The sequence below is a fragment of the Mesorhizobium sp. M0830 genome, from assembly GCF_040319965.1.
Taxonomy (GTDB): domain Bacteria; phylum Pseudomonadota; class Alphaproteobacteria; order Rhizobiales; family Rhizobiaceae; genus Mesorhizobium.
Genome location: NZ_JAMYOR010000044.1, coordinates 1 through 54,620, shown reverse-complemented (window position 1 = coordinate 54,620; position 54,620 = coordinate 1). Strand labels below are relative to the sequence as shown.

Annotated in this window: 52 protein-coding genes, 2 tRNA genes and 2 pseudogenes; 33 read left to right on the top strand and 23 right to left on the bottom strand. The window is 62.5% G+C overall.

The window, feature by feature from the left end; translation table 11 throughout:
• Nucleotides 1-424, bottom strand: a 424-nt coding sequence (locus NKI20_RS23290; RefSeq protein ID WP_352834739.1) for an aldehyde dehydrogenase family protein, incomplete at its 3' end; no start/stop codon positions are given.
• 225 nt (nucleotides 425-649) lie between these two features.
• Nucleotides 650-1,597, bottom strand: a complete 948-nt coding sequence (locus tag NKI20_RS23285) for an AEC family transporter (RefSeq protein WP_352834736.1) — start codon at nucleotides 1,595-1,597, stop codon at nucleotides 650-652.
• 98 nt (nucleotides 1,598-1,695) lie between these two features.
• Here NKI20_RS23285 and NKI20_RS23280 point away from each other — a divergent pair, with 98 nt between their 5' ends.
• From NKI20_RS23280 to NKI20_RS23230, 11 genes are all read left to right on the top strand, one after another.
• Entirely contained in the window at nucleotides 1,696-2,595 is a 900-nt protein-coding gene (locus NKI20_RS23280) for a caspase family protein (protein ID WP_352834733.1), read from the top strand.
• A gap of 26 nt (nucleotides 2,596-2,621) precedes the next feature.
• The gene (locus NKI20_RS23275) at nucleotides 2,622-4,721 is read left to right on the top strand and encodes a tetratricopeptide repeat protein (RefSeq protein ID WP_352834730.1); all 2,100 of its coding nucleotides are present in this window, start codon (nucleotides 2,622-2,624) and stop codon (nucleotides 4,719-4,721) included.
• 96 nt (nucleotides 4,722-4,817) lie between these two features.
• Entirely contained in the window at nucleotides 4,818-5,366 is a 549-nt protein-coding gene (locus NKI20_RS23270; RefSeq protein WP_352834727.1) for a histidine phosphatase family protein, read from the top strand.
• 226 nt (nucleotides 5,367-5,592) lie between these two features.
• Nucleotides 5,593-5,666: transfer RNA gene (locus NKI20_RS23265), tRNA-Lys, on the top strand.
• A gap of 2 nt (nucleotides 5,667-5,668) precedes the next feature.
• Nucleotides 5,669-5,736: transfer RNA gene (locus NKI20_RS23260), tRNA-Asn, on the top strand.
• A 365-nt stretch (nucleotides 5,737-6,101) separates the two neighbouring features.
• Entirely contained in the window at nucleotides 6,102-7,244 is a 1,143-nt protein-coding gene (locus NKI20_RS23255; protein ID WP_352834724.1) for a slipin family protein, read from the top strand.
• A 230-nt stretch (nucleotides 7,245-7,474) separates the two neighbouring features.
• Complete coding sequence (locus NKI20_RS23250; RefSeq protein ID WP_023757698.1) at nucleotides 7,475-7,756, top strand: acyl carrier protein; 282 nt, start codon at nucleotides 7,475-7,477, stop codon at nucleotides 7,754-7,756.
• A 55-nt stretch (nucleotides 7,757-7,811) separates the two neighbouring features.
• The gene (locus NKI20_RS23245; RefSeq protein WP_352604936.1) at nucleotides 7,812-9,002 is read left to right on the top strand and encodes a beta-ketoacyl-ACP synthase; all 1,191 of its coding nucleotides are present in this window, start codon (nucleotides 7,812-7,814) and stop codon (nucleotides 9,000-9,002) included.
• A gap of 51 nt (nucleotides 9,003-9,053) precedes the next feature.
• Nucleotides 9,054-10,331 (top strand): beta-ketoacyl-ACP synthase, encoded by a 1,278-nt coding sequence (locus tag NKI20_RS23240; RefSeq protein WP_352834719.1) that lies wholly within the window; start codon nucleotides 9,054-9,056, stop codon nucleotides 10,329-10,331.
• 36 nt (nucleotides 10,332-10,367) lie between these two features.
• Entirely contained in the window at nucleotides 10,368-11,396 is a 1,029-nt protein-coding gene (locus tag NKI20_RS23235; protein ID WP_352834716.1) for a zinc-binding dehydrogenase, read from the top strand.
• Nucleotides 11,397-11,409: 13 nt separating this feature from the next.
• Nucleotides 11,410-12,393, top strand: coding sequence for a lipid A biosynthesis lauroyl acyltransferase (locus NKI20_RS23230; RefSeq protein ID WP_023757702.1), 984 nt, complete (start codon nucleotides 11,410-11,412; stop codon nucleotides 12,391-12,393).
• Between the two features lie 70 nt (nucleotides 12,394-12,463).
• Here the strand turns inward: NKI20_RS23230 and NKI20_RS23225 are convergent, their stop codons facing one another.
• Entirely contained in the window at nucleotides 12,464-12,892 is a 429-nt protein-coding gene (locus NKI20_RS23225) for a L,D-transpeptidase (RefSeq protein WP_023757703.1), read from the bottom strand.
• Between the two features lie 221 nt (nucleotides 12,893-13,113).
• On the opposite strand from NKI20_RS23225, the gene NKI20_RS23220 reads away from it, so the two are divergent.
• From NKI20_RS23220 to NKI20_RS23200, 5 genes are all read left to right on the top strand, one after another.
• Nucleotides 13,114-14,394, top strand: a complete 1,281-nt coding sequence (locus NKI20_RS23220) for an acetylornithine deacetylase/succinyl-diaminopimelate desuccinylase family protein (RefSeq protein WP_352834713.1) — start codon at nucleotides 13,114-13,116, stop codon at nucleotides 14,392-14,394.
• Between the two features lie 162 nt (nucleotides 14,395-14,556).
• Nucleotides 14,557-16,035: an ABC transporter substrate-binding protein gene (locus tag NKI20_RS23215; protein ID WP_352834710.1), complete on the top strand. Its 1,479-nt coding sequence runs from the start codon at nucleotides 14,557-14,559 to the stop codon at nucleotides 16,033-16,035.
• A 256-nt stretch (nucleotides 16,036-16,291) separates the two neighbouring features.
• Nucleotides 16,292-17,239: an ABC transporter permease gene (locus NKI20_RS23210; protein WP_352834707.1), complete on the top strand. Its 948-nt coding sequence runs from the start codon at nucleotides 16,292-16,294 to the stop codon at nucleotides 17,237-17,239.
• Nucleotides 17,236-18,105: an ABC transporter permease gene (locus NKI20_RS23205; protein ID WP_352604950.1), complete on the top strand. Its 870-nt coding sequence runs from the start codon at nucleotides 17,236-17,238 to the stop codon at nucleotides 18,103-18,105. Before NKI20_RS23210 ends, NKI20_RS23205 begins: the two co-directional genes overlap by 4 nt.
• A complete protein-coding gene (locus NKI20_RS23200) occupies nucleotides 18,102-19,724 on the top strand; it encodes an ABC transporter ATP-binding protein (protein ID WP_352834703.1) in 1,623 nt (540 codons plus the stop codon). Before NKI20_RS23205 ends, NKI20_RS23200 begins: the two co-directional genes overlap by 4 nt.
• Before the next feature lie 59 nt (nucleotides 19,725-19,783).
• Here the strand turns inward: NKI20_RS23200 and NKI20_RS23195 are convergent, their stop codons facing one another.
• Both NKI20_RS23195 and NKI20_RS23190 read right to left on the bottom strand, forming a co-directional pair.
• On the bottom strand, nucleotides 19,784-20,269 hold the full coding sequence (locus tag NKI20_RS23195) for an NUDIX domain-containing protein (protein WP_352834700.1): 486 nt from the start codon (nucleotides 20,267-20,269) through the stop codon (nucleotides 19,784-19,786).
• Nucleotides 20,270-20,314: 45 nt separating this feature from the next.
• Nucleotides 20,315-20,746, bottom strand: a complete 432-nt coding sequence (locus tag NKI20_RS23190; protein WP_352604990.1) for a TerB family tellurite resistance protein — start codon at nucleotides 20,744-20,746, stop codon at nucleotides 20,315-20,317.
• 115 nt (nucleotides 20,747-20,861) lie between these two features.
• On the opposite strand from NKI20_RS23190, the gene NKI20_RS23185 reads away from it, so the two are divergent.
• Both NKI20_RS23185 and NKI20_RS23180 read left to right on the top strand, forming a co-directional pair.
• On the top strand, nucleotides 20,862-21,647 hold the full coding sequence (locus NKI20_RS23185) for a TSUP family transporter (protein ID WP_352834697.1): 786 nt from the start codon (nucleotides 20,862-20,864) through the stop codon (nucleotides 21,645-21,647).
• 53 nt (nucleotides 21,648-21,700) lie between these two features.
• Nucleotides 21,701-21,871, top strand: coding sequence for a hypothetical protein (locus NKI20_RS23180; RefSeq protein ID WP_352834695.1), 171 nt, complete (start codon nucleotides 21,701-21,703; stop codon nucleotides 21,869-21,871).
• Between the two features lie 285 nt (nucleotides 21,872-22,156).
• Here NKI20_RS23180 and NKI20_RS23175 read toward each other — a convergent pair whose 3' ends face one another.
• Together NKI20_RS23175 and NKI20_RS23170 are read right to left on the bottom strand one after the other, a co-directional pair.
• A complete protein-coding gene (locus NKI20_RS23175; protein ID WP_352834692.1) occupies nucleotides 22,157-23,632 on the bottom strand; it encodes a cobyric acid synthase in 1,476 nt (491 codons plus the stop codon).
• Nucleotides 23,632-24,246 carry a dimethylsulfonioproprionate lyase family protein gene (locus tag NKI20_RS23170; RefSeq protein ID WP_352834689.1) on the bottom strand — a complete coding sequence of 205 codons (615 nt, stop codon included), beginning with the start codon at nucleotides 24,244-24,246 and terminating at the stop codon, nucleotides 23,632-23,634. Before NKI20_RS23170 ends, NKI20_RS23175 begins: the two co-directional genes overlap by 1 nt.
• Before the next feature lie 151 nt (nucleotides 24,247-24,397).
• Between NKI20_RS23170 and NKI20_RS23165 the strand changes: the two genes are divergently transcribed.
• The 3 genes from NKI20_RS23165 (at nucleotide 24,398) to mmsB (ending at nucleotide 26,930) form a co-directional block, all read left to right on the top strand.
• On the top strand, nucleotides 24,398-25,567 hold the full coding sequence (locus NKI20_RS23165) for an isobutyryl-CoA dehydrogenase (protein WP_352834686.1): 1,170 nt from the start codon (nucleotides 24,398-24,400) through the stop codon (nucleotides 25,565-25,567).
• Between the two features lie 36 nt (nucleotides 25,568-25,603).
• A complete protein-coding gene (locus NKI20_RS23160) occupies nucleotides 25,604-25,972 on the top strand; it encodes a four helix bundle protein (RefSeq protein ID WP_352834683.1) in 369 nt (122 codons plus the stop codon).
• A gap of 73 nt (nucleotides 25,973-26,045) precedes the next feature.
• A complete protein-coding gene (gene mmsB / locus NKI20_RS23155) occupies nucleotides 26,046-26,930 on the top strand; it encodes a 3-hydroxyisobutyrate dehydrogenase (RefSeq protein ID WP_352834680.1) in 885 nt (294 codons plus the stop codon).
• 303 nt (nucleotides 26,931-27,233) lie between these two features.
• Here the strand turns inward: mmsB and NKI20_RS23150 are convergent, their stop codons facing one another.
• The 7 genes from NKI20_RS23150 to NKI20_RS33785 all read right to left on the bottom strand — a co-directional run bounded on the left by NKI20_RS23150 (nucleotide 27,234) and on the right by NKI20_RS33785 (nucleotide 33,836).
• Nucleotides 27,234-27,881, bottom strand: a complete 648-nt coding sequence (locus NKI20_RS23150) for a cytochrome c oxidase assembly factor Coa1 family protein (protein WP_352728539.1) — start codon at nucleotides 27,879-27,881, stop codon at nucleotides 27,234-27,236.
• Between the two features lie 81 nt (nucleotides 27,882-27,962).
• Nucleotides 27,963-28,328, bottom strand: a complete 366-nt coding sequence (locus NKI20_RS23145; protein WP_352834675.1) for a hypothetical protein — start codon at nucleotides 28,326-28,328, stop codon at nucleotides 27,963-27,965.
• 141 nt (nucleotides 28,329-28,469) lie between these two features.
• A complete protein-coding gene (locus NKI20_RS23140) occupies nucleotides 28,470-29,849 on the bottom strand; it encodes an aspartate aminotransferase family protein (protein ID WP_352834671.1) in 1,380 nt (459 codons plus the stop codon).
• A 51-nt stretch (nucleotides 29,850-29,900) separates the two neighbouring features.
• A complete protein-coding gene (locus NKI20_RS23135; RefSeq protein ID WP_084025154.1) occupies nucleotides 29,901-30,041 on the bottom strand; it encodes a capsid protein in 141 nt (46 codons plus the stop codon).
• A 99-nt stretch (nucleotides 30,042-30,140) separates the two neighbouring features.
• Entirely contained in the window at nucleotides 30,141-32,210 is a 2,070-nt protein-coding gene (locus tag NKI20_RS23130) for a prolyl oligopeptidase family serine peptidase (RefSeq protein ID WP_352834666.1), read from the bottom strand.
• 61 nt (nucleotides 32,211-32,271) lie between these two features.
• A complete protein-coding gene (locus NKI20_RS23125) occupies nucleotides 32,272-33,450 on the bottom strand; it encodes an MFS transporter (RefSeq protein WP_352834663.1) in 1,179 nt (392 codons plus the stop codon).
• 11 nt (nucleotides 33,451-33,461) lie between these two features.
• Nucleotides 33,462-33,836: a hypothetical protein gene (locus tag NKI20_RS33785; protein WP_502898151.1), complete on the bottom strand. Its 375-nt coding sequence runs from the start codon at nucleotides 33,834-33,836 to the stop codon at nucleotides 33,462-33,464.
• Between the two features lie 224 nt (nucleotides 33,837-34,060).
• Between NKI20_RS33785 and NKI20_RS23115 the strand changes: the two genes are divergently transcribed.
• From NKI20_RS23115 to NKI20_RS23105, 3 genes are all read left to right on the top strand, one after another.
• Entirely contained in the window at nucleotides 34,061-35,638 is a 1,578-nt protein-coding gene (locus NKI20_RS23115) for a trimethylamine methyltransferase family protein (protein ID WP_352834660.1), read from the top strand.
• Nucleotides 35,639-35,775: 137 nt separating this feature from the next.
• Nucleotides 35,776-38,346: a GcvT family protein gene (locus tag NKI20_RS23110; protein WP_352834656.1), complete on the top strand. Its 2,571-nt coding sequence runs from the start codon at nucleotides 35,776-35,778 to the stop codon at nucleotides 38,344-38,346.
• Between the two features lie 9 nt (nucleotides 38,347-38,355).
• Nucleotides 38,356-39,711: a M24 family metallopeptidase gene (locus tag NKI20_RS23105; RefSeq protein WP_352834652.1), complete on the top strand. Its 1,356-nt coding sequence runs from the start codon at nucleotides 38,356-38,358 to the stop codon at nucleotides 39,709-39,711.
• On the opposite strand, the gene NKI20_RS23100 is transcribed toward NKI20_RS23105, so the two are convergent.
• On the bottom strand, nucleotides 39,676-40,503 hold the full coding sequence (locus tag NKI20_RS23100) for a phosphate/phosphite/phosphonate ABC transporter substrate-binding protein (protein WP_352834648.1): 828 nt from the start codon (nucleotides 40,501-40,503) through the stop codon (nucleotides 39,676-39,678). The genes NKI20_RS23105 and NKI20_RS23100 overlap by 36 nt on opposite strands.
• Before the next feature lie 81 nt (nucleotides 40,504-40,584).
• A complete protein-coding gene (locus NKI20_RS23095) occupies nucleotides 40,585-41,595 on the bottom strand; it encodes a fatty acid desaturase (RefSeq protein WP_352834645.1) in 1,011 nt (336 codons plus the stop codon).
• Between the two features lie 229 nt (nucleotides 41,596-41,824).
• On the opposite strand from NKI20_RS23095, the gene NKI20_RS23090 reads away from it, so the two are divergent.
• Together NKI20_RS23090 and bmt are read left to right on the top strand one after the other, a co-directional pair.
• The gene (locus NKI20_RS23090; RefSeq protein ID WP_023757729.1) at nucleotides 41,825-42,682 is read left to right on the top strand and encodes a helix-turn-helix domain-containing protein; all 858 of its coding nucleotides are present in this window, start codon (nucleotides 41,825-41,827) and stop codon (nucleotides 42,680-42,682) included.
• A 117-nt stretch (nucleotides 42,683-42,799) separates the two neighbouring features.
• Nucleotides 42,800-43,822, top strand: coding sequence for a betaine--homocysteine S-methyltransferase (gene bmt / locus NKI20_RS23085; RefSeq protein ID WP_352834641.1), 1,023 nt, complete (start codon nucleotides 42,800-42,802; stop codon nucleotides 43,820-43,822).
• 13 nt (nucleotides 43,823-43,835) lie between these two features.
• On the opposite strand, the gene NKI20_RS23080 is transcribed toward bmt, so the two are convergent.
• From NKI20_RS23080 to NKI20_RS23070, 3 genes are all read right to left on the bottom strand, one after another.
• On the bottom strand, nucleotides 43,836-44,105 hold the full coding sequence (locus NKI20_RS23080; RefSeq protein WP_352602792.1) for a hypothetical protein: 270 nt from the start codon (nucleotides 44,103-44,105) through the stop codon (nucleotides 43,836-43,838).
• 213 nt (nucleotides 44,106-44,318) lie between these two features.
• On the bottom strand, nucleotides 44,319-46,505 hold the full coding sequence (locus NKI20_RS23075) for a vWA domain-containing protein (RefSeq protein ID WP_352602794.1): 2,187 nt from the start codon (nucleotides 46,503-46,505) through the stop codon (nucleotides 44,319-44,321).
• A 2-nt stretch (nucleotides 46,506-46,507) separates the two neighbouring features.
• On the bottom strand, nucleotides 46,508-47,068 hold the full coding sequence (locus tag NKI20_RS23070) for an RNA polymerase sigma factor (protein ID WP_352602796.1): 561 nt from the start codon (nucleotides 47,066-47,068) through the stop codon (nucleotides 46,508-46,510).
• A 152-nt stretch (nucleotides 47,069-47,220) separates the two neighbouring features.
• Here NKI20_RS23070 and NKI20_RS23065 point away from each other — a divergent pair, with 152 nt between their 5' ends.
• From NKI20_RS23065 to NKI20_RS23040, 6 genes are read left to right on the top strand one after another with little or no spacing between them, the layout of a single operon-like run.
• Entirely contained in the window at nucleotides 47,221-47,544 is a 324-nt protein-coding gene (locus NKI20_RS23065) for an ArsR/SmtB family transcription factor (RefSeq protein WP_023757734.1), read from the top strand.
• Nucleotides 47,541-47,951 (top strand): SRPBCC family protein, encoded by a 411-nt coding sequence (locus NKI20_RS23060; protein WP_352834636.1) that lies wholly within the window; start codon nucleotides 47,541-47,543, stop codon nucleotides 47,949-47,951. Before NKI20_RS23065 ends, NKI20_RS23060 begins: the two co-directional genes overlap by 4 nt.
• 54 nt (nucleotides 47,952-48,005) lie before the next feature.
• Entirely contained in the window at nucleotides 48,006-48,221 is a 216-nt protein-coding gene (locus NKI20_RS23055) for a hypothetical protein (RefSeq protein ID WP_023757736.1), read from the top strand.
• Between the two features lie 10 nt (nucleotides 48,222-48,231).
• A complete protein-coding gene (locus tag NKI20_RS23050; protein ID WP_352602800.1) occupies nucleotides 48,232-48,705 on the top strand; it encodes a DUF1801 domain-containing protein in 474 nt (157 codons plus the stop codon).
• Nucleotides 48,702-49,094, top strand: a complete 393-nt coding sequence (locus tag NKI20_RS23045) for a VOC family protein (protein ID WP_023757738.1) — start codon at nucleotides 48,702-48,704, stop codon at nucleotides 49,092-49,094. The genes NKI20_RS23050 and NKI20_RS23045 overlap by 4 nt, the downstream gene beginning before the upstream one ends.
• Nucleotides 49,095-49,135: 41 nt before the next feature.
• Nucleotides 49,136-49,543, top strand: a complete 408-nt coding sequence (locus tag NKI20_RS23040) for a DUF1801 domain-containing protein (protein ID WP_352834631.1) — start codon at nucleotides 49,136-49,138, stop codon at nucleotides 49,541-49,543.
• Between the two features lie 36 nt (nucleotides 49,544-49,579).
• Here NKI20_RS23040 and NKI20_RS23035 read toward each other — a convergent pair whose 3' ends face one another.
• From NKI20_RS23035 to NKI20_RS23020, 4 genes and pseudogenes are all read right to left on the bottom strand, one after another.
• Nucleotides 49,580-50,758 (bottom strand): BaiN/RdsA family NAD(P)/FAD-dependent oxidoreductase, encoded by a 1,179-nt coding sequence (locus NKI20_RS23035; protein WP_352602804.1) that lies wholly within the window; start codon nucleotides 50,756-50,758, stop codon nucleotides 49,580-49,582.
• A 306-nt stretch (nucleotides 50,759-51,064) separates the two neighbouring features.
• Nucleotides 51,065-51,801, bottom strand: a pseudogene (locus tag NKI20_RS23030) (dienelactone hydrolase family protein).
• Between the two features lie 107 nt (nucleotides 51,802-51,908).
• Entirely contained in the window at nucleotides 51,909-52,598 is a 690-nt protein-coding gene (locus NKI20_RS23025; RefSeq protein ID WP_352834626.1) for a hypothetical protein, read from the bottom strand.
• Nucleotides 52,599-52,687: 89 nt separating this feature from the next.
• Nucleotides 52,688-54,262, bottom strand: a complete 1,575-nt coding sequence (locus tag NKI20_RS23020) for a trimethylamine methyltransferase family protein (RefSeq protein ID WP_352602810.1) — start codon at nucleotides 54,260-54,262, stop codon at nucleotides 52,688-52,690.
• Nucleotides 54,263-54,537: 275 nt separating this feature from the next.
• Between NKI20_RS23020 and NKI20_RS23015 the strand changes: the two are divergent.
• Nucleotides 54,538-54,620 (top strand): annotated as a pseudogene (locus tag NKI20_RS23015) (cobalamin-binding protein); the annotation flags it as partial.

Sequence of the window (54,620 nt, the reverse complement as noted above, 5' to 3'; positions counted from 1 at the left end):
CCAGGATGCGGCGGTCCGCCCACGGCGATGGTACCACGTCGCCATAGGTGCGGCGACCTTCCTCGGCGAACCACAGGACATAGGACGCGGCCGAGCCAATCTCGCCCTTCGATTCGAACAGCGACTTTCCCTGCTCGATGGTCAGCAACTCGGCCAGCACGTCCTGGTTGTCCATCATCGCGTCGTGCAACTTGCGCAGCAGTTTCGAGCGCTCGAGCGCAGTCGTCTTGCGCCAGCTCTTGAAAGCTTCTGCGGCGGCTTCGATGGCGCGGCGGGTCTCGGCCTTGCCCGACTTCGGTACAGTGCCGATCTTGAGGCCGGTGGCCGGATTGTTGACGTCGACCGTCTGGCCGCTGTCGGCCTGCACCCATTCGCCGTTGATGAGATTGGCCTGCCGCATGAAATGGCTGGTTTTCTGAAGCATGGTCTATCCTCCGTTCGGCACTGACGGCCGGTCTGTGAAGTCTTCGGTGAGCGCGCGCCATGGACTGAAGCCCGAACGCCGGAGCCATTGCTCTTTACCTAGGGCAAGGCCCGCAAGCAATCGCTACATGGCATATAGGGGTTGGGCCAGTCGGAGGCGAGAGCAGGCTCGCTTATGAGATGCCGATCGCAGGCGGGCATCGCCCGAAAATCGGCACACATCGTATCAGAAAACGTGGAGCACCACCGTCAGCCAGAAAGCGGTGGTGATGGCGGCGCAGGCGGTCGCGATGGTCATCTGGTTCGACGCCAACGCCTGGCCCGTGTTGAACTGCACCGCGATCAGATAGGAATTGACGCCGGATGGCATCGCGGCAACCATCACCGCCACCTTGGCCGTCAAGGGCGGCAGGCCGAGCAGCCAGACGAAGGCGAGGACCAACGCCGGCATCAGGAACAGCTTCAACGCCGAAAGCACCAGCGCCGGCCTGATATTGCCCGAAATGCCGAAGCGGCGCAGGCTGAGCCCCATGGCGAACAACGCCACCGGCCCCGCCGTACCGGCCAATGCATCGACCAGGCGCATGGCGACATCAGGCAGCGGCGCACCTGTGATGCGCCATGCAAGTCCTGCCAGAATGCCGATGATCAACGGATTCATGAAAAGCCGCTTGAGGAAGCTATGGATAATGCGCAACGGATGCACCGGCTCGCCGCTGGCGCGGCCGAAGGCTTCGAACAACACGATCGAGGCCATCAGCATGATCGGCAGATGCACTGACACCAGCAACGACAGTACCTCGAAACCATCCGCTCCGAATATGCCGAGGATAAAGGGGGCGCCGAGCAGCACGATATTGGAAAAGGCCGACGAAACTCCGCCGACGACGCCGGCGCGTGCATCTCGCCCGAATATCCGCGTGGTGACGAGATGCCCGGCGGCCCAGGTGATTGCCACGGCCGCGAAATAGGCTCCCCACAGCGACCAAGGTGCCACTCCGTGGAAATCCGCGTTCACCATGGTCTGGAACAACAGCAGCGGCATCGCTACGCTCACCGCAAAATCGGCTATGCCCTCGCCGCTCGCCGGCTTCAGATAGCCGGTAAACCCGGCGAGATAGCCGAGCGCGACAAGACTGAAGACAAAAAGGACGGTTTCGGTGAGCGGAGACATTTTTCCCGTGATAGGCGAGCCATGGTCGCGGCGCAATCGCGCCCGAATTTGATCATCGTCGGCTGGCAGGCTTATAGAGGGTTTGAAGCATCGGGCGGATGAAACGACAAATGGCCTTTGTCGGCACTTGGAACGGCAATCTTGTCCGACGGTTGGCAGCTCTCGTCGCCGCGCTGCTTTGCCTCGGGATTGGTATGGCTCAGGCCGCGGAAACCAAGAACCTCAAGGGCGTGGCGCTGATCATCGGCCAGTCGAAATACGAGCACATCGCCCCCCTCCCCAACCCGGCCAATGACGCCCGCGACATGGCCAAGATGCTGACTGATCTCGGCTTCGACGCCCGCAGCGTCACCGATCGCGACGCCGCCAAGCTGAAGCGCGACCTGGAGCGTTTCACGGAAGATGCCGAAGGTGCAGATGTCGCCTTCATCTATTATTCCGGTCACGGCATCGAGGCCGGCGGCGAGAACTATCTGGTTCCGGTCGATGCCGACGTGTCGTCACTCAGAGATGCCGACAAGGCATTGGTGCCGATATCCGCCGTCATGGACGCGCTGAAAACGACCGTGCCGGTGACGATCGTGCTGCTCGATGCATGCCGCACTAACCCGTTTCCCGCGGGCGCCGCGGTGCGGCACGCCCCGACCGCCTCCGCCTCGCCGATCGGTGCCGGCGGCCTGGAGCCGGTGCGCGGCGCCAAGGCGCTCGGCAATGCGCCGACGGCCGACGAAAGCCTGGGCACGGTGGTCGGCTTTGCCGCCGAGCCGGGCCGTCCGGCGCTCGATGGCGCCGCCGGCGAAAACAGCCCCTACGCGGCCGCCCTGCTGCGCCACCTCGCGGCGATGAAGGGCACCGAGTTCGGCTCGGTCATGCGCATGGTGACCGAAGAGGTCTATCTCGACACCAAGGCAAAACAGCGTCCCTGGGTCAATGAAAGCCTACGCCGGCTGCTCTATTCGGCGTCGCACCAGCGGAACCGACCGGCGACGACGGGCTGATCACCGGCGAACGACGCCAGCTGCTGTTGACGATTTCCGAGCTACCCGACCCGAAACGGGCACAGGTGGAACTGGCCTCGCTGCAGGAAGACGTGCCGCTCGACGCGCTCTATGGCGTCCTGAAGGCGCTAGGCACGGAAAAAATCCCCGAAGATCCGACCGACCTGCAAAAGGTGCTCGACGCCCAGGCCGAACGCCTGAAGAAGATGATGTCCGAGCGCGCCGCGCTGCGCACCGACGATCCGGAGATCAAACGGCTGGTCGCCTCCGCCGACAAGGCGATCGGCCAGGGCGCCATCGTGACGGCGCGGAAATTCCTCGACGACGCCGTCGGCCGGGTCGAGCAGACCAACGATGCGGTTGATGAGGCCGAGGATCTCGTCAAGCAGAAGCGTCTTGCCGATGCCGCGATCTACGCCAGGCGCGCCGGTGCCTCGGCACTTGTCTTCGACTACAAATCCGCCGCCGGCGACTATGCCAAGGCGTTTTCGCTGACGGAAAAATGGGACGACAAGCTGCGCTGGAACTACAAGAACCAGGAAGCCGAGGCGCTGAACGCTTACGGCTACGCCACCGGTGACCTCGATGCGCTGCAGCACTCCATCGACTCCTATCGCGTCATCCTGAACTTCATCCCCAATGGCGAACAGAATCGCGACTGGGCGATCACCCGCAACAACATGGCGGTGGTGCTGCAGACCATCGGCGAGCGCGAGACGGAGACCGCGCGCCTTGAAGAGGCAGCACGGATCTTTCGCGATTCCCTTGTCGTGTTCGAGCGCGAGAAGGACGATCTCAACTGGGCCGCCGCGCAGAACAACCTGGCCAATGTGCTGTTGAAAGTCGGCGAACGCGAGAGCGATCCGAAGCGCCTGAATGAAGCGGTGGTGGCGATGCGCGCCACACTCGAGAAGCACCCGCGCGACAAGGTGCCGCTCGACTGGGCGGCTTCGCAAAACAATCTCGGTCTGGCGCTCTATGCGCTTTCCGAACGCGAACCCACTAGCGAGCATCTGACGCAAGCCGAAGCCGCCTACCGGCTCGCGCTCGAGGAATACACCCGCAAAAAAGCGCCGGTGGAATGGGCGATGGTCGAGAACAATCTCGGCAACACGCTTGTGTCGCTTGGCATCCAGCTCAACGACAACGCAACGATCAACAAGGCGGCCGATGCATTCCGTGCCGCGCTCGAGGTGCGAACCCGCGAAACCTTCCCGGTGTCGTGGGCAACCAGCCGGCTGAATCTCGGCAACGCACTGAGCGGTGTCGCCCGCTTCGATATGGGAACCAGCGCACTCGAAGAGGCAGCGGCGGCCTATGACGATGCTCTGACGGTGTTTACCCGGCAGCGTTTCCCGATGGACTGGGCGTCGGCGCAGAACAATCTCGGCTCGATCTACCAGACGCTTGGCCAGCGCACCCGCGACGCAGCCAAGCTCGAGCAATCGGTGAACGCCTTCCAGGCCGCGCGGCAGGTCTATGTCAGGCGAAAATTCCCCCTCGACTGGGCGATGAGCCACTACAATCTCGGCAACACGCTGCAGCTTCTCGGCAGCGTCACGGACAAGCCCGAACATTACGGCGAGGCCATCGCCGCCTATCGCGATGCGTTGCGCGAGTACAAGCGCGAGACGAACCCGCGGCAATGGGCGCTGAGTGAGGCCGGTCTCGGGTCGGCGCTGCACTGGCTGAGCATGAGCGATGCCAATTCCAAAACCCTGCAGGATTCAATCGCGGCCCGGCGCGCAGCGCTTGAGGTGCTGACTATCGAAGCCGCCCCCATCGATTGGGCCAACGCCCAGAACGGCATAGGCATGAGTCTGCTCAACCTCGGCAATCTCGAACGCACGGACAAATACCTCAATGACGCGGAGGCCGCCTTCACGGCGACGCTGAAGGTATTCACCCGCGAGAGTCAGCCCTTGCAGTGGGCGTTCGAACAGAACAACCTCGGCGACGTCCATTGGAACCACGCCAGTTACGGCGCGGGTAAGCTGGAATATCTGAAAGCCATCGAATTCTTCGAGAACGCCAAGCGGGGGTTTACCGAAGCCGGCTACACGATGCCCATTTCGTTGACCGACCAGAAAATCAATCTGGCGAAGAAGCAGATGGCCAAGAAGTAGGGCTTCGCCCGACCGCGCCTTGTCTTTCGGCTGGCTTTACGTCCCTATATGTCCTGTCACCGGAACCCTTTGCCGGGAACCGGAGAAGGATAGCGGATGATTCGATTTGCCTTGGCGTTATTCCTGCTGGTTGTTCCCCGCGTGGCTCACGCTACCGATGCAGGCTGGGCGCTGTTGCGCGATGGCGGCCATGTCGTGCTGCTGCGCCATGCCATGGTCACCGGCACCACCGATCCGGCCAATTTCGACATCGACAACTGCGCTACCCAGATGAACCTGTCGGCGCGCGGCAAGCAGCAGGCGAGCAAGATCGGCGCCTTGTTTGCGGCACGCGCGGCACCCATCGAGCGCGTGCTGTCGAGCCGCTACTGCCGTTGTCTGGACACCGCGCGCACCGCTTTCGAGGCCGAGCCGGAGCTCTTCGCGCCGCTTGATCTCCTGAAAGGCGATGAGACCCAGAAGGCGGCGCAGATCGCGGCCATCATCAAGGAAATCCGTGCCTATTCCGGCTCCGACAATCTGGTCATGGTCACCCATCTGGAAGACATCGTGGCTCTGACCGGCGTTTCGCCCCGCGAAGGCGAGGCCGTGGTCGTCGAACCGCAAGGCGATGGCCTGCGCGTGCTCGGCCGCGTCACCTTCTGAAGTTCCGACGCTCCCTTCAGCATTGGATCGGTGTTGCCGAAATGCCACCATTGAAAGAAGCCGCAAATTGGCCGCGACAATGCCGCTTGCGACAACCCGTCGCAGGGGCTATAGGCGCGCTCCCGGTCACGAGAACCGAAGCGAGCACAACGGTTGGAGCTTTCGTCTCCGCCCGTGCAGGCGGCTTTGCCGCCCTGTATACGGCGCCGCTTTGGGGATTGGGATCGCGGATGTAGCTCAACTGGGAGAGCGCCGGACTTTATCCGGAGGTTGTGGGTTCGAGTCCCGTCGTCTGCACCACGGATAGCTCAGCTGGAAGAGCATCAGATTGTTAATCTGACTGTCGAAGGTTCGATTCCTTCTCCATTGGCCTGATAAGCCAGCACCCTACCAGGTGTTATCTGAAAACGGTCCGGGGACTGGAACGCGAAAGACTGGACGGATGGCCCAGGCCCTCGGGCACGGACCATCCCGAGAGTCTTCGCCATCGGCTCGCGGCCAGGCCCGCGGTGACGATCAAGGCGCAGTGTCGCCGGCAAGGGAGGCCAAGGCCTCCGGCGCCCGCTTCGCTGCCCCGCGATCCGCTCTCGCAGGCCCGCCGCGGATTGATGCCACCAGTCCCCGGATCATTCGTGCCCGGACGATGACGCAAGACGATGTGAAACGAGAAACGAAGGGAAGATCGACGCATGACTTGACGCCTCGCATGGGGCCATGCCCGACAGGAGTAAGACAATGACTGTTCTCGACAAGGTTCTTGGACGCGAGCGCGTCCTCGTAAGGGAAAACGAACGTGCCCTCACCCTGCACAAGGGTGAGATCAAGGCTGTCCTGATGCCGGGCGAACATTGGCTCGCCAACCGGCGCGGCAGCCTCGAAGTGTCCCGGCACGATCTGAAGAACCCGGAATTCGTTTCGGCGTACGAGAAGGCGTTGTTCGACAAGCTCCCGGATGTGGCCGCGCGTCATTTCACCGTCGTTCGTACCGGGCGCACGGATGTCGCCGTCATCGAGCGTGACGGCAATTTGCACGCCGTTCTGGCGCCGGATCGCAAGCTGGTGCTGTGGACGGATGCCGGTCCGTGGAAGGTGACGCTGATCGACACATCGGTCGACCTCGCGATCGATGCGGCGGTCATGCGCCGGCTCGGCCAGGCCCGGAAGACGGAATTGATGTCCGTCCATCCGGTCGTCGACGGTCAGGCCGGACTGCTGTTCATCGACGGTGTCCAGGTCAGGACGCTGACGGCGGGCGTGCATGGCTTCTGGAACGTCGGACGCATGGTGCAGATCAAGGTCGTCGACCTCAAGCGCCAGTCGCTCGATGTTGCCGGGCAGGAAGTGCTGACCAAGGATCGCGTGACGATCCGCGTCAACATATCAGCCGAATACCGGGTCATCGACCCGGTCAAGGCGGTGAGCATGGTGAAGGACTTCTCCGAAGCCCTCTACCGCGCCCTGCAGTACGCCTTCCGCAAGACGCTTGGCGCGCTGACGCTCGACCAGATCCTTGAAAAGAAGGTGACGATCGACGAGGAGGCGGCGGCCAAGGTTCGCGCCGATATGGCCGAGATCGGAGTGGAGGTCAGCGATATCGCTCTCAAGGATGTCATCCTGCCGGGCGAGATGCGCGAGATCCTCAACCAGGTGGTGTCGGCCGAAAAGCAGGCCGAGGCCAACATCATCCGTCGCCGCGAGGAGACGAACGCCACGCGTTCGCTGCTCAACACGGCCAGGGTGATGGCGGAAAACCCGGTAATGCTGCGGCTGAAGGAGCTCGAGGCTCTGGAAACCATCGCCGACAAGGTCGAGCGGCTGACCGTCCACAACGGTACGGGCGGACTGCTCAACGACCTGGTCAAGCTCCGCGACAGCTGATGCATGCCGCCCAAGACTGGTTCCTGCTTGGGAAAGCGACCTGCATCGAAACAATAGCTGACGTTACGTCAGGGGAAGGGCCGCCGGTCAGCCGGGGGCCCTTCTTGCCTTTGCAGAGCGGGTTCTCATCTGCGCCCGGCGTATGAGGCCTTTTCCTGCCGGGAAAAACCGATTAGACAGCGCCGAAACTAGATGCGGACAGATTCCGCCCGCAACCGAAGGAAAAGCCCTTGTCCAGCACGTTCGACAAAGTCGCCAAGATCATTGCCGACACCAGCGAGATCGATCTCGACACCATCACCCCGGAGAGCCACACGATCGACGATCTCGGCATCGACAGCCTCGATTTCCTCGATATCGTCTTCGCCATCGACAAGGAATTCGGCATCAAGGTGCCGCTTGAAAAGTGGACCCAGGAGGTCAATGACGGCAAGGCTTCGACCGACGATTACTTCGTCATGAAGAACTTGTGCGCCAAGATCGACGCACTGGTCGCCGCCAAAACCGCCTGACGTCAGTTGAGCGCGCGCCTTGACGCGCTCTGCCGCCTGACCCACAAAGCCGCCCATGAGCAGCCCCCGCGACGTCATCATCACTGGTATCGGCCTGGTCTCCTCCTTGGGGGAAGGTCCGGACGCCCATTGGCAGAAGCTCGCGCAGCCGGGCCTGGAACCGGTGCTCGAAACCGCGCGCTTTTCGCCCTACACTATCCATCCTTTGCCGGAGATTGACTGGAACCTGCAGATCGCCAAGCGTGGCGACCAGCGCCAGATGGAAACCTGGCAGAGGCTTGGCACCTATGCCGCGGGACTTGCACTGGACGACGCCGGCATCAAGGGCAATGACGAACTCTGCACAACCATGGACATGGTCGTCGCCGCCGGTGGCGGCGAGCGCGACGAGGCGGTCGATGCTGCCATTCTCGCCGCTTCGGAAAGCCGCAACGACCGCGACGTGCTGCTCAACGAGAAGCTGACCACCGAATTGCGGCCTACTTTGTTCCTGGCCCAACTCTCCAACCTGCTCGCCGGCAACATCTCCATCGTCCACAAGGTGACGGGATCGTCCAGAACTTTCATGGGTGAGGAAGGTGCCGGCGTCGCCGCCGTCGAGACCGCCGCCGCACGCATCCGTTCCGGCCAGTCGACGCACATCCTGGTCGGCGGCGCCTTCCAGACCGAACATTCCGACATGCTGCTGGGCTATGAGCTTGCCGGCTATTTGCATCGCGGCCCGTGGAAACCCGTCTGGCAAAGACAGGGTGGCGAGGGCGGCGGCGTCGTGACCGGGTCTGGCGGCGCTTTCCTGGTGCTGGAGCAGCGCGAACACGCGATAAGCCGTGGGCGCAAAATCTATGCCGAGCTCGGGCCGGTGGTCTCCGGCCGCGCCAGGCGGCAGCGAGGAGAACTCGATATGGCGATCGCCGCGCTGCTCAAGCAGGCTGTATTGCCGAACGGCAAATTGCTGGCCCTGTCGGGCGCATCGGGCGCCCATGCCGCGACATCAGCCGAGAAAGCAGCACTCGATGCCAATCCGGCGATATCAGCGCGCGGTTTCTCGACGCTGACCGGACACATGAAGGAAGCACAGTTTCCCTTCGCCGTAGCGCTGGCGGCTCTCGCTGTCCACCGCAGGGCCGCCTATCCTGTTTTTGATGCCGCAGCCGAGAAGCCGTTCGAAGGCGTTCCCGCAACTGTCCTTGCAACGGCGGTCGGCTATCACCAATTCGAGGGCATGGCGCTGGTCAACACCGCCTGAGACGGCGCTCCGCAATCCATGCTGCAACGATAAGAAGTCGAGAACTCCCGGATGGCCAATCTGAACGATCACATGGGCAGGCCGATTGTCGCCGTCACCGGCATCGGCGTGGTGACCTCGCTTGGTGTCGGCAAGACAGACAATTGGGCGGCGTTGACCTCGGGAAAGTCAGGCATCCACCCGATCACGCGCTTTCCGATCGATCAACTGAACACCCGCATCTCCGGCATGGTCGATTTCCTGCCGTCGAGTTCGCAGGGCGCCAGCCCCCTCACATACAAGTTGGCCGAGCTTGCGGGCCTTGAAGCGGTGGCCGAAGCCGGTCTTGATTCCAGCGATTTCGGCGGACCGCTCTTCCTCGCCTCGCCACCGGTCGAACTCGATTGGGCCGAGCGCTTCTCGCTCTACAATTCCGGCAAGGACAAAGATGACACCGCCGCCGAAAAACTGCTTCGGGTGGCGCGCAGCTTGAAAGAGCTGGATATCTTCGAGACGACTCAGTTCGGTTCGATTGCCGACCGCCTTGCCGAACGCCTCGGCACACGCGGCCTGCCGATCACCCTGTCGACGGCTTGCGCTTCGGGTGCCACCGCGATTCAGCTCGGTGTCGAGGCGATTAGACGCGGCGAATGCGAACGCGCGCTGTCGATCGGCGCCGATGGCTCTGCCACCGCCGAGGCACTGATCCGATTCTCATTGCTTTCGGCGCTCTCCACGCACAACGACATTCCCGAAAAGGCATCGAAGCCTTTCTCCAAGGACCGCGACGGCTTCGTGCTGGCCGAGGGATCCGGGGCGCTCGTGTTGGAATCGCTCGAAGCGGCATTGTCTCGCGGCGCGACCATCCTCGGTATCCTGGGCGGTTGCGGCGAGAAGGCTGACGACTTCCATCGCACCCGTTCGAAGCCCGACGCTTCGCCGGCCATCGCCGCGGTTCGCACTGCCCTCGCCGATGCCGGCCTGAGGGAAGCCGAGATCGACTATGTCAACGCCCATGGCACGTCGACACCAGAAAACGACAAGATGGAACACCTGGCGCTGTCGACGGTGTTCGGCGAGCGGATCGGCTCGATGCCGGTCTCGTCGAACAAGTCGATGATCGGCCACACCTTGTCGGCGGCGGGCGCAGTCGAAGCGGCGTTCTCGCTGATGACGATGCGCGAAAGCGTCATTCCGCCGACCATCAACTACGACAATCCGGACCCCGCGATCGTGCTCGACGTGGTGCCGAACAAGAAGCGCAATGCCGAGGTTCGCACGGTTCTGTCGAACTCCTTCGGCTTCGGCGGCCAGAACACTTGCCTTGTCATGGCGCGGGAACCGGTCTAAGCGACCTTTTTCAGCCAGACTGAACCGACAGGCCCCATGCGCGCATTGCAACTTATCGAGGACCGCCGTCTTGAAACGGTGGACCTGCCGCCTCCCCCACCGCCGGCACTCGGCGAAGTCACGCTGCGCATCAAGGCGGTGGCGCTGAACCACATCGACGTCTGGGGCTGGCGCGGCATGGCCTTCGCCAAGCGCAAGCTTCCCCTGGTCGTCGGCGCGGAAGCTTCGGGCGAGGTCGAAGCGGTCGGCCCCGGTGTTTCCAGCCTGCTGCCCGGACAATTGGTGTCGATCTATGGTGCCCGCACCTGCGGGCTTTGCCGAGCCTGCCGCGAAGGCCGAGACAATCTTTGCGAGCATGTTTCGGGTGTTCACGGTTTCCATCTCGACGGCTTCGCGCAGGAGAAAATCAACCTGCCGGCTCGCCTGCTGGTCCCCGCACCGCCCGGCGTGACCGACGTCGGTGCCGCGGTGGCGCCCGTCACCTTCGGCACCGTCGAGCACATGCTGTTCGACAATGCCAGGCTGCAGCCCGGCGAGACCATTCTCATCCATGCCGGCGGATCCGGCATCGGCTCGGCGGCTATCCAGTTGGCGAAGCGGATGGGCTGCACCGTTATCACCACGGTCGGTTCGAACGACAAGATCGACAAGGCCAAGGCGCTCGGCGCCGACCATGTCATCAACTACCGTGACGATCGTTTCGAGGGAGTCGTGCGCAAGCTGACCAAGAAGAAGGGCGTTGACGTCGTCTTCGAGCATGTCGGCGCCGATACTTTTGCCGCCTCGATGCTGTGCCTGAAGCGTGGCGGCCGCCTTGTGACCTGCGGTTCGACCTCCGGCGTGTCGACGCAGATCAACCTGATGCAGCTGTTCCAGCAGCAACTGAAACTGCTCGGCTCCTTCGGTTGTCGCATGGAGAACATGGCCAACGCCATGCAGAAGATGGCGGCAGGACAGGTCGCACCCGTCATCGACACCGAAGTCGACTTCGACGGTATCGATGCCGCGCTGAAGCGCATGGAAGGCCGCGACGTGTTCGGTAAGATCATCCTGCGCGTCGGCTAGAGCCTTGACCTCTGTGTTCAAGAAGTTTCGCCGGGATCTCAAATTTCGCTACGGCAGGCAGTTGCGCCAGTTCAACTACTGGCTGGTTGCGCGCGCGGCGATGATGATCATCTCGATCCTGCGTCTGCTACCGGCCGACAGTGCGCTGAATTTCGCCGACCGCGTCGCACGCCGCATCGGCCCCTGGGTGGGACGCCATCAGGTCGCCGTCGACAATCTGCGCAAGGCCTATCCGGAAAAGGGCGAAGCCGAAATCCAGGCGATCGCCTCCGACATGTGGGGCAACATGGCCCGTCTTGCCGCCGAATACATCTTTCTCGACGCCCTGTTCGATTACGATCCTGCGGCCAGCAAGCCCGGCCGCGTCGAGGTCAAGGGAACAGAGCATTTCGTCGAGATCGCAGGTGAACGGAAGCCGCATATCGTTTTCACCGGCCATCTCGGCAATTTCGAGTTGCTGCCGGTGGCGGCGGCGACCTTCGGCATGAACATCACGGCGCTGTTTCGGCCGCCCAACAATCCCTATCTCGCCGACTACATCCTCTCAACGCGCCGCTCGACCATGGGCTCATTGCTGCCATCGATGGCCGGCGCCTCATTCGCGCTGGCTGGGGTCCTGGAGAATGGCGGCAACATCGGCATCCTTGTCGATCAGAAATTCTCCAACGGCCTGGATACGACATTCTTCGGCCGCCCCTGCCAAAGCAATCGGGTGCTGGCCACCCTTGCCCGTCACTACGACTGCGACGTCTATCCGGCGCGCTGCGTCAGGCTGCCAGGCAACCGCTTCCGGCTCGAGATCGAGGACAAGTTGACCTTGCCGCGCACCGCTGACGGCAGCGTTGATGTCCGCGCCACCACCCAGCGTCTCAACGACGTGGTCGAACGCTGGGTACGCGAAGATCCCGGCCAGTGGATGTGGTTCCACAAAAGGTGGGAGATTGGGGGCGGACGACGAAAGCGCCGGCCGAAGCCCGCTCCGGCCGCAAACGCTTAAGCCTCGCCGCTGGCGGGGAGATTAGTCCTACACCAGCCGATAATGCCGACTTCAGCGACTCAGGATCGCCTCAGTTCGTCACGACAATCCGCGTGTTGCCGAAACCCACTTCGCGCACCATCGCATAGAAAGTTGCGGCATTGGCCGTGTGCAGCCGCACGCAGCCGTGCGACGCCGGGCGGCCGAGTTGCCTGACGGCACCGGTCCCGTGGATGGCATAGCCGCCATGGAAGAAGACGGAGTATGGCATCGGCGACATATGGTATTTGCGCGAATACCACATCCGTGCCGTACGCTGCGGCTTATAGCTGCCGCGCGGCGTGAAATAACCGGGACGCGCGGTGGACACGCTCCACCGGTAAACCGACAAGCCATATCTGACCGTCATCGTCTGCGACGACACGTCTATGTTTGCAACGAGGCTGGCTGCCCAGCCCTGCCCCGAAGCACCGAACAGCATCGCGACAAAAATGGCCGCCATGAGAACTGTCTTTTTCATGCGATCAAACCCCTTTGATTGCCCCTTACTTGCCTGCCATCACGTTGTTTTCACCTTTTTAATGGCAGGTGAACCGGGTAACACACACTCCTTGACCAATTCGCCAATCCAAAGCAGCCAATTTGAACGATTTCCCGCAATAGTTGCCGCAACGACACGCCGCTCGGGCTTGGTCACCGGTGGGCTTGCAAAATCAAGACGATCGCTGCTCAACTCCGCCCATGAACGAGCGACTCCTCCAGGCAATCGATATCAGGCGCGACGATGTCGTCGCGCTGACCGCCGATCTGATCCGTTTTCCGACCATCAACCCGCCCGGCGATGCCTACCGGCCATGCGCCGAATATCTCGGCGCGCGGCTGAAGAAGAGCGGTTTCGAGACCGAATTCATTCGCGCCGAAGGCACGCCCGGCGACACCGACCGCTACCCGCGCGTCAATGTCGTTGCCCGTTTCGACGGAAGGTCGCCCGGTGCCTGCGTCCACTTCAACTCGCACATCGATGTGGTCGAAGCCGGCGACGGCTGGACGGTCGATCCCTTTGCCGGTGTCGTCAGGGACGGCAAGGTCTATGGTCGCGGCGCCTGCGATATGAAGGGCGGCCTGGCCGCTTCGATCATCGCCGCCGAGGCCTTCCTGGAAGTCTTCCCCGACTTTCCCGGCGCTATCGAAATCTCCGGCACGGTCGACGAGGAGTCCGGTGGCTTCGGCGGCGTGGCCCATCTGGCCAGCCTCGGCTATTTCTCGAAACCCAGGGTCGACCACGTCATCATTCCCGAGCCGCTGAACAAGGACCGCATCTGTCTGGGTCATCGTGGCGTCTGGTGGGCGGAGATCGAGACCAAGGGCGAGATCGCGCACGGCTCCATGCCGTTCCTCGGCGACAATGCGGTGCGCCACATGGGTGCCGTGCTAAGGGCATTCGAGGACGAATTGTTCCCCGCACTCGACCGCAAGATGACGCGCATGCCGGTCGTGCCCGAAGGCGCAAAACGCTCGACCATGAACATCAATTCGATCCACGGCGGCCAGACCGAGGATTTCCGGCCAGGCCTGCCCTCGCCCAACGTGCCCGATTCCTGCAGGCTGACCATCGATCGTCGCTTCCTGCTCGAGGAAGATCTCGATGCCGTCAAAGGTGAAGTAACCGGCATTCTCGAGCGCCTGAAGCGCGAGCGGAAAAAATTCGACTATGAAATCCGCGACCTGATGGAAGTGCTGCCGCTGATGACGGAGCGCGACGCGCCGGTGGTCAAGGCGGTGGCGCAAGGCATAATGGCGGTGTTCGACCGCGAACCCGACTACGTCATCTCGCCAGGCACCTACGACCAGAAGCACATTGCCCGCATCGGCCACATCTACGATTGCATCGCCTATGGTCCAGGCATTCTCGACCTCGCCCACCGGCCCGACGAATGGGTCGGGATATCGGACATGGTGGAAGCGGCCAAGGTGATGGCGATCGGGCTCAATGTGCTGTTACGTGGCACAGCCACCGGATAAGGCGCGCATCGCGACAAGCTTCGACCTGCTATGAGGCCGCCAGGACAAAAACATTCCCGGCCACGCCAACGGGCAGAACGAAACGCAATTTACTCCGCGGCGAAATCACGCTTCTATCGCCCGGGTTTGAGCACCTGTCTGAAACGCATGGGGAGTTGCACGATGAAATTGTGGAAAACCATCCTGGCCGCCGCAGTGCTGTCACTGGCCGCCGGCACCTCCGCGTTTGCCGTGCGAACCGACCTGGTCATCGGCATTCCCCTCGAACCACCGCATCTCGATCCGACCGCCGGTGCCGCCGCGGCGATCGACGAGGTGCTTTACGCCAATGTGTTCGAGGGCCTGACCCGCATCGGACCGAATGGTGAGGTGCTGCCGGATCTGGCCGAAAGCTGGACCATTTCCGATGACGGCAAGGTCTACACCTTCAAGCTGCACACCGGCGTGAAATTCCACGACGGTACCGACTTCGATGCCAGTGACGTGAAATTCTCGCTCGACCGCGCCCGCGCCGACAATTCGGTCAATGCGCAAAAGGCCCTGTTCGCGGCCATCGACACGGTCGAAATCGTCGACCCAGCAACGGTCAAGGTCACGCTGAAGAACCCGCAAGGCTCCTTCCTCTACAATATGGGGTGGGGCGACGCGGTGATCGTGGCGCCTGAGACGGCCGACACCAACAAGGAGAAGCCGATCGGTACCGGCCCGTTCAAATTCCAGAACTGGGCCAAGGGATCCTCGATCACGCTGGTCAAATCGGACAATTACTGGGGCACGCCGGCGTCTCTCGACAAGGCTGAGTTCCGCATCGTTCCGGATGCCGCGGCCGCCGTGCCGGCGCTGCTCTCCGGCGATATCCAGGCCTTTCCCTTCTTTGATCCCGACAGCGTCGCGCAGGTCAAGGACGACCCGCGCTTCAAGGTGGTGATCGGCGCGACCGAAGGCGAAACCATCCTGTCGATCAACAACAAGAAGCCTCCCTTCGACAAATTGCAGGTGAGACAGGCGATTTCCTATGCACTCGACCGCAAGGCGATCATCGACGGCGCCTCGGCCGGCCTCGGCGTGCCGATCGGCTCGCACATGTCGCCTGCCAACAAGGACTATGTCGACCTCACCGGCCGCTATCCGCATGATGTCGCCAAATCAAAGGAATTGCTGAAGGAAGCGGGGCTGGAGAACGGCTTCAAGGCGACGCTGAAATTGCCGCCGCCCGCCTATGCCAGGCTCGGCGGCGAGATCATCGCCTCCGAGCTTCGCGACGTCGGCATCGATCTGGAGATCATCCCGGTCGAATGGGCACAGTGGCTGGATCAGGTGTTCACCAAGAAAGATTACGACCTCACCATCGTCTCCCACACCGAACCCAACGACATCGATATCTATTCGCGCAAGGACTATTACTTCAACTACGACAATCCGGCCTTCGATAAGGTGATCGCCGATCTCGGCGTCACCTCCGACGAGGCCAAGCGCAAGGAATTGCTGGGTCAGGCACAGAAGATCCTGGCCGACGATGCCGTGGTCGGTTTCCTCTACGAACTGCCCAAGGTCGGCGTCTGGGACGCCAAGCTGCAAGGCCTGTGGGAAAACGCACCCATCCAGGCCAATGATTTGACCAAGGTGAAGTGGAGCGAGTGAGGTTGCTGGCCAAAAGGCGACCCTTGCGTTCCTTCGCGCCCCCCTCTGCCCTGCCGGGCATCTCCCCCTCTAGGGGGGAGATTGCGCTCTCGCTGCTGCTTTCGTCAATCATCAACGCTGTATTTGTGCCACCGGCGCTGAAACTTCCAATCTCCCCCCTTGAGGGGGAGATGTCCGGCAGGACAGAGGGGGGCGCCGTAGAACGCTATCGTCACCCCTTGCCTGCCCCCGGCAAAACAGCGGTCCCCGACCTTCCATGACCGCCTATCTCCTAAAACGCCTCGCCATCGCCATCGCCACTCTGATCCTGGCCTCCATGGTGGTGTTCGCCGTGCTGGAAGTCCTGCCCGGCGATCCGGCACGGCTGATGCTGGGCTTGAACGCCAGCGCCGACCAGGTCGAACTGCTGCGCAACCAGATGGGCCTCAACGCACCAGTGGCCCTGCGCTATCTTCACTGGGCCGGCGGCCTGCTCAGTCTCGATTTCGGCCGCTCCTATACCTATTCGGTGCCGGTCATCGACCTGGTGCGCGAGCGGCTTGCCGTTTCGCTGCCGCTGGCGCTGATTGCGCTTGCGCTCTCCACAATGATCGCGATTCCCGTTGGCCTGGTTTCCGCCAGCCGGCGTGGACGCGCCGGTGACACGATTTCCATGGGCGCCGCACAGCTTGGCGTCGCCGTGCCCAATTTCTGGTTCGCCCTGATGCTGATCTATGTGTTCGCCGTCTGGCTGCAGTTGGTTCCGGCCGGCGGCTTTCCCGGCTGGAGTGCCGGCATCTGGCTGGCGCTGAAATCACTACTGCTGCCGGCGGTTGCACTTGCCTTGCCGCAAGCCGCGATCCTGGCGCGCGTCACCCGCTCGGCGCTGATCGAGGTGTTGAACGAGGATTATATCCGCACCGCCCGCGCCAAGGGCCTGCCCTATCGCGCCGTCCTGTGGCGGCACGCGCTGCGCAACGCGATGATCCCGGTGCTGACCATCCTGGGCCTGCAATTCGCCTTCCTGCTCGCCGGTACCATCATCATCGAGAATGTCTTTTACCTGCCCGGCCTCGGCCGGCTGGTGTTCCAGGCAATCACCCAGCGCGACCTGATCGTCGTCGAAAGCGTCGTCATGCTGCTGGTCGCCGCGGTCATCGCCGTCAACCTTCTCGTCGACCTTTCCTATGCGGTCGTCGATCCTCGCCTGAGAACCCGGCAATGACGCTGCACATTGACATTCCCGAAGAGACCTTCGGCACCATCCTGGCCAAGGCATTCAGGAATACCGCCTTCGTTGCCGGTTTCGTCATCACCGTGCTGATCCTGGCGATGGCCATCGTCTCCTATGCCTGGACGCCCTACGACGTCACGAAACTGTTGATCTCGGACAAGACGCAAGCACCCTCGCTGGCGCACTGGTTCGGCACCGACCATTTCGGTCGCGACATCCTGTCGATGGTCATGGTCGGCGCCCGCAATTCGATTGCCGTGGCGCTGGTCGCTGTCGGCATCGGCATGGGGGTCGGCGTACCCCTCGGCGCCTTTGCCGCAGCACGCGGCGGCCTCGTCGACGAGGCGCTGATGCGGCTGAACGACCTCGTCTTCGCCTTCCCTGCGCTGCTGTCGGCGATCATGATCACCGCTATCTTCGGGCCCGGCGCCGTCAACGCCATCATCGCCATCGGCATCTTCAACATACCGGTCTTTGCCCGTGTCGCCCGGGCCGGCGCGCTGGCGATCTGGCCACGCGAGTTCATTCTTGCCGCGCGCGCCGCCGGCAAGAGCAGCACGCAGATATCCATCGAACATGTGCTGCCCAACATTGCCACGCTGCTCCTGGTGCAAGGCACCATCCAGTTCGCGCTGGGTATCCTGGCGGAGGCCGGGCTTTCCTATCTGGGCCTGGGCGCCCAGCCGCCAATGCCGAGCTGGGGCCGCATGCTGTTCGACGCGCAGACCCGGATGGTGGTGGCGCCATGGATGGCGATCTTTCCGGGCATGGCGATCGTCGTCACGGTGCTGGGGCTGAACCTCCTGGGCGACGGTATCGCCGACATTCTCGATCCAAAATCGCGGCGGCAGCGATGAGCCTGCTCGACATCAAGAACCTTTCGCTGACCATCGGCGACACGCCGATCCTCAAGGGTATGGAACTTTCCGTCGCGCCCGGCGAAGTGATGGGCCTGGTCGGCGAATCCGGCTCGGGCAAGTCGATGACCGCGCTGACGGTGATGCAGCTTCTGCCCCATGCCGCGCGCGCTACCGGACGCGTCACATTCGACGGCATCGACCTCCTCGCAGCAACAGAGGACCAGATGTGCGCGCTGCGCGGCGATGACATCGGCATGGTGTTCCAGGAGCCGATGACGGCGCTCAATCCGGTCAAGACCATCGGCGAACAGGTCGCCGAAGGCATTCGCTGGCATACCAAGGCAAGCCGCGCCGAAGCCGAAGACCGGGCTCGAAAAATGCTCGACCGGGTCGGCTTGCCCTCGGCGAAATTCCCAATGTCGCGCTATCCGCACGAACTGTCGGGCGGCCAGCGCCAGCGCGTCGTCATCGCCATCGCTTGTGCGCTGAAGCCGAAGCTCCTGATCGCCGACGAGCCGACCACGGCTCTCGACGTGGTGCTGCAGGCCCAGATCCTCGACCTCCTGCGCGACCTCGTCGCCGAGAGCCGCATGGGGCTGCTGCTGATCTCGCACGACCTTGCCGTGGTGACCGAGATGGCGGACCGCATCACCATCCTGCGCCGCGGCGAGGTAATGGAAACCGGTGACACGGCGCGCACGCTGTCCGAACAACTCCATCCCTACACGCGACAGCTGGCGCAGGCCTCGATCCATGTGCCGGCGCGCTCGAAGCCGCATGGTCTCGAGACGGGCCGACCTTTGCTCCAGGTCGAGGGCGTGACCCGCGACTATGCCGGTCGGCGCACCTCGCTATTCAGGCGAGCGCCTGATATCCGCGCCGTCGACCAGGTGTCCTTGTCGATGGCGCCGGGTCAGTCGGTGGCGCTGGTCGGCCGCTCCGGCTGCGGCAAGTCAACGCTCGCCCGCATGATCCTGGCGCTGGACCGGCCAAGCTCGGGCACCATCCGGTTTCGCGGCGAAACCATCACCGGCAAGAGCGAAGCCGAGCTGAAGCCGGCGCGTCGTGACATGCAAGTCGTTTTTCAAGACCCCTACGGATCCTTCGACCCGCGCCAGAAAGTCGAGAAACTGGTCGCCGAACCCCTGCATGTGCTGGACAAGAAGCCGACGCGCGCCGAGCGCCGCGAGATGGTGGCGCATGCGCTGCATGAAGTCGGCCTCGACCAGCGCGACATGGACAAATACCCGCACGAGTTTTCGGGCGGCCAGCGCCAGCGTCTTTCGATCGCCCGGGCCATCATCACGCGGCCGAAACTGGTCGTCGCCGACGAGCCGGTCTCGGCGCTCGACGTTTCGATCCGCGCCCAGATCCTCGATCTGTTCGCCGAGCTCAACCAGAAGCTCGGCATCGCCTATCTGTTCATAACCCACGATCTGACCGTCGCTCGCGCCATCACGGACGAGGTGCTGGTCATGCATGACGGCAAGATAGTCGAGCGCGGCAAGACCAGCGAGGTGCTCGACCAGCCGCAGTCCGAGGCGGCCAAGGCGCTTGTCAGTGCCGCTCCTGATTTGCACCGGGCGATTGCAAAACGGATGCGCGAGCAGGGTTAATGCATGTCGCCCAAAGTGGCCCCGGTTTTGGGAGAACGACATGCACAAAGCAAAACCTCTTAGACCATCTGGAATTTTCCGGTGGCCTTGAATCGGAGGTAGGCGTCGATGCTGCGCGCCATGTTGGGTAGCATTTCAGGCAAGCCGTCGGGCGCAAACCAGCCGACGGCGCTGCTTTCGTCATCGGTGACGGCCGGCTCGCCTTCAAAGAAGCGCGTGTAGAACATCAAAGCGAAGAACTGGGCGCGGTCGCCATTTGGAAACTGGAAGGTTTCATAGTGCGGGTCGCAGCCGAACCCGAATGGTTCGACATCACTGACGATCAACCCGGTTTCCTCAAGCACCTCCCGGATGACCACCGCTTCCAGACCCTCGCCTTCCTCGGCATTGCCGCCAGGCAGGCCCCACAGGCCAAAATCGGTCCGTTTCTGCAACAGGATGCGGCTGTCGGCGCGTTCGATGACGATGCGCGCACCCGGCATCAACACCAGACGGCTTCCGATCAACGCCCGCAATTGTCCCAGATAGCTGTCGGCAAAGGCCATTTGAATACTCCCTTTGACGTCAGCGAACCGTTGCCCAGGCAATGCCTAGCCTTCCGGCTTCACCAAATCGACCGGGTTGATATCGAGCAGGTCGAGCGTGCGCCGCAGCAGGCGCACCTCGCTCTCGGCCAGTTGCGAATCCGCCTTGGCGATGTCAGCCATATGGCGGGCCAATTGCTTGCGTCGTTCGATGTCGAGATCACGGAACAGCGCAATTGCTTGCGAGCCATTGGTCTCGTAGCCGAACTCGTTGAGATATTGGATGACGCTGTCGACGCTGGTTTCCGCAATGCCGAAGGCGTCCTTGCAGATGCGCCGGAAGGCAACCATCTCGCTCTCACTGACCGACCCGTCGGCCAGGATCATGCGAAACAGCATCAATAGTTCCGCCGACAGAACCGGATCGTCCGCCACCTTGCGCACGCCCGGGTCGCCGTCGAAGATCTGACGTATCTGGTCCAGCAATGCGAACGCCATCATGGTCCCTTTCCGATTCCTCTTCATAGAGGTAGCGCGGAATCGGTCTTGCGCAAACAGGGCGGTCGTGGTCGAACGCCGGACATCTCAGCCGACCGAGCCCTCCATACATCAGATGATCGACCTTAGCATCCAGACCGTCGCCATGCTCGCCTTCGCCGCCTTCGCCGCGGGCTTTGTCGATTCGATCGCGGGCGGCGGCGGGCTGATCACCGTGCCGGCGCTGCTGCTTGCCGGCTTCACACCGGTCCAGGCGCTCGCCACCAATAAATTGCAAGGTATGTTCGGGTCGGGCTCGGCGACTATCCACTACGCGTCGAAGGGTCATGTCGACCTGCGCCGGCAATTGCCGTCGGCGCTTTTGGCCCTTGTCGGAAGCGCCATCGGTGCCTTGCTGGCAACGATCGTGCCCGGTGACATTCTGCGGGCTGCCTTGCCCATCGTGCTGATCGCCATCGCGGTCTACTTCGCGCTCAAACCCAACATGAACGATGTCGACCGCGCCGAGCGCCTGTCGCCGTTCCTGTTCGGACTGACGCTGGTGCCCGCCATCGGCTTCTACGATGGCCTGTTCGGGCCAGGCGCCGGCTCCTTCTACATGCTGGGTTTCGTGGCACTTGCCGGCTACGGTGTGCTCAAGTCGACGGCGCACACCAAGCTGCTCAATTTCGCCTCCAACATCGGCGGCTTCATCGTCTTCGCCGCGGTCGGCGTCGTCTATTGGAAGATCGGCCTGATGATGGGCATTGCCCAGTTCCTCGGCGCGCGCGTCGGCGCCAGCCTGGCCATGCGCATCGGCGCAAAACTGATCAAGCCATTGCTGGTGATCGTCTGTCTGGCGCTGGCCGTGAAGCTTCTGGCCGATCCAGCGAACCCGCTGCGTGCCATGATTGGTGTGTGATCACGTGCACTGATAGACTGCCACTGTTCGAATCATGTTGCGAGGAGCCAGACATGAATCTTAGCGCACCTACCCAGATCGTTTTTATCATTTCCGTTGTTATCGCCATCATCGGCGTTCTCGCCGCGCTTGGCATTCTTGCGTTCATTCCAATCGCATCGGTGTGGATTGTTCTTATCGCTTTCATCGTGCTTGCCGGCGGCTGCCTGATGCGCGGCGCCTGACACGTTCCTTTGAAGTGGGGACGAGGAGCGCCCGGCCAAAAGCCGGGCGCTTTTGATTCGGGCCACGGGTCTGCTGGATTTGCCTTGGCGCAAATGGCCGATGCCAGCCGAGATGCAACCCTAGCAAGAGCAGGACCGAACCGTCGCTGGACGGTTCGCGCGGAGTGCAACGGAGCAGAATTCTGTACCGCAGCAACGCCTTGAAGTCGCGGCATGGAATATCGGCTCTGCGCCGAGTCGCTTCCCTCCTTGGCCCGCCCGTGGATGACGAAGCGATGGGCGAATCTACCGCGCCAGCGCAAAGATTGCGTCGCAGTCGAGATGCGTCTCCAGCTCGGCTGCGACGTCGTCCAAGGCCCGCTCGACTTCGGCCCGATAGTCGATGCCGCCGCCCTTGATGCCGAGGCTTTCGAGGAATTTCCCGCGAAAGCCGTCGGCGCCAAACAAGCCATGCATATAGGTGCCGATCACCTTGCCATCGGCCGAGACTGCCCCGTCATCGACGCCATTGATGACTGCGGACGGCCGCAGCGTATCGGGCCCGGTGGTGCGGCCAAGATGGATTTCGTAGCCTTCGAGCGGCAGGTCGAACGGCACCGAATGGGCGCTGACGTTGCGCACCGTCTTCTCCGGTTCCATCACCGTTTCGACGTCGAGCAGGCCGAGGCCTTTGGCCTCGGTGACGCTGCCTTCGATGCCGTCGGGATCGCGCACGATACGGCCGAGCATCTGGAAGCCGCCGCAGATGCCCACGACATGGCCGCCACGCTTCCGATGCGCGAGAAGATCGCGGTCCCAGCCGTTCTCGCGAAATTTTATGAGATCGCCAATCGTCGATTTCGAGCCTGGAATGACCACCAGCCCAGCATCGGCAGGCAGCGGTCTTCCCGGCGGCACGAACACCACCTCGACCTGCGGTTCGGCCTTGAGCGGGTCGAGATCGTCGAAATTGGCGATGCGGCCAAGCATCGGCACGGCCACTTTCAGCGCGCGCGCTTCGCCGGACGCCAGCCGTTCCAGCACCACCGAATCTTCCGAAGGCAAGCGTGCCGCCGCCTTCAGCCACGGCACGACGCCGAAACAGCGCCAGCCCGTAAATGCCTCGATCGACCTGATGCCGTCGTCGAATAGCGAAACGTCGCCGCGGAACTTGTTGATGAGGTAGCCGACGATCATGCGCCGGTCCTCTTCCGGCAGGATCAGATGCGTACCCGCCACCGAAGCGATGACGCCGCCGCGATCGATGTCGCCGACCAGCACTACTGGCACGTCGGCGCGCGTGGCAAAGCCCATATTGGCGATGTCGCGGCTGCGCAGGTTGATCTCGGCCGGCGAGCCGGCCCCCTCGACGATCACCAGATCGGCGCCCTCGCCGACCTTGCCCCAGGAGTCCAGCACCGCGTCCATCAGTCGGCCCTTCATCGCCTGGTAGTCGCGCGCCCGCGCTTCGCCGAACACCTTTCCCTGCACGATGACCTGCGCGCCGACATCGGTCTGCGGCTTGAGCAGTACCGGGTTCATGTGGACCGAGGGTGCGACGCCGCAAGCGATCGCCTGCAGCCATTGGGCGCGGCCGATCTCGCCGCCGCCATGGTTGTTGTCGCCCGGAATGTCGGCGACGGCAGCATTGTTCGACATGTTCTGCGGCTTGAATGGCCGCACCTTCAGCCCACGCTTTTTTGCCGCGCGGCAGAGGCCGGCGACCAGAACCGTCTTGCCGACATCCGAACCCGTGCCTTGCAGCATGATCGCCCTGGCCATCAGCCCCTGCCCTGCGTCACGGTTCCGGTGATGTTCGATTTCTGCGCCAGCGGCCCGCCGCGCCAGATGTAGAGCGCCAGCAATGGGTCTTTGCCGGTGCGCATGGCGTGATTGACGTTGGACGCGTGGTGGACGACCTCGCCGGCCGTGCGCATGCAAAAGCCGCTCTCGCCCATCCGCCATTCAGCGCCGCTGGTCAGCGGAACGTAGATTTCTTCGGCAACGTGATGGTGGTCGGGATAGACGATATCGGGCCCCAGGATCAGCAAGCCGGCGGCGACCTCGTCATTGGCGAAGTGGCCTCGCGTGCCGAACACCTCCAGCCAACCGTAATTGTCGATGAACTTTTTTCCGAAATCCGTCTCGCCATAGGTCTGCCCCCAGCGGAAATCGTTCCGACGCTCGGCAAGCAGTTGCACCAGCGGCTTGGCATCCGGCGGCGCCAGTTCGGCGGCGCGATCGAGATGACGCAGGCAGGCGAGCGGATGCGGCTCCAGCATACGGGCCGGCATCTCCCAATTGATCCGCAACACGGCGTCACGCACTAGGGCGTTATCCACAGAAGCGAGATGGGCGTGGAACCGCCCCAGCAGATCATCGAATCTTGTCGTCACATCGTGCTCCGGACACCCATTGACGCACAGCCGCTCCCCAAATGGCCGGTTGATAGGGTCGGGTTGCGCGGCGGCATCATTGGTCTAGATTGGTGCGCGCGCAAAGCCAAAAACGACAGGCCAACAGGTCGAAGATATTAGGGAGCACGCCATGGACGCCGCGGTCGATGCGAGCACCAGCCAGTTCGAACTCAATGAGGAGCAGCGCGCCATCCAAGAGGTGGCGCAGGCCTTCGCCGCCGACCGCGTCGCGCCGAATGCGCTCGACTGGGACCGCCGGAAACACTTTCCTGCCGATGTGATCCGCGAAACCGGCCCGCTCGGCCTCGGCGGCATCTATACCAGGGACGATGTCGGCGGTTCCGCACTTGGCAGGCTTGATGCTGTGCTGATCTTCGAAGCGCTGTCGCACGCCGATCCGGCCTTTTCGTCCTTCATCTCGATCCACAACATGGTGGCATCGATGATCGACCGCTTCGGCAATGAAGAGCAACGCCAGCGCTTCCTGCCGAAGCTCACCTCTATGGAGTGGCTGGCGAGCTATTGTCTGACCGAGCCCGGCTCCGGTTCCGATGCCGCGGCGCTGAAGACGCGCGCGGTCAAGAGCGGCGGCGACTATGTGCTGAACGGCACCAAGCAGTTCATCTCGGGCGCAGGCGACAGCGATGTCTATGCCGTCATGGTGCGCACCGGCACTGAGGGGCCGAAAGGCATCTCCACCATCGTCGTGCCGAAAGATGCACCGGGCCTCTCCTTCGGCGCCAACGAGCACAAGATGGGCTGGCACATGCAGTCGACCCGCCAAGTCATCTTCGAGGATTGCAAGGTGCCGGCGGAGAACCTTTTGTCGGGCGAAGGCGCTGGCTTCGGCATTGCCATGGCCGGACTCGATGGCGGCCGGCTGAACATCGCCGCCTGTTCGCTTGGCGGCGCACAGTCGGCGCTCGACAAGGCGCTTGCCTACACTGCCGAGCGCAAGGCCTTCGGCTCGAAGATCAATCTGTTCCAGGCCTTGCAGTTCAAGCTGGCCGACATGGAGACCGAGCTACAGGCGGCGCGCATCTTCCTTTATGCCGCCGCTTCGAAGCTCGACCGCAAGGCGCCGGATGCCGGCAAATGGTCAGCGATGGCCAAGCGCTTCGTCACCGACACCGGCTTCAATGTCGCCAACGACGCGCTGCAACTGCTCGGCGGTTATGGCTACCTGCACGACTACGGCATCGAGAAGCTGGTGCGGGACCTGCGCGTGCACCAGATCCTCGAAGGCACCAACGAAATCATGCGCGTCATCATCGCGCGTGCATTAATTGGAAGGCAGTAGGCAGTAGGCAGTAGGCAGTAGGCAGTAGGCAGTGAGATGACCGGCAAGATCAATTCATACAAGGATCTTATCGTGTGGCAGCAGGCGATGGACCTGGCTGTCGCCACCTATTCCTTGACCAAGGTATGGCCCAAGGAAGAATTGTACGGGTTGACCAGCCAAATCCGCCGTTCAGCGACCTCGATCCCTGCAAACATCGCCGAAGGTTACGGTCGAGATAACAGAGGCTCTTATCAGCAATTTCTCAGAATAGCCCAAGGCTCGCTGAAGGAGTTCGAGACACACCTCCAGATCGCCGAACGCATTGGCCTTGCCACGCATGATCAAGCTGATCATTTGCTGACATCCACCGAGGGCATCGGCAAAATGCTTCGCCAACTCATTGTCAGACTTAAGCCGGAATAGACAACCCTACTGCCTACTGCCTACTGCCTACTGCCTACTGCCTACTGCCTAGCACAAATCACGGAGCACCACGATGACCACCATCGCCTTCATCGGCCTCGGGAACATGGGCAATCCGATGGCCGCCAATCTGGTCAAGGCAGGACATGCCGTGCACGGCTTCGACCTGATGCCGGAGAATTTGACCGTCGCGCGCCAGCATGGCGTCGTCGTCATGGCCAACGCACCGGCCGCGGTGAAGGGCGCCGAGGTGGTGATCACCATGCTGCCAGCCGGCAAGCACGTGCTATCGGTCTATGAGGACATCGCGCCCAAGGCGAAAAAAGGCACGTTGTTCATCGATTCCTCGACCATCGACGTCGAATCGGCGCGCAAGGCGCACGCCATTGCCGCCAAACACGGCCTGCTGTCCATCGATGCACCCGTCTCGGGCGGCACGGGCGGTGCCGCGGCCGGCACGCTCACCTTCATGGCCGGAGGCTCCGGTGATGCCTTCGCCGCAGCCGAGCCGGTCCTGAAGCCGATGGCCGGCCGCATCGTCCATTGCGGCGGCGACGGCGCCGGACAGGCGGCAAAGATATGCAACAACATGATCCTCGGCATCTCGATGATCGGTGTCGCCGAAGCCTTCGTTCTGGCGGAAAAGCTCGGCCTCTCGCACCAAGCACTGTTCGATGTCGCCTCGACCTCGTCGGGGCAATGCTGGTCCTTGACCGCCTATTGCCCGGTGCCCGGCCCTGTGCCGACTTCGCCCGCCAACAGGGACTACAAGCCAGGGTTTGCTGCGGCACTGATGCTGAAAGATCTGAAATTGTCCCAGGAAGCAGCACAAAGCGCGGGTGCGGTGACGCCGCTTGGCGCCGAGGCAGCCCAGCTCTATGCCTTGTTCAACGCCCAGGGACATGGCGGCGCCGATTTCTCCGGCATAATTAATTTTCTGCGCGGCAATCCAGCGTAACCAACGGACTTGGCAGGCTTTTTCCGATTTCCTTCGGCAGAAAGAATGCAAGTTTAGATTTGCTTAAGTTCTCGATAACTCTGCGGTAACGATGTTCCTATAAAACGGATTGCGAGGCGGACATATCGCATCCGCCCGGCGCTCCGGATCAGGTCTCGCGTACCGGAGCCTGTAAGTTTCGACAAATGCCGTAGGTTTCGCAAAGTATTTGAGTAGCGAAGCGCCATGCGTATCTGGCAAAGCCGCGTTCCCGATGGAGCGCGGTTTTTGCGTTTCAGCCAGTTTATCCGCACAGTCTGGTTTTTATATTCCGATTGCCGCATTCGGGATCGGGACATGATCTTCGTTGATCAGCACGATCGGTGCATCGGCCCCCTCGAGCCTGACGACCAGCAGGCGCAGGCTCCACGTGCCGGCAGCGCGGACTGCGGTTGAGTAGGCAGTGCCCTTGCCCTTGGCGCCGTGGACCGGAATGCTGAACTGGGCGTCACCAGAACCATTCGCATTGATATTGAGATGGCCACCGACCCAGAAACTGTCGGCCGCCACATCATTGCCGAGCGCGGCCTTCACGCGATCGTCGGCGCGAAGTCTGTCCATGGTCATGCGGTAGGCATCGCTGCCTTTCAGGACGTAGGGGATGCTGCCGACCATCGTCGCACAACCGCCGATCCCGACCACCCACACGACAACGCCGGCGATTGCCCAGTTGCGTTGCGTCTTGCGAAACTGTTCCGCGTCGCGCCAGGCGCGGTTCCGCCACGCCCAGCGACTGCCTCGTGCGCCCAGCACGATGATCATGACGATATTGACGAACGGGATCAGCGCCAGCAGCGCGATGAAGGTGCTGTTGCCGATGCCCCAGATCCAGTTGAGAAAGAAGGCGCCCCAATTCCAACGGTCGAGTTCGGCTGGAATTTCAGCCGGCTGGTTGAGCGGTTGTCCGGCCATCGTATCCCCCATCGGTAACTGTACCGACTGGTTCTAGCGCATGCACTCCTCGATGCGCAAAATCAAAGGTCTGCAACTCGGTCAGGTCTTGTTGGACAGTCGGCGAAAATTCGCCTTCACGGCACGGCTTGCCGGCTTCAGCGCAGCGCTAATCGAGCGTTCCGCCGCAACACCGTTGAACAGCGACGGCGTGCGGCCGGAAAAGACTTCCGGCCAGAACCGCGATGCCGACTGCAGGAAAGACATTTGCGCCGCAAACGCGCCTTGGGCCATGGCGGCGGTCTTCTCGTTTACCGCATGCGCCGTCTCCGTGCCCCATGGCTGGCTGCTCCCGCCATCCATGGCCATCAGAGGCAGCCGCATCATCGCCACCAGCGGCGCCAGCATCAGATCACCGCCGATGCTGGCCGCTTCTTGCGTCCGTCGGCTCTTGCCGATCTTTCTCATCCAAACAAACCCCTTGTGGCGGCCGAATCAGCCGCTGCCCCACACACTACGCGATCGGGATGGAATTCGTTCACTCGCCGCTCGATCATGTTGTCGAGACCGGGCGCTCCTGCCGAGGAATGCCCGGTTGGAGGTCGAGCCCTACCGCTTGCGCAGATCGGCTTGCGCCAGATCCAGCGCCTTCGAGATGCGCTCGCAGGCCATGTCGATCGTATCGCGGGTCCAGATCAGCGGCGGCGACAGGATCATCGTGTCGCCGGTGGCGCGCAGCATCATGCCGTGCGCGATGGCGTGGTCGCGCACGGTCACCGCCGCGCTTCCCGCCGGCAGGAACCGCTCCTTGGTCGCCTTGTCCTTGACGATCTCGATCGCGCCCATCAGCCCGATCGAACGCACCTCGCCGACCAGATCATGCCCGGCAATGCGCTCCTGCAACGCCTTGGCGAAATAGGGGCCGGTATCGTTCCGGACGCGGTCGACCAGCTCTTCCCGCTCGATGATCTCGAGGTTCTTCAACGCCACGGCGCAGGCCACCGGGTGGCCGGAATAGGTGTAGCCGTGATTGAACTCGCCGCCCTTCTCGACCAGCGTAGAGGCTATGCGGTCGCCGACCAACAATGCCGACAGCGGCTGATAGCCGGAGGTCAGGGCCTTGGCCGTGGCGATCGTGTCCGGCTCGATGCCGAGCGTCTGCGCGGCGAACCACTCGCCGGTGCGGCCATAGCCGGTGATGACCTCGTCCAGCATCAGCAGGACATCATATTTGCGGCAGATGCGCTGCACCTCCGGCCAGTAGCTGACCGGCGGAATTTTCACACCGCCTGCTCCCATGACCGGCTCGCCGATGAAGGCAGCAACCTTGTTGGCGCCGGCTTCGAGGATCGCAACCTCGACAGCCCCGGCCGCGCGCAAGCCGAAATCATGATCGCTCTCGCCCGGCAGCGCCAGCTCATAGGCATAGGGCATCATCACATGGACGATGTTGGGCACCGCACCGCCGAGCTGCTTGTGCATGGCATCCATCCCGCCGAGCGAGGTGCCGGCAACGGTCGAGCCGTGATAGGCCATCTTGCGCGAGATGATGCGGTTCTTCTCCGGCTTGCCTTCCAACACCCAGTAATGGCGCACAAGGCGCAGCGCCGTGTCGTTGGCTTCCGAACCGGACGAACCGTAGAACACCTGGCTGACGTTCTTCGGTGCGATTTCCGCCAGTTTTTGTGACAACAGCACCGGCGTCGGCGTCGAACATTTGAAGAAGGAGTTGTAGTAGGGCAGCTCCTTCATCTGGGCATAGGCTGCCTCGGCCAGTTCGTCGCGCCCATAGCCGACGTTCACGCACCACAGCCCGGCCATGCCGTCGAGGATTTCAGCCCCCTCGGAATCATAGATGAACGGCCCATTGGCGCGGGTGATGATACGCGAGCCGACTTCGCGCAGTTCCCTGTGATCGGTGAACGGATGCAGATGATGCGCGGCATCGATCTGCTGAAGCTGCTTCAGCGAATAATTCTGATAAGTCATGGATCTGATCTTTCCTCTGGATTCTATCCGGCCCAAGCCGGGGCGAATGCGTCAGAGGCAGACAGGTGGCGAATAACCGATGCGGGCGCACAGCCGCAAAAGCTCGGCGCGCAGCGTGCGCGGTGACGGTGTCACCGCGACCCGCAATGCGCGAAGCCCGAATGCGCCAGCCAATGTCCCTTCGAGAGCCATGGATGGCACCTTAGAGCAATTTCGGGAAAAGTGTGAAACGGTTTTCCCCGAGGAAAGTGCGTAGCGCTCTTCCTCGGGAACTGCGTCAAAATCTGCCGTCTATGCCGTTCCGCCCAGCGCCCTTTGCAGGAAGACATATTTCATCGCCGTCTGCGCCGCCTGCGGCCGGCGGTCGCCGCGGCCGCCATGCCCGCCCTCGGTCTCTTCGAAGAATAGAGTCCTGGCATGGCCGGCTTGCTGCAGGCGGGCGGCCATCTTCCGCGCATGGCCGGGATGGACACGGTCGTCGGCGGTCGAGGTGGTCAGCAGCACCGGCGGATAGGCAGCTCCGGCATCGATATGCTGGTAGGGCGAATAGGCGGCAAGCCACTTCGCGTCTTCGGGTTTCGACGGGTCGCCATATTCGGCCATCCAGGAAGCACCGGGCGGCAATTCGGTGTAGCGCAGCATGTCGAGCAGCGGCACTTCGATGATGACTGCGCCGAACAGTTCGGGGCGCTGCGTCAGGGAAACGCCCGTCAGCAGGCCGCCATTCGAACCGCCCTGGATGCCGAGCGAAGCAGCCGTGGCGATACCGCGTTTGACGACGTCCTGTGCTACTGCCGCAAAATCGTCGAACCCGTTCTGGCGATTGCCCTTGAGCGCCGCCTGATGCCAGGCCGGGCCGAACTCGCCGCCGCCGCGAATGCAGGCCTGCACATAGGCGTTGCCCTTCTCCAGCCACAGCCTGCCGCGCACGCCGGCATAGCCCGGCAGCAGCGGCACTTCGAAGCCCCCATAGCCATAGAGCAGCGTCGGCACCGGACCTTTCTGGTCGCGCCGCCTGACGACGAAATAAGGGATCATCGTGCCGTCCTTGGAGCGTGCCTCGAACTGTTCCGAGATCAGCGGCGAGGCATCGAAACGCGCCGGCTGCGACTTCACGGTTGCCAGTGTCTCGCCATTGTCGTCCGACCAGATGATCGAGCTCGGCGTCAGGAAATCGGTGAAGGAGAACGACACACTCGACCCGAACTGCTCGGCATGGCTGATGCCTACATTGCCGTTTTCGGGCAACGCGACCGGTTTCAGCGACCAGCCGCCCTCCTTGCGCTCGCAGACGACGACCTTGCCGCGCACATTGTCCATCAGGTTGATGAACAGCCGGTCCTGCGTGCGGGCAATGCCGGCGATGGACACCCGATATGCCGGCTCCAACACGGTTTCCACCGGACCGAGCGTAGCGGTCTCGACCCAGAGCGCCAGATCCAGCGAATAGAGGCCATCAGGCTTGCACAACGTGCCATCGGGCGCCGTCCACGGGCTGCGCAGGCCGAAGACGAGCTGATCCCTGAAGATCGCGGTGTCGGTCATGTCGTCCGGCAGTGGCAACTGTTTGTTTTCGCCGGACGGCAGCCGCAGGAAGATGTGCGAAGCGAAGAAATTCAGCGTCCGGGCCAAGATCAAATAGCGCCTGTCGCCGTCGAACTCGACAGCTGCGCCAACGGCGAGATCCTCTTTCTGCGCCTCGAAGATCGGTGTCGCGTCTTCGAGCTTCGTGCCCCGCTTCCAGAGCTTGATCACGCGCGGATACCCGGACTCAGTCTTGTCGGCCTCCTCGAACGCCGCCGAAACGATGACCGTGTCCTTGTCCAGCCAGCTGAAACCCGACTTGGATGCGGGCGCGCGAAACCCACCTTCCACGAAGGATTTCGTTTCGATGTCGAATTCACGCATCTCGCTGGCGTCGCCGCCATCCGGCGACATACTCACCAGACAGCGATTGAAGTCCGGATAGAGTCGGCTTGCGCCTCCGAACACCCATTTGATCCCCTCTTTCGCCGCAAGCTGGTCGAAGTCGATGATCGTTTCCCAGTCAGGTTTTTCGGTTTTGTAGGAAGCAACCGACGTGCGGCGCCAGAGGCCGAGCACATTGGTCTTGTCCTGCCAGAAATTATAGACATGGCCTTTGAGTGCTGCGCCGACTGCGATGTTGTCTTCGGCCGTCATCAGGTCGAGCGCGGTCTGGAACGAAGCCTGATAGGACGGATCACCCTGCAGCTCGCCAACCGTGACCTCGTTCTGGCGATGCACCCAGTCAAGCGACTGCGCGGCTGTCCTGTCTTCCAGCCAGAGAAACGGATCGTTGGTCTCGGTGGCGGATCTTGGTTTTTGGATGGGCTTGGTCATGAGGTCTCCGATAAACGCGTCGCTTTGGGGATTGCCAACATCGATATGCCATGTCCGATATTCAATATGTTCGCCGCACAATTGAGGCTTTCCGTCGGCCAGCCAGGCTCGCGATAGCCAGCGCCAGGCACATCAGGCCGAGCGTGATCGGCAGCCCGCCGGCGCCCAGAATATCCATAGCGCCGCCCGCCAGCGGCGGCACGGCGATGCCGCCGACGCCCCACATCAAGGAGAATGCTGCGTTGCCGGCGACCAGTGTCGAGCCTGTGAAGCGCTCGCCGAGCTCGATGATCGACATCGTGTAGATGCCGTAGGAAACAGCACCCCAGACGAAAATCATCGGCCAGATCAGCGGCGCCTCGATGAGAAGCGGCAACAGCCCACAACCAAGCACCGTCAATGAAACACAGGCAAGCCGCACCAGGCGCGCGGAAAGCCTTTCCGCCAGAAGTCCGAGCGGCACCTGCATGGCGATGTTGCCGGCGATCATCACCGACAGCAGCGCCGACATGCGGGTCTCAGTGATGCCGTGATGAGTGCCATAGACCGGCAGCAGGGCCAGCGCGCCCTGTTCGAAACCGGCGGCCACGATGACGGCAAACAAAAGCAGCCACGCCAGCGGCACGAAACCGAGGACGGAAACCTGATGCCCGGCCTCGTCGACCTTGGGCAAGCGCGGCAGAACCGAGGCCAGGCAGATGCCGCACAGCACGAAGGCGAAAATGCCGACGAGGAATGGCGGCCAGCCCTCCGTGCCAACGGCAAGCAGGCAAAGCGGCCCGGCCGCGAAACCGGCCGAGATGATCGTCGAGTAAACGCCCATGACGCGACCGCGTCGCGCCGGCGGCGCCAGCGCGATCACCCAGATCTCGCTCAGCACGTAAAGCGGATTGGTGACGACGCCGATCAGGAAGCGCAGCGGAAACCAGAGATAAACATTCTGCGTCCAGCCGATAAGCGCCAGCACAACCGCGGAAAGCGCGGCACAAATGAGCGCCGTGCGCCCTGCCCCGAACCGCCGCGCCAGCGACGGGATCAATGGCGACGACACGATGAAGCCGATCGGCGTCATCGCCGCCGAAAGGCCGATCATCGCCGGAGAAACGTCCTGACGCTGCAAGATAAAGCTCAACAGCGGATAGGACAGTCCCTGGGCGATAGCGAACACAGATACGGTTGCGATCACGCCGGTGATACCAGCCCACTGCATCGTCTCGTCGTTCGATTCCGCCAGGTTCATTGTGCGCACCGCTATCGGGGTTGCAGGATTATCGATTGAGGCACGTGGTGGTAAGCCCCCGGAGGGCGAAAACCCCTTTGCTCCAGACAATGCCTGTCAGGAAGCGCGGCGCACGCGCGCACCGACCAGCCGCACCGCAGCCGGCACGAAGGAAGCCGCAGGATCAGCCCGAGCGACATCATCGCCGCCGACGAGCCGATCAGCGCCGGCGACATGCCTTGCTTCTGCGTCAGCAGCGTGAACAGCGGCGAGCTCAAACCTTGCGCCGCGCCGAACATGGCAAGTGCCGCGGTGACGCCGGCAAGCGCTGCCCACTGCGTTCCCACTTCGCCTTCGCTGGAGCCGGTCGCGACCATGCCGTCATCCGTGTGAAATGTGCTGGCCATCCGGCCGGCAAGCCCGACCGGCTACCGGTTCGATCCGGGGAAAGGAAGGGCCGGCCGGCGAAATCCGTTTGCGCCAACGGGCAACGCAATCGGGGCGATGTCGCGGCCGCGCAACTGCCGTTCCGGTATGTCGCTTCCCTAGCCCTAGTGGTCGCCGCCTCCGCAATGGCTGGACAGCCGCCGGTCCATTATGCCGCCCGCTACCGCATCCTATGAGGACCACCATGACCGCCGCCCTACAACCAGCAGAACCGGCATTGGCCAGCGATCGCGCCCGCCGCGGTGGCCGCGCCGGAAAGCGCGCCGGCGGCTCGGCCGCGTTCGAGCAGCCGGCTTTCCGCCAGCTGAAAAACCCGCTGACGCCAACCAGGCTGGTTTCGGACGACGAGCTGGAATCGATCCACCTCGCCTCTCTGCGCGTGCTGAAGGAAATCGGCGTCGACGTTCTGCATGACGAGGCCCGCCGCATCATGAAGGCACATGGCGCCAACGTGCGCGACGGCAGCGAGCGCGTGCGCTTCGACAGCGACATGATCCTGGATCTGGTGTCGCACTGCCCGTCGGAATTCACCATCCATGCCCGCAATCCGGCGCACAATGTGCGCTTCGGCGGCAACAACGTGATCATCTCGATGATGGCGTCGGCGCCCAATTGCTCCGACCTCGATCGTGGCCGCCGGCCCGGCAACCAGCAGGACTATCGCAACTTTCTAAAACTCGCACAGATGCACAACATCCTGAACTGCACGGGTGGCTATCCGGTCGAGCCGACCGATATCCATCCGTCCGTGCGCCACCTCGAATGCATCCGCGATCTCAGCGTGCTCACCGACAAGGTGTTCCACATCTATTCGCTCGGCAAGGAGCGCAATGTCGACGGCATCGAGATCGCCAGGATCGCGCGCGGCATCAGCCAAGAGCAGCTGCTCGAAGAGCCGTCCGTCTTCACCATCATCAACACCAATTCGCCGCTCAAGCTCGATGTGCCGATGATGGAAGGCATCATCCAGATGTCGAGCAAGGGCCAGGTCGTCGTCGTGACGCCGTTCACCCTGTCGGGTGCCATGGCGCCGGTCACCATCGCCGGCGCGCTGGTGCAGCAGAACGCCGAAGCACTGTCCGGCATCGCCTTCGCCCAGATGGTGCGCAAGGGTGCGCCGGTCGGCTATGGCGGCTTCACCTCCAATGTCGACATGAAGTCCGGTTCACCGGCCTTCGGCACGCCGGAATACATGAAGGCGCAGCTCGTCGGCGGCCAGCTTGCCCGCCGCTACAACATCCCCTACCGCACCTCCAACACCTGCGCCGCCAACACGGTCGACGCCCAGGCGGCTTATGAAAGCGTGTTCTCGCTGTGGGGTGCCATCCAGGGCGGCGGCAATCTGATGATGCATGCCGCAGGCTGGCTCGAGGGCGGCCTGCGCTGCTCCTACGAGAAGACCATTCTCGACATAGACCTGCTGCAGATGGTGGCCGAATTCCTGACCCCGCTCGACCTTTCCGACGAGGCGCTTGGCTTCGATGCCATCCAGTCGGTCGGTCCCGGCGGCCATTTCTTCGGCACCCAGCACACGCAGGACCGCTACAAGACCGCCTTCTACTCGCCGATCCTGTCCGACTGGCGCAATTACGAGACCTGGGCGGAAGCCGGCTCGCCGACGGCGCTCGAAAAGGCCAACAAGATCTGGAAGGAACGGCTCGCGTCCTACGAAGAGCCCTACATGGACCCGGCGGTCCGCGAGGAACTCAACGCTTTTGTCGCCAAGCGCCGGTCCGAGGGCGGCGCCCCGACCGATTTTTGATCGTCTGTGTTGTTGATGAACAGTCGACCCCCACTCCGTCGAGCTGCGCTCGACACCTCTCCCCCGATCGACGGGGCAGAGGAAGGGCGCACGCCGCTCTCACTCGATTCATTCCCTTCAAAAACGGACCTATCTAGATGAAATCTCACGTTAAAGCGGTTGTCATCGGCGGCGGCGTCGTCGGCTGCTCGGTTCTCTATCACCTGGCCAAGACCGGCTGGACCGACATCATGCTGATCGAGCGCTCGGAGCTTACCTCCGGCTCGTCCTGGCACGCCGCGGGCGGCTTCCACACGCTGAACGGCGATCCCAACGTCGCCAAGCTGCAGGCCTATACGGTGCAGCTCTACAAGGAGATCGAGGAAATATCCGGCCAGTCCTGCTCGCTGCATCTGACCGGCGGCGTGATGCTGGCCGATACGCCCGAACGCATGGACTTCCTGCGCCTTGCCCACGCCAAGGGCCGCTATCTCGGCATGGACACCGAGCTGATCACTCCGTCCGAAGCCAAGGCGATGTTCCCGCTGATGGACGAGACCAATTTCGTCGGCGCCATGTGGGACCCGGTCGAAGGCCATCTCGACCCTTCCGGCACCACGATCGCTTATTCCAAGGCGGCCAAGAAGCTCGGCGCCGAGATCGTGCTGCGCAACCGCGTCGTCGAACTGACGCAGGAGGTCGACGGCACCTGGAACGTCGTCACCGAACAGGGCACGGTGAAAGCCGAGCATGTCGTAAATTGCGGTGGCCTGTGGGCGCGCGAGATCGGCCGCATGGTCGGCGTCGAACTGCCGGTGCTGGCCATGGAGCATATGTATCTCTTGACCGAGCCGATGCCGGAGGTCGAGGAATTCAACAAATCGACCGGCCGCGAGATGATCGGCGTGCTCGACTTCAAGGGCGAGATCTACACGCGCCAGGAGCGCAACGGTATCCTGCTCGGCACGTATGAGAAGGCCTGCAAGCCGTGGTCGCCGGTCAACACGCCGTGGGATTTCGGCCACGAATTGCTGCCGCCCGACCTCGACCGCATCGCGCCGTCGCTGGAAATCGGCTTCAAGCATTTCCCCGGCATCGAGAAGGCCGGCATCAAGCAGATCATCAACGGCCCCTTCACCTTCGCGCTCGACGGCAACCCGCTGGTCGGCCCGGTGCAGGGCCTGACCAATTTCTGGTGCGCCTGCGCCGTCATGGCCGGCTTCAGCCAGGGCGGCGGCGTCGGCTTGGCCCTGTCGAACTGGATGGTGCATGGCGATCCCGGCTTCGACGTTTGGGGCATGGATGTCACCCGCTTCGGCGAATGGGCCGGGCTGCGCTACACCAACGCCAAGGTGCGCGAAAATTATTCGCGCCGCTTCTCCATCCGCTTCCCAAATGAAGAACTCCCGGCCGCACGCCCGGCGCAGACGACGCCGCTCTACGACACCATGCTGGCCAACAACGCCGTCATGGGCGACTCCTGGGGTCTCGAGACACCGCTCTGGTTCGCACCGAAAGGCGAGGAGCCCAGGGATATCGTCTCCTTCCATCGCTCCAACGATTTTGGGCCGATCGGCGAGGAAGTGCGCGCCACGCGTGAGCGCGTCGGCGTCACCGAGATCGCCAACTTCGCCAAATACGAAGTGTCGGGACCGGCGGCGGAGGACTTCCTCAACCGGCTGATGACCAACCGCATGCCGAAGACCGGCCGCATCGTGCTGTCGCCCATGCTCAACGAATTCGGCAAGCTGATCGGCGACTTCACCATCGCCAAGGCGGCTGAAGACCGCTTCATGATCTGGGGCTCGTCGGCGGCGCAGAAATACCACATGCGTTGGTTCGAGAAGCATTTGCCGAAGGACAGGTCGGTGCGTATCCACCGCTTCGACCAGACGCTGGTCGGCCTGTCGATCGCCGGACCGAAATCGCGGGATTTGCTACAGAAGCTGGTCGATGTCGACATCTCGACCAAATCCTTCCGCTTCATGGATTTCCGCGAGATGGCGGTCGGCGGCGCGCCGTGCCTGGTCAACCGCATCACCTACACCGGCGATCTCGGCTATGAGATCTGGATGGCGCCGGCCTACCAACGCCTCGTCTATCATCAGATCAAGGATGCCGGCGAGGAATTCGGCCTCGTCGATTTCGGTATGCGCGCTCTGCTCTCCATGCGCCTGGAAAAGAATTTTCCGACTTGGTTCCGCGAGTTGCGGCCGATCTACGGACCGTTCGAAGGCGCGATGGACCGCTTCATCAAGCTGGAGAAAAACGACTTCATCGGCCGCGAGGCAGCCACCAAGGAACAGGCGGAAGGACCGAAACTGCGCCGCGTCTCCTTCGTCGTCGATGCCGCCGATGCTGATGTCATGGGCGACGAGCCGATCTGGGCCAAGGTCAGCAAGGATTACGGCACGGTTGAAAAGCCGCATGGCTATGGCGCGCCGCGTTTCGACAAGGGCGGCAAGGAAATACGCGGCTCCAAGGCTGCCGAAGGTGCGTCCGCCGTGCGCGGCATCGTCGACGGCGACTGGCGCGTGGTCGGCTGGGTCACCTCAGGCGGCTATGCTCATTATGTCCAGAAGTCGATGGCGCAGGGCTATGTGCCGGCGGCTCTTGCCGAGGACGAAAGTGCCGGATTGTTCGAGATCGAGATCCTGGGACACCGGCGCCCGGCCCGCATCAATGTCGAAGCACCATTCGATCCGAGCGGCGAGAAGATGCGGACCTGAGGTTCGACCATGGACAGCGCGGGGCCAAAGGGCAGCTTTGGCCGGCATCGCAAGATCATGCCGTTCGAGCCGGGCTCGATCGAGGCGCAGCGCGACGCCTCCCGGCAGAAGGCGGCGGCGCTCAACCAGCATGTGCTGGGCTATGGCGCGCAGGCGGAGGCTGAATGGGCTGCGGCAGGCATTGCGGCTCCCGATCTGCCTGCCATGCGCCAATACCGGCTGGAGCGTATCCGCGCCGAGTTGAGGCGCCGCGGCTATGCCGGTGCCCTGCTCTACGACCCCGTCAACATCCGCTACGCGACGGACTCCACCAACATGCAGTCGTGGGTGGCGCACAATCCGACGCGGCATTGCTTCGTTGCAACCGACGGACCGGTGGTGCTGTTCGACTATTTCTCCTGCGAACACCTCTCCGACCATTCCGGCATCGTCGACGAGGTTCGCCCCGCTGTGTCGTGGATGTACCTCTATAGCGGCGAGCTTACGGAGCAAAAGGTCCGCCGCTGGGCCGCCGGCATCGCCGATCTGGTTAGGGAACATGGCGGCGCCAACAGCCGCATCGCAGTCGACCACATCAACCCTGAAGGCGTCGAGGAACTGGCGCGCCTTGGTGTTTCGATCGGCAATGGCGAGGCGGTGATGGAGAATGCGCGGCTGATCAAGTCGCCGGACGAAATCCTTGCCATGCGCCGCGCTATCGTCGCCTGCGAGGCGGCAATGGGCGAGATGGAACGGGCTCTGAAGCCTGGCATTTCCGAAAACGAGCTATGGGCGGAACTGCATCGCGGCAACATTGCGCGTGGGGGCGAATGGATCGAGACACGGCTGCTGACGTCGGGTCCGCGCACCAATCCGTGGTTCCAGGAATGCTCGTCACGCAAGATTGTATCAGGCGATCTCGTCGCCTTCGACACCGACCTGATCGGTCCCTACGGCTTTTGCGCCGACCTGTCGCGCACATGGCTGTGCGGCGATGCAAAGCCGACCGACGAGCAGCGCGAGCTGTTTCGCATCGCCGCCGGCCAGATCGCGCACAACATAGCGCTGATGCAGCCCGGCATCTCGTTCCGCGACCTCGTCGAACGCTCGGCGGTGCCGCCGGGAGACTGCTTCCCGACGCGCTATGGCGTGCTCTATCACGGCGTCGGCCTGGCCGATGAATACCCGACCTTGCCGCATGCCAGTGACTGGACTGCCGATACGCCCGATGGCGTTCTGGAACCCGGAATGGTGCTGTGTGTGGAAAGCTATATCGGCAGGCTTGGCGGGCACGAAGGCGTCAAGATCGAGGAGCAGATCCTCGTCACCGAGACCGGCAACGAGCAGCTCTCAACCTACCCGCTTGACGAGCGGCTGCTCGGTTAGGCCGACAAGAGCTTCGCGCAGTGCGGTCACCGTCTTTTCCGGTGTCGTTGCGGCGGTGATGTAAGGCAGGCCCTTGCGCCGTCCCGTCCAACCAACGACCCTTACGTTTTTAGCTGCCGGCTCGAAGCGCTGCGCCAGCACCCAGCTCTCGCAGTCGATGGCCGCGACATCGGCCTTGCCCTCTGCAATTGCGACGATCGAGGAACGGTGCCCGCCGCTTTTGCTGCGCGAGGCAAAGAGGTCGAGGCTCTCGCCCATCGCCTCCAGGTCGCGCGTCAGTCCGATCAGGCCGGACATGGAATCGAGATTGTTGAAGGTGAAGCGCTTGCCACGGATCCGATCGAGCGGGATCAGCGGGCCGCCGTCAGCTGGCGAGGCAACCGATGGCGCGCCATCCGCCAGCATGACGATGGCGCTGGAGTAGAGCTCGCCCTGCCCGCCTTCATAGCCGTCGTAGCTCGGCTGGCCGATCACCTGCACATGCCTGGACAGGCCAAGCTCCATCGGCCCCCAGCAGGTCTGCGCGAACAGTAGCGCCGGGTGCAGCCACAGTCTGTGAAAATCGAGTTCGTCCGGCGGCAATGTCGCCGGGTCGGACGCGATCAGTGCTCCCTGGGCATCGTGAATGCCGCCCGGCATCGGCGGCAGGTCACCATTGCGGCGCACGATGGTTTCCGGCGCGTCGATGGCCTTTTGCCGGAATGCATCGCGCAATCCCGCCCATTGAGCGTCGATCTGGGCGCGCACTTCAGGCCAATCATACATCGGCAACGCCGCAACCAATTCACTCATGACCGAATCTGACCACTATGTCTGGACTGAAGGGAACCGATCCCAGCCAGTCAAGCAGGCAGCACCTGCCTGCCGCAAAACTCATTCCTTGGGCGGCTCGGCGGGAACCGGCGCGCTGCCAAGCCCGCTGATGCTGCGCGCCCTTACGCGCGGCTTGAACGCCCTGCCGGGCTCCGCCTGGCGCCGCAGCACCGGGTGCACGACCGGCTCCTTCGCCTTGAAGGCATAGGCCTTGATCAGCGCGAAATAGTTTGGATAGGCATAGCCATTGTTCATCCGCAGCCACTCGTCGCGACGGTCGCGAAACAGCTTTGGAAGCTGGTACCAGGCTACTGTCGGGCTCTTGTGGTGGATGAAATGCAGATTGTTGTTGAGGAACAGGAACGACAGCGGCGAGCGCTCGACGATCACCGTGCGGCCCTCCGGGTGTTCCGACCATTGATGCTCGGCAAACGTACGGATCGAAATCAGCGACTGGCCGAGCCATACCGGCACCAGAATGTAAAGCCACAGCGGAATGCCGAAGCCGAACTGGACGATCGGCACCACGACGGCAAGCCCGATCGCGTGCAGCAGCCAAGCTCTGCGGATCGCCTTGTCGCCGGCGATCATCTGCTTGGCGTCGTCGATGAAGAAACCGATGCAGGACAGCCAGGGGCCGAGCACCAGACGGCCGGTCATGGTGTTGTTGATCCTGAGCAGAGATTTCATCGTCGGCGGCAGCTCTTCATGCTGCCACAGCGCCTGATAATAGCTTTCCGGATCGTCCAACGGGTCAGTCAGCCGCTCGTCGGCATGGTGGCGCAGATGTATGGTCTTGAACCGTCGGAATGGCCAGACCAGGCCGATCGGCAGGAAGACGAAGGCTTCGTTGACCCGCGCGTTGCGCGTCGGATGACCGTGCAGCACTTCGTGCATGATCGAGGATTGCAGTGCGGCGGTGAAGGCCAGGACGGCGAGCGCGGGGATGGGGTACGATGGCCAGAGCAGAAAACCGGCGGCTAGCCATGTTGCGTAACAGAAGAAAGCGAGAGCCACTGTCGGCCATTCGATAGCCGGTATGCTTTGTCGCCTGATGCTCTTGCCCGTCATCCTATCGACCACTGCCCCTCAGTCGCCGGAACCCCAACTGGTTCCTGACAGCATTGTGTCAGGAGAAATGATTCGACTCAACGCGACAAAGTGCACAAGCTGTTGCGATTGCGCATTTTTGACTGCATGTGTTACACATTGTAAACAAGATTGGGGATTCATTTACGCCTAGGGAGCGCTCGAAGACGCTTCGGCGCAAATTTTTCCTCAATCGGACCGGAGCACCGATATGGACAAGCGTGATCTGTCGACCATCTTTCGCGAACGCCTGAAAATGCTCTTGACACGCTCCGACCTCAATCAGTCGGCTTTCGCGACGGCGGTCGGCATCGATCGCTCGGCGCTCTCGCAGCTGCTGTCGGGCGCCTCGACCCGCCTGCCACGCGCCGAGACGCTGCTCAACATCGCCGCCGAGTTCAAGGTGTCGCTCGACTGGCTTCTCGGCCTCAGCCAGGACGAGGGCCTCACCGGCGAAATCCGCGAGAGCCTCGAGATCGAGGAGGCACCCGATGGATTCGATCGCACGCTGCTGGCCAAATGGCATGCCGAGGCCGCCGGCACCAAGATCCGCTACGTGCCAGCCGGCATTCCCGATCTCCTGCGCACCGAGGCGCTGGTCGAGTACGAAGCGGGCATCACCAACAAGAGCCGCCTGGCGCAGGCCGGCGAAACGCAATACCGCATCGACTACAACAGGCGGCCGGAAACCGACATGGAAGTCTGCATGCCGCGCCATACGCTGGAGATATTCGCACGCGGGCTGGGCGTCTGGGATCGTTTCCCGGAAGCCGATCGGCGCGCCCAGCTGCTGCACATGGCGACCCTGCTCGACGATCTCTATCCGGCATTCCGGCTGTTTCTCTATGACGGGCGGATGCGCTATTCGATCCCCTACACCATCTTCGGGCCCTATCGCGCCGCCATTTATGTCGGTGACATGTATCTGGTGCTCAACGCCACGCAGCCGATCCAGACGCTGATCCAGCATTTCGACAATCTGATCCGCGCCGCCGACATCAACGCGCACGAGGCGGCAGGCTTTGCGCACAGACTGGCCGGCATGTCGTTCCCATCAGGCACTGTCTGAGCCTCGGGATTATGATTCCATGGGCGGACTGGATCCTGCCGTCACTGCTATTTCATTGACTGCACATAAAGACTTCTTTATATCCTTATTCGAATTCGAAACATGAGAGCCAATCCGATGACGACCACCAACCCGATCGATGCGCTGTTGGCTGAAAAGGGTGTGCTGCTCGCCGATGGCGCCACCGGCACCAATCTGTTCGCCATGGGGCTCGAGGCCGGTGAGGCGCCCGAGCTGCTGAACGAGACGGCGCCCGACACCATCACAAGCCTGCACCAGAGTTTCATCGATGCCGGCGCCGACATCATCCTGACCAACTCCTTCGGCGGCACTCGTCATCGCTTGAAGCTGCACCATGCGCAGGACCGCGCGCATGCGCTGAACAAGCGCGCGGCCGAACTCGCCCGTGCCGTCGCCGACAAGGCCGGCCGCAAGGTGATCGTAGCCGGCTCGGTCGGCCCGACCGGCGAATTGCTGGTGCCGCTTGGTGCCATGACCTATGACGAGGCGGTCGACGCCTTCGCCGAGCAGATCGAGGGCCTCAAGGCCGGTGGCGCCGAAGTTGCCTGGATCGAGACGATGTCGGCTCCCGACGAGATCCGCGCCGCCGCCGAAGCTGCCATACGCGTCGGCCTGCCCTACACCTACACCGGGTCCTTCGACACCGCCGGCCGCACCATGATGGGCCTGCTGCCAAAGGATATCCACGGCGTCACCGACGGCTTGTCGGAAGCGCCGCTCGGCGTTGGTGCCAATTGCGGCGTCGGCGCATCCGACATCCTGGCCTCGCTGCTCGACATGACCGAGGCGAAGCCGGAGGCGACGGTCATCGTCAAGGGCAATTGTGGTATTCCTGAATTCCGCGGCACCGAAATCCATTATTCCGGCACGCCCGAACTGATGGCCGATTATGTCAGGCTCGCCGTCGATGGCGGCGCCAAAATCATAGGCGGCTGCTGCGGCACCTCGTTCCAGCACCTTGCCGCGATGCGCAAGGCGCTCGACGCCCACACCAAGGCGGATCGTCCGACGGTTACCGCAATCGTCGAGCGCATCGGTCCGATGCGTAACAAGGTGGCGACGGAAAACACCGCCGAGACCAGCGAAGCCCGCCGCGAGCGCCGCCGCAGCCGCGCCTGATCCTGTGGGTCTTTTACTCGCTGTTGTCGGCGTAGCTCGACTGCGCCGACTTGAAATCGACCAAACTGTCGCTGCGCATCGTCATCAGCGCGCCGGATGAAGTCGGATCGGTGATCTGCTCCAGCATGATGCGGAAGCGGTCGTTGTTCAGCGCCGACATGGCGGTGTGGCGCGCCTGCGCGACATCGTCGCCGATGCGCCTGGATTCGGATGACGGGGCAGATGGAACCGCCGAGGCGTCCTGTGTCGGCGGTATCGAGTTGGCGATAGTCCTGATCTGCAATTCCGGCTCCTCAAGCCCCGTAGACCTATCCCGTTTAGCAAGGTGGACGTTGCGATCCGGTACCGGAAATGCTGCGCAATTTAACGACCCCGGAAACTTCCCAAAAAAAGAGGCCGGCAAGGGAATGAACCCCTCACCGGCCTGCCTCACCCGCCCGTTGGTCGGTTCCCCTGTCGGAACGATCCCGTCTGAAGAAACCGGCCGTTATCACCACTACCGGTTACCGCCCAGCGCCGAGGCAAGGCGCACAAGCGAGAGGAACTCGGACCTGTACCCAAACGGGTCGGCTCCTCGAGCGGCAGTGGCGATCTCCATGATCTTGTCGTAACCGAACTTCGCGGTCGCATCCTCGTCGCGCAGCTTCTGGCCGAAGGCGGCAACGGCGACGGAGAAGCGCTGGTCGGTGCTGGCCTGGTCGAAGGACGAAATCTCGTTGGCCGAGGTCACCGGCGTGGTGATCAGCTTCGAGACGTCTTCATTGGGCAGCTTGTAGCGTATCTTGACGAAGGCATATTCGTCCGCATTGGCAACGCCGCCATTGTCCACTGACGCCTGGCCATAGCGCAGCGGATCGATCTGCTCGCCACCGCTGCCTTTCGGCGTGATCTCGTAGATCGCGGTGACGGAATGGCCCGAACCGATATCGCCGGCATCGACGCGGTCATTGTTGAAATCCTCGCGGTTCAACGCCCGGGTCTCATAGCCGATCAGGCGATATTCCGAGACCTTGTTCGGGTTGAACTCGACCTGGATCTTCACATCCTTGGCGATGGTGAACAGCGTCGAGGAGGCATCCTCGACTAGCACTTTCTCGGCCTCGGCCAGTGTGTCGATATAGGCGGCGGTGCCGTTGCCGTTCTGGGCGATGGTCTGCATCATCTGGTCGTTCAGATTGCCGCGGCCGAAACCGAACACCGACAGGAAGACACCGGTCTTGCGCTCGCTCTCGATCCGCCGCTTCAGATCATCGTCGTCGCTCTGGCCGACATTGAAGTCGCCGTCGGTGGCCAACATCACCCGGTTGACGCCATCCTTGACGAAGGATTTTTGCGCCAGCCTGTAAGCTTCCTTGATGCCCGCCTCGCCGGCGGTGCTACCACCGGGCGTCAAATTGTCGATGGCACTGAGTATCTTGTCCTTTTCGGACGCCTTGGTCGGCTCCAGGACTGTGCCCGCATCACCGGCATAGGTGACGATTGAGATGGTGTCGTCGGCCTTCAGCTTGCTGACCAGCAGCCGGAAAGCCGACTTGAGCAGCGGCAGCTTGTCCGGCTCGTCCATCGAGCCCGAGACATCGATCAGGAAGACCAGATTGGCCTTCGGCTGCTCGGTCGGCTTGACGTCAAACCCCTTGATGGCGACATGCATCAGCCTGGTGTGTGTGTTCCACGGCGTCGGCATCACGCTGACGGTCGCGTTGAACGGCGTCGACGCTGACTCCGGTCCCTTCCAGTCATACGGGAAGTAGTTGATCATCTCCTCGACGCGCACCGTATCGGCCTGCGGCAGGGTGCCCTGCTTCAGCGAGCTGCGCACGAAGGAATAGGAGGCTGTGTCGACGTCGATCGAGAAGGTAGAGACCGGATCCTCGAGCGCGGCATGCACCGGATTGGTCTTGAAATCCTCGATGCGGTCGCGGTTCTCTTCCTGTGGCGCCAGCTGGTCGGCCGGCATGGTGGCGGGTTGCTGCGGCGCCACCAGCTTGGATTCGGCCTGGATACGGGCGGCACGCGACGTGCCATCGGCCTTTGGAGATGGCATAAGGCCCGTCACCACTCTGCCAGACGGCGCGGCTCGGCTATCCAGTGCGAACTCGCCCGTCGGGGCTGGCGCCGGAGGTGCAATGTTCATCTTTCCAGCGTTAGCGGCGTCCTGGCGGGGAGCGCCCGTCGCCGATTCCTGCTGTGTCGCACCGCCGGTAACGGTCGATTCGGATTTCGGCGGCGAAGCCGGCGCCACAAGCGCATCGGTCGCGTCGCGGCTTTCCACATCGGCGTCGGTCTTCTTGTCTTTCTCCAACTCGGTGCGAGCCGGCTTCGGCTCGGCCAACGGCTTCACGATCGCCGGTTTGTCGGCCAGTGTCTCGCTGATCTTCTCGTCGCCGCCGAATTTAGGCGGCTGTTCCCTCAGCAGATGGAAGGTGGCGTATCCGGCGATCGGCAGGGCGACGAGCCCTGCAAGGGCCGGCGTGGCAATGAGTTTCTTTTGCATGATCTCGCTCCAGAGCTTTTGTGCTCGCTCTGTGAGACGAAGCCCGCCAACCGATCCTTGGGTGACGGCAGAAATATTTTCCTGATCGTATGCGCGCAGGGCGGCTTCAAAGGCCCGAGCCTTTGCGCTCTCGCCCGGCGCCGGCGCCGCGATATCGCGCAGTCTGTTGAGTTCGTTGTCGTCGACCATGGTCACACTTCCCCGGCCGAGTGCATCAGCGTCTTCAGCCGTTTCTTCGCTTCATGGATGTGCCAGGAAACCGTCGTCTCCGAGATCGCCATCGCCTCGGCGGCGGCCGCGTGGCTCAACCCTTCGCCATAGACCAGCAGCACCGCGTCGCGTTGCTTGTCCGGCAGCCGCCTGACCGCCGCCCACAACGCCTCGGCCGGGTCTTCCGGTTCGACCGAAGCCGCGCCCGAGATCAGCGCGTGAACGCCATAGGCCTCTGTCTTGGCCATGTCGCGCGCGGTCTTTCGCATCATGTCGCGCGCGGCGTTCATCGTCACGGAATAGAGCCATGTCGTGAAGGCGCCGCCGCCGCGATAATCGCGGATCGCCTTGCCCAACCGCACGCAGACTTCCTGGGCGATGTCTTCGGCGTCCGCCTTCCTGCCGCACCAGCGATAGGCGGCGCGATAGACGAAGTCATAGTGCCTTTCCAGCAATGTGCCGAAGGCCCCCCTATCTCCGCCCTGCGCCCGCCCGATCAGTTCGGCGTCGGAGGCTTCGCTTTCATCCAGCATCATCGCCATCATTTGCCTGTTGGACGAAGGCTAATGGCGATTCCTTTGGGCAATGGAAAGATTTTTTGGAAACAGCCGGATCGTGATCATCAACGCCCGCTTGACACATCCATATCTCGGCGGTTATACGTTAAATCAATAGCTGGTGAGTTATCAATCCAATGACGAACGCTCACGATGTCCTCTTCAGAACGCTCTCCGATCCGACGCGTCGGGCGATCTTCGAGCGCCTGTGCCGCGAGGGTGAACAGACGGTGGGGGCGTTGACGGCTCAATCCGGCGTGTCACAGCCGGCGGTGTCGAAGCATCTCGGTCTGCTCAGGCAGGCCGGGCTGGTGCGCGATCGCCATGAGGGACGGCAGACCCATTATAGCGCCCAGCTCGCAGCGCTTTCCCCACTGACCGATTGGACGAACCAGATGAACGCGTTCTGGCAGAGCCGGTTCGATGACCTCGAAAATTTGCTCAAAAGAATGGACCAATGACCAACACTGCAACCGAAACGCGCTCCGTCGTCGTCGAACGCGAGATACCTTATCCGGCGGAAAAGATCTGGCGCGCGCTCACCCAACCGCATCTGATCGAGGAGTGGCTGATGAAGAACAACTTCAAGCCAGTCGTGGACCACCGTTTCAATCTCAGCGCGGACTGGGGCGGCGTCACCTGTCAGGTCCAGACGGTCGAGCCGAACAAAACGCTGTCCTACACTTGGGACACCAAGGATTTCGAGAGCGTGGTCACCTGGACGCTTACCGCTACGAGCAACGGGACCCATCTGCGCATGGAGCAGACGGGCTTCCGGTCGGATCAGCAGCCTTACTTCCGCGGCGCCACGGTAGGCTGGCAAAGGTTCCTTACTGCCCTGGAGGATGTGCTGGCGCGGCTGGATTGAAACCGCCGGCAAGTGGATCGCTGGTCCGCTTCGGCTCGTCTGACGGAGGTCTCATTGGACTGGAACAAATGGATCCGGCAAATTCATCGCTGGCTGTCGATCATCTTTACGCTGACTGTCATCGCCAACTTCGTCACCATGGCATTCGGGCAGCCTCCCGCTTGGGTGGTCTATTCACCACTGTTGCCACTCTTCCTGCTGCTGTTCAGCGGTCTGTACATGTTCGTGCTGCCCTATGCCGCCAACCGCGCGCAGCATGCGGGCGGATAGGAGTGGCAGAATGGCCAAGACGCCGGGACAATCGACCAAGGCCAGCGCCGCACCGGTCCTGCTGTCGGGCGGCAACCCGCAGATAGCCAAAGGCGACGGCGACACCCCGGTGCAGGCATACATCGCCGCAATGCCGGGCTGGAAGCGCGGCCTAGGCGAGCGCCTCGACGCACTCATCCAGCGCAACGTGCCTGACGTGCGCAAGGCCGTGCGATGGAACTCGCCATTCTACGGCATCGAGGGCCAGGGCTGGTTCGTGTCGTTCCATGTCTTCACCCATTACGTGAAGGTGACCTTCTTCAGCGGCATGTCGTTGCAGCCGATCCCGCCCGGCGGCACGGCAAAGAGCAAGGATGTGCGCTGGATCGACATCCGCGAAGACCAGTTCGACGAGGCGCGGATGGCGGACTGGGTGAAACAAGCCGCGGCCCTGCCCGGCTGGATCCCGCAGCGACCGAATACGACAGAGGAGAAAGAGCGATGAAGATCAAGCTGACCAGCGTCTACGTGGACAACCAGGAAAATGCACTGCGCTTCTATACCGACGTGCTCGGCTTTATCAAGAAAGCCGATTTCAGCAATGGGCCCTATCGCTGGCTGACCGTTGCATCTGCCGAAGAACCCGACGGGACCGAGCTGCAGCTCGCGCTCAATGACAACCCGGCCGCCAAGGCCTATCAGGAAGCCATCTTCAAACAGAGCCAGCCCGCGGTTATGTTCTTCACCGACGACGTCAAGGGCGACCATGAGCGCATCAAGGCGAAGGGCGCAGCATTCACGATGGCGCCGACCGAGGTCACGGGTTCAACGATCGCCCAGCTGAACGACGGCTGTGGTAACCTCGTTCAGATCACCCAGCTGGCGCGCTGGTAAGGCGGCAATTGAAAACGCGTCAAAGCGCAGGAAGGCACACAATGAGCCCATCCGAACAGATCGACCAGCTGATCGCCGGCCTCACTGACTGGCGCGGCGAGACGCTCGCCGGCATCCGCAAGACCATCCTTGCAGCCAACCCGGACATCGTCGAGGAGTGGAAGTGGATGGGGAGCCCCGTATGGTGCCTCGACGGGAACATCTTGGTCGGCAACGCGCACGAGGATAAGGTGAAGCTCACCTTTTCCCATGGCGCCAGCCTGCCCGATCCAGACAAGCTGTTCAACAACGGTTTTGGCGGCAAGGTGTGGCGGGCAATCGACATCTTTGAGGGCGATAAGCTCGATGAGGATGCCCTGAAAGAGCTCGTCCGTGCCGCCATCGACTACAACCAGGCCAAAAAGAAGACGAAGGCGCCGGTGGCTACTGGCGCGAAGCCACAGAAGTAAAACTACCAAGCCCGTCGTGGATCGGCGCTTTCGACCCTAAGCTGCCTGCCCCGCCACCCAGCCAGACGACCATGCCCACTGGAAATTATAGCCACCCAGCCAGCCCGTGACATCGACGACTTCGCCGATGAAGAACAGGCCCGGCACGGATTTCGCCTGCATCGTCCTCTGGTCGAGTCCGTTGGTGTCGACCCCGCCCAGCGTCACTTCGGCGGTGCGGTAGCCTTCTGAACCGGCCGGCTTGATGCGCCATTCATTGGCCGCGGCGGCGACGGTTTTGATCTGGGCGTCAGAAAGATCGGCGAGGTTACCGTCGAGCCCGGTTCGCTCAGCGATCGACTGCGCAAGCCGCTTCGGCAGATGATTTGCCAGCACTGTCTGCACCGCTTGCCGTCCATTGCCGCGCTTGGCGGCGCGAATGAGGTCCGCCACATCGACTCCCGGCAGCATGGCGATACGGATTTCATCGCCCTCGCGCCAATAGGACGAGATCTGCAGGATGGACGGTCCGCTGACGCCGCGATGCGTGAACAGCATCGCTTCAGCGAACCGCGTGCTGCCGCAGGCGACTTCCGCGTCGACGGCGTTGCCAGCCAGGGGCGCCAACCGCTCGAGCGTGTTGGCGTCGAAGGTCAGCGGTACCAGCGCCGGCCGCGTTTCGACAACAGCAAGGCCAAACCGTTCCGCAAGCTCATAGCCGAAACCGGTCGCCCCCATCTTGGGGATCGACTTGCCGCCACAGGCCACAACAACGGACTGGCAAGTGACCGTGCCCGTGGAGAGGGCGAGCATAAACCCCTCGGCGGTTTTGCGGACATCCTCAACCTTGGTCGACAGTGCCAGCTCCACGCCCCTGCCCTGCATTTCCGAGACCAGCATGTCGATGATCTGGCGTGCGGAGCCGTCGCAGAACAACTGCCCAAGCGTCTTCTCGTGATAGGCGACGCGGTGGCGTTCGACGAGGGCGATGAAGTCGCGCTGCGTGTAGCGGCTGAGCGCCGAAATGCAAAAATGTGGATTGCCCGAGAGAAAATTCTTCGGGCTGGCATGGATGTTGGTGAAATTGCACCGGCCGCCGCCGGAAATGCGGATCTTTTCACCAGGCATTGCCGCGTGATCGAGGATCAGCACCGAACGGCCGCGCTTGGCCGTCTCCACGGCGCACATCATTCCGGCGGCACCGGCGCCGATGATCACGACATCAAAGGATTGCATCAGCTATTCGTTCCCGCTCGACCCGCTCACATGGGGTAGCGCCATTTGTGCTGCCTGATACAGCGAACGAGACGGGCAGCCAACAGGCAAGAACAGCCGCGGAAGAGCAGAGCTAGTAGGCGCCGCCTGGGTACGGCGGCGGCAAGGTGAAAATCATCTGCCGCCGCCGCTCGTTCTTCGTCCCATCGGTCGTGCGGTCGTAATCGCATGGCGCGCAGTGCGATCTGTGCGATCAATGGAATAGGCCACGTCGCAATGACGGTGCGCGCAGATAGTCATCTTCTGACCTGGCAGTGAATCCCGACATTAGACGAGCGTCTCGGCGAAGAACTCCGTCAATCGCTTCCAGTGGTGCTCCGCACCTGCGGCATTGAAAGCGCTATGGTCGGGCACACACCAGCCATGCGCCACGCCGACGTAGTTCTCGATGAGGTAGTCGACGTCCGCCACCCTGAGCGCCTCGGCCAGTCGTGCCGACTGTTCCGGCGGGAAACTTCTGTCGGTACCCGACATGCCGACATAGACCCGCGCCTTGATAGAGGCTGCCTTGCGATGCGGGCTGTCGGCGGCATCGCTGGCCAGATTGCCGCCGTGGAAGCTCGCCGCGGCCCTTATCCTGTCCGGATAGGTCGCGGCGGCATTCAGTGCCCGGCCGCCACCCATGCAATAGCCAACGGTGCCGATGCGTCCAGTGATGCCTTCAGCAGCCAGAGCGTCGAGGAATGCACCGCTGTCGCGGATGGTCATCTCCTGCGTCGTACCACTGACCAGCGCCGTCAGCGCTGCCTTGGTGTTTTCCTCGACGAAGGCGGTCTTGGCGTCGAACGGCCCGTAAGGCGCATTTCGGTAGAACAGGTCCGGCACCAGCACTGCATAACCTTCATTGCCAGCCGCTCGGCCATGCTGACGAGCGCCGGCCGCGGACCGAAAGCGTCCTGATAAAGAATGACGCCGGCCTTGGTCGAAGATGCCTTTGCCGAACGGAAAAGCCCTGCCTTGGCAACGCCATCCCTGGTCTCGATGTGAAGGTGTTGTTTCGTCATCGCCCGGCTCCGTTCGGTTGTCGTGCGATACATATCCGGCCAAGCCGATACGGCAAGGCGCTCTCTAAACCTGGTAGTCAACATATCGTGCGGGATTGGGTGTCGGCCTACAGCCCCGCGAATGCCGCCATGTGGAAGACTTGAACTTCCGCGGGATAGCGATAGGCCGTGGCATAGGGACAGGCATTGCGATCGAGGCAGCCGCCGGCACGGCACGGTTCGCCGTCCGCCCCTCGTACATGCGCCAAGCAGGACTGATAGGCGAATCCTTGCGGGGAATAAGCAGCGACCGGACAGGATTTTAGGCAGGGCTTTTCGACACAGGTATCGCAAAGGTGGGGCGCTGCCTCGGCGGCCCGAACCGGAAGCTCGTCCTCGAACAGCAGCGCGCCGCGATAGGCGTGCCAGAGCCCGTATTGCGGATGCATGAGGATACCGAGCGGTGAAGGCTTCAGCCCCTCCGCTCGCATCGCCCATTGCTGGAACGGCAGGTAAGGCTTGTCGGAAGGCGAAACGGCGCGCGCCCCGAATGTCTTCGCCACGGCACCGATCATTTCGCGCGACCAGCTGTCGAGCGGATTGGCGATTTTCTGCGGTTGCTGTTCGCGCCAACGCATGAAATGCGGCCAGGGAGCGGCACCCGCCTGCCCCACCAGCAGAATGGCTCTGGCCGGCGCGCCCGATGATCCCGTTGGCGAGGCTTCGCCAGGCGCAAAATTGAAACCGCCGCGAAGAACGAGGCCGTTGGCGAGAAACGCCCCAGCGATGCTGTCAACGCTGCAGGCAGGCGTAGTCATTCCTTTTTGACCGGATCGGAGAAAGCGCTCCGCCAGACTTCCTTGTGGATGATGTTGGCGACTTTAGCCCCGCCTGACTCGGGCTCCTTTCAAGTGAAGGCGTCGGGCATCGATCCCTTCTTCTTGGCTATGAAGTCTTTCAAGGCTTCGTCGATGCTCGGATCGAGATGCGGCGCCTCGTAGCTCTCCAGCCAGCGGCGGGCAAGCTCGTTGGCGCGCTGCGGTGCGGTCTTCTCGCCTTCGGCCAGCCACTGCTCATAGGAATTGTTGTCGGCGATATTGGAGCGGTAGAAGGCGGTCTGGAAATTGGCCTGGGTGTGGTCGCAGCCGAGATAGTGGCTGCCTGGCCCGACCTGGCGGATCGCATCCATCGCCTGGCCGTTTTCCGAAAGATCGATGCCCTCGGAGAATTTCTGCGTCATCCCGAGCTGGTCGATGTCCATCATGAATTTTTCGTAGCAGGAGGCGAGCCCGCCCTCGAGCCAGCCGGCAGAGTGCAGCACGAAATTGGTGCCGGCCAGGATGGTTGAGTTCAGCGTGTTGGCGCTTTCATAGGCTGCCTGAGCATCCGGAACCTTCGACGCGCAGAGCGAGCCGCCGGTGCGGAACGGCAGGCCGAGACGGCGCGCCAGCTGTGCCGCACCATAGGAAACCAGCGACGGCTCCGGCGTGCCGAAGGTCGGTGCGCCCGACTGCATCGAGATGGATGACGCGAAGGTGCCGAACAGCACCGGCGCGCCCGGCCGGATCAGCTGCGTGAACGATGCACCGGCCAGCACCTCGGCCAGAACCTGCGTCAGCGTGCCGGCCACCGTCACCGGGCTCATCGCGCCCGCAAGGATGAACGGGGTGACGATGCAGGCCTGGTTGTGGCGCGCATAGACTTTCAGCGCGCCGAGCATGGTCTCGTCGAACACCATCGGCGAGTTGGCGTTGATCAGGCTGGTCAGCACCGTGTTGTTCTCAACGAAATCGTCGCCGAACACGATCTTGGCCATGGCGACGGTGTCTTCGGCGCGCTCCGGCGCGGTCACCGAACCCATGAATGGCTTGTCGGAATATTTGATGTGGCTGTAGATCATGTCGAGATGGCGTTTGTTGACCGGCACGTCGACCGGCTCGCACACAGTGCCGCCCGAATGGTGGATCGACGGCGCCATATAGGCGAGCTTCACGAAATTCCGGAAATCCTCGATCGTCGCGTAACGCCTGACACCATCGAGGTCACGCACGAAGGGCGGACCGTAGACCGGCGCGAAGACCGTGGCATTGCCGCCGATCTGCACCGAGCGCTCGGAATTGCGGGCGTGCTGGGTGTAGACGGACGGTGCGGTCTTGAGCAGCGAACGACAAAGCCCTTTCGGAAAGTGGACGCGCTCGCCCTTGACGTCGGCGCCTGCCTCTTTCCAGAGCTGCAGCGCTTCGGCGTCATCGCGGAAGATGATGCCGATCTCCTCGAGCACCGTGTCGGTGTTCTTCTCGATCAGCGCCAGGCCTTCCTCATCCAGCACCTCGTAGATGTTGATCTTGCGCTTGATGTAGGTGAGCTGGGTGCCGGGGCCACCGCCCGAACGTGCTGCGCGCCGGGCTGCAGCACCGCCGCTAGCGCCGCGCCCGCGTCGCGCGTTTGACGCTTCCTGATCGACTGCCGCGTGTTCGCTCATGGTCGTTCTTCCCTGAATTTGTTCTTGTCTGGAATCCGTAGCGACTGCCTCTCGCCGCTTCCTGCCAGATCGTAGCCATGCACCCTATTCGAAACGGCCCGCCAGCGCCAACGCCTGTCGCAAAATCGACAAGAATTGCAAGAGATTTGCGGTCGCTTTCCTTTTGCGGGAAGTCGCAAATCAGCTATGGATACATGCCCCTAGCGGGTTAGGAATGACCGTGAATATTTGGTGCCTTGCGACGCAGTCGCGATGCCGGCAGGAGTTCGATACAAATGTCCGACGACGAGATCATCCTTTCCGAACTTTCCGACGACGAGTTGGTGCAGCAGATGCACGACGATCTCTATGACGGGCT

What these genes read in the sequence shown, in the direction of transcription:
- NKI20_RS23075 (WP_352602794.1), bottom strand. Translation starts at nt 46,505, where the DNA reads ATGGTCGACGACAACGAACTCAACAGACTGCGCGATATCGCGGCGCCG.
- NKI20_RS23145 (WP_352834675.1), bottom strand. Translation starts at nt 28,328, where the DNA reads ATGAGAAAGATCGGCAAGAGCCGACGGACGCAAGAAGCGGCCAGCATC.
- NKI20_RS23270 (WP_352834727.1), top strand. Translation starts at nt 4,818, where the DNA reads ATGATTCGATTTGCCTTGGCGTTATTCCTGCTGGTTGTTCCCCGCGTG.
- NKI20_RS23125 (WP_352834663.1), bottom strand. Translation starts at nt 33,450, where the DNA reads ATGAACCTGGCGGAATCGAACGACGAGACGATGCAGTGGGCTGGTATC.
- NKI20_RS23225 (WP_023757703.1), bottom strand. Translation starts at nt 12,892, where the DNA reads ATGAAAAAGACAGTTCTCATGGCGGCCATTTTTGTCGCGATGCTGTTC.
- NKI20_RS23100 (WP_352834648.1), bottom strand. Translation starts at nt 40,503, where the DNA reads ATGAGTGAATTGGTTGCGGCGTTGCCGATGTATGATTGGCCTGAAGTG.
- NKI20_RS23175 (WP_352834692.1), bottom strand. Translation starts at nt 23,632, where the DNA reads ATGGCCAGGGCGATCATGCTGCAAGGCACGGGTTCGGATGTCGGCAAG.
- NKI20_RS23185 (WP_352834697.1), top strand. Translation starts at nt 20,862, where the DNA reads ATGATCGACCTTAGCATCCAGACCGTCGCCATGCTCGCCTTCGCCGCC.
- NKI20_RS33785 (WP_502898151.1), bottom strand. Translation starts at nt 33,836, where the DNA reads ATGGCCAGCACATTTCACACGGATGACGGCATGGTCGCGACCGGCTCC.
- NKI20_RS23040 (WP_352834631.1), top strand. Translation starts at nt 49,136, where the DNA reads ATGAGCCCATCCGAACAGATCGACCAGCTGATCGCCGGCCTCACTGAC.
- NKI20_RS23140 (WP_352834671.1), bottom strand. Translation starts at nt 29,849, where the DNA reads ATGACTTATCAGAATTATTCGCTGAAGCAGCTTCAGCAGATCGATGCC.
- NKI20_RS23150 (WP_352728539.1), bottom strand. Translation starts at nt 27,881, where the DNA reads ATGGCCGGACAACCGCTCAACCAGCCGGCTGAAATTCCAGCCGAACTC.
- NKI20_RS23130 (WP_352834666.1), bottom strand. Translation starts at nt 32,210, where the DNA reads ATGACCAAGCCCATCCAAAAACCAAGATCCGCCACCGAGACCAACGAT.
- NKI20_RS23235 (WP_352834716.1), top strand. Translation starts at nt 10,368, where the DNA reads ATGCGCGCATTGCAACTTATCGAGGACCGCCGTCTTGAAACGGTGGAC.
- NKI20_RS23090 (WP_023757729.1), top strand. Translation starts at nt 41,825, where the DNA reads ATGGACAAGCGTGATCTGTCGACCATCTTTCGCGAACGCCTGAAAATG.
- NKI20_RS23180 (WP_352834695.1), top strand. Translation starts at nt 21,701, where the DNA reads ATGAATCTTAGCGCACCTACCCAGATCGTTTTTATCATTTCCGTTGTT.
- NKI20_RS23110 (WP_352834656.1), top strand. Translation starts at nt 35,776, where the DNA reads ATGAAATCTCACGTTAAAGCGGTTGTCATCGGCGGCGGCGTCGTCGGC.
- NKI20_RS23215 (WP_352834710.1), top strand. Translation starts at nt 14,557, where the DNA reads ATGAAATTGTGGAAAACCATCCTGGCCGCCGCAGTGCTGTCACTGGCC.
- NKI20_RS23210 (WP_352834707.1), top strand. Translation starts at nt 16,292, where the DNA reads ATGACCGCCTATCTCCTAAAACGCCTCGCCATCGCCATCGCCACTCTG.
- NKI20_RS23045 (WP_023757738.1), top strand. Translation starts at nt 48,702, where the DNA reads ATGAAGATCAAGCTGACCAGCGTCTACGTGGACAACCAGGAAAATGCA.
- NKI20_RS23240 (WP_352834719.1), top strand. Translation starts at nt 9,054, where the DNA reads ATGGCCAATCTGAACGATCACATGGGCAGGCCGATTGTCGCCGTCACC.
- NKI20_RS23060 (WP_352834636.1), top strand. Translation starts at nt 47,541, where the DNA reads ATGACCAACACTGCAACCGAAACGCGCTCCGTCGTCGTCGAACGCGAG.
- NKI20_RS23025 (WP_352834626.1), bottom strand. Translation starts at nt 52,598, where the DNA reads ATGACTACGCCTGCCTGCAGCGTTGACAGCATCGCTGGGGCGTTTCTC.
- NKI20_RS23165 (WP_352834686.1), top strand. Translation starts at nt 24,398, where the DNA reads ATGGACGCCGCGGTCGATGCGAGCACCAGCCAGTTCGAACTCAATGAG.
- NKI20_RS23200 (WP_352834703.1), top strand. Translation starts at nt 18,102, where the DNA reads ATGAGCCTGCTCGACATCAAGAACCTTTCGCTGACCATCGGCGACACG.
- NKI20_RS23050 (WP_352602800.1), top strand. Translation starts at nt 48,232, where the DNA reads ATGGCCAAGACGCCGGGACAATCGACCAAGGCCAGCGCCGCACCGGTC.
- mmsB (WP_352834680.1), top strand. Translation starts at nt 26,046, where the DNA reads ATGACCACCATCGCCTTCATCGGCCTCGGGAACATGGGCAATCCGATG.
- NKI20_RS23105 (WP_352834652.1), top strand. Translation starts at nt 38,356, where the DNA reads ATGGACAGCGCGGGGCCAAAGGGCAGCTTTGGCCGGCATCGCAAGATC.
- NKI20_RS23115 (WP_352834660.1), top strand. Translation starts at nt 34,061, where the DNA reads ATGACCGCCGCCCTACAACCAGCAGAACCGGCATTGGCCAGCGATCGC.
- NKI20_RS23035 (WP_352602804.1), bottom strand. Translation starts at nt 50,758, where the DNA reads ATGCAATCCTTTGATGTCGTGATCATCGGCGCCGGTGCCGCCGGAATG.
- NKI20_RS23255 (WP_352834724.1), top strand. Translation starts at nt 6,102, where the DNA reads ATGACTGTTCTCGACAAGGTTCTTGGACGCGAGCGCGTCCTCGTAAGG.
- NKI20_RS23020 (WP_352602810.1), bottom strand. Translation starts at nt 54,262, where the DNA reads ATGAGCGAACACGCGGCAGTCGATCAGGAAGCGTCAAACGCGCGACGC.
- NKI20_RS23280 (WP_352834733.1), top strand. Translation starts at nt 1,696, where the DNA reads ATGAAACGACAAATGGCCTTTGTCGGCACTTGGAACGGCAATCTTGTC.
- NKI20_RS23285 (WP_352834736.1), bottom strand. Translation starts at nt 1,597, where the DNA reads ATGTCTCCGCTCACCGAAACCGTCCTTTTTGTCTTCAGTCTTGTCGCG.
- NKI20_RS23070 (WP_352602796.1), bottom strand. Translation starts at nt 47,068, where the DNA reads ATGGCGATGATGCTGGATGAAAGCGAAGCCTCCGACGCCGAACTGATC.
- NKI20_RS23245 (WP_352604936.1), top strand. Translation starts at nt 7,812, where the DNA reads ATGAGCAGCCCCCGCGACGTCATCATCACTGGTATCGGCCTGGTCTCC.
- NKI20_RS23190 (WP_352604990.1), bottom strand. Translation starts at nt 20,746, where the DNA reads ATGGCGTTCGCATTGCTGGACCAGATACGTCAGATCTTCGACGGCGAC.
- NKI20_RS23160 (WP_352834683.1), top strand. Translation starts at nt 25,604, where the DNA reads ATGACCGGCAAGATCAATTCATACAAGGATCTTATCGTGTGGCAGCAG.
- NKI20_RS23135 (WP_084025154.1), bottom strand. Translation starts at nt 30,041, where the DNA reads ATGGCTCTCGAAGGGACATTGGCTGGCGCATTCGGGCTTCGCGCATTG.
- NKI20_RS23205 (WP_352604950.1), top strand. Translation starts at nt 17,236, where the DNA reads ATGACGCTGCACATTGACATTCCCGAAGAGACCTTCGGCACCATCCTG.
- NKI20_RS23065 (WP_023757734.1), top strand. Translation starts at nt 47,221, where the DNA reads ATGACGAACGCTCACGATGTCCTCTTCAGAACGCTCTCCGATCCGACG.
- NKI20_RS23220 (WP_352834713.1), top strand. Translation starts at nt 13,114, where the DNA reads ATGAACGAGCGACTCCTCCAGGCAATCGATATCAGGCGCGACGATGTC.
- NKI20_RS23195 (WP_352834700.1), bottom strand. Translation starts at nt 20,269, where the DNA reads ATGGCCTTTGCCGACAGCTATCTGGGACAATTGCGGGCGTTGATCGGA.
- NKI20_RS23095 (WP_352834645.1), bottom strand. Translation starts at nt 41,595, where the DNA reads ATGACGGGCAAGAGCATCAGGCGACAAAGCATACCGGCTATCGAATGG.
- bmt (WP_352834641.1), top strand. Translation starts at nt 42,800, where the DNA reads ATGACGACCACCAACCCGATCGATGCGCTGTTGGCTGAAAAGGGTGTG.